Source organism: Rudaea sp. 3F27F6, assembly GCF_005503555.1.
In the GTDB taxonomy this organism is placed as follows: domain Bacteria; phylum Pseudomonadota; class Gammaproteobacteria; order Xanthomonadales; family Rhodanobacteraceae; genus Rudaea.
In genome coordinates, this window is sequence record NZ_SCNG01000001.1 from 400,743 (window position 1) to 458,413 (window position 57,671).

The following is a 57,671-nucleotide window of genomic DNA, read 5'->3' on the forward strand; positions in this document are numbered from 1 at the left end:
CCGCGGCCTTGAAGCGATGGCGCGCGCGTGCCGACGCGGCGCTGGAGCGCGCGTTGCCCGAGGCCGATCAGGCTCCACTCGAATTGCATAAGGCGATGCGTTACGCCGTGCTCGGCGGCGGCAAACGCCTGCGCCCGGTGCTGGTCTACGCGACGGGTACGGCGTTCGGCGCCGAACCCGACCTGCTCGACTCCTCCGCCTGCGCGGTCGAGATCATCCACGCCTATTCGCTCGTGCACGACGATTTGCCGGCGATGGACGACGACGATCTGCGCCGCGGCCGCCCGACCTGCCATATCGTCTTCGGCGAAGCGATGGCGATCCTCGCCGGCGACGCCCTGCAAGCGCTCGCGTTCGAGGTGCTCGCCGACGACGCGAATCTGCAGGCCGATGCGCGCAACCACGTCGAGATGCTGCGTACGCTGAGCCACGCCTGCGGTGCGCACGGCATGGCCGGCGGCCAGGCCTTCGACCTCGCCGCGGTCGGCCAGTGCCTCGCGCCGGCCGAACTCGAACGCATGCACGTGTACAAGACCGGCGCGCTGATCCGCGCATCGGTGCGTCTCGGCGCGCTCGCTGCGGGCTGCCGCGACGGAGCGACGCTCGCCGCGCTCGAACGCTACGGCCATGCGATCGGCCTCGCCTTCCAGATCCGCGACGACATCCTCGACATCGAAGGCGACAGCGCGACGATCGGCAAGACTGCCGGCAAGGACGCGGCCGCCGACAAGCCGACCTATCCGGCGATACTCGGCATGGCCGAAGCGCGCCGGCAGTTGCACGAGCTGACTCAGGCCGCGCTGCAGGCGCTGCAATCGTTCGATACGCGTTTCGACTCGCTGCGCGAACTCGCCGTGCACATCGCCGAGCGCAGCTCCTGATTCCTATAGCCCGCGCGGGAGCGCGGGCTCATCGACGAACTGGGCTCGCCGCGGAGAAAATCCGCAGCGAGCCGTCCGGATTTCAAACTCGAATATCGCCGTGCCGTGCCGTCACTTGATCAGGCGCAGCGAGATCGGATAGCGATATGCCTCGCCTTCGTTGGCCTTGATCGCCGCGATGATCGTGAACACGAGCCAGCCGATGCCGACGATGACGCCGATCGGAACTGCGAGCAGCAGGCCGAGACCGAACGTGATGATGGTGAGCACGAGCAGCGCCAGGCCGACGATCGCGAGCGTGATGTTGAAGTTGAGCGCTTCTTTGGCCTGATCGTTGACGAAGGGCAGCGTGTCCTTCTTGATCAGCCAGATCACCAGCGGGCCGATGAAACAGCCCCAGGCGAACATATGGCCGGTAACGATCGCGCCGAGCAGTGCGGACAGATGGGCGAACATCGCCCACTGACGCTCTTCGGCAGTCGGCGTGCCGGATGGCGCCGGCGGCGGCGTGAACACATCGTTCGGAGCAGGACCGTTGCCCGGCGGGACTTCGTTCGGCGGAACACTCATGCGACTCTCCGGCATGGTTGATGGCAGGGTCAGTGTCCCGCGAACGCCCGCGACGGACAAGCGCCGAAGGTCACGCTTGAATTCACTACGCAGCGCCGCATCTGCGCGCGCGGCGCGGCGTTCACTGTCCCGCGATCGTCATGCGCTCGATCAGGATCGATCCGGTCAACACGTGCGAGCGCGGATCGACGTCGGCACCGATCGCAACGATGCCGGCGAACATGTCGCGCAGATTCGAGGCGATCGTGATGCCTTCGACCGGATAGGCGATCGCACCGTTCTCCACCCAGAAGCCCGAAGCGCCGCGCGAGTAGTCGCCGGTAACGATCGAAATGCCCTGCCCCATCACTTCGGTCACGAGCAGGCCGGTGCCGAGTTTACGCAGCATGGCGGCGAAATCGTCGTCGCCGGTTTTTACGATCAGGTTGTGGATGCCGCCCGCATTGCCAGTCGAAACGAGACCGAGCTTGCGCGCCGAATAGCTGCCGAGCACATATCTTTCGAGCACGCCGCCGCGCACGAGTGCACTTTCCGCGGTCGCCACGCCCTCGCCGTCGAAACTGCCCGAGGCGTGGCCGCGCTGCAGGCGCGGCTTCTCGACGATGTCGACGAACTGCGGAAGAACGCTCTTGCCGACGTGATCGACGAGAAAACTCGACTTGCGATAGAGCGCGCCGCCCGATACTGCCGAGACGAGATGCCCGATCAGCCCGCGCGCGACCTCGGGCGAGTAAAGCACCGGGGACTCGCGCGTGGACAGCTCGCGTGCATCGAGGCGTGCCAACGTACGCTCGGCGGCCTTGCGGCCGAGCGCGGCCGGCTCGCCGAAATCGCCCGCTGCGCGCACCGATTCGTACCAGTAATCGCGCTGCATGCCGGCTTCGTCGCCCGCGATCAGCGCGCAAGACAGCATATGCCGCGTGCCGCGTTCGCGGCCGACGAAGCCGGCCGAGGTCGCGAGCACCGACAGCGATTCGCCGGCCTGCACGGAGGCACCTTCGGAATTGGTGATGCCGTCGTAGGCGCGGCCCGCGTCTTCGATCTCGATGCCGAGACGGATCGCCTCCGCCGCATCGATGCGCCACGGATGCCAGAGGTCGAGGTCGGGAAAATCGGTGGCGAGACGCGCCGGATCGGCGAGCCCGCAGTACGGGTCTTCTTCGGTGTACTTGGCGATCGCGCAGGCCTGCTCGATCGTCTTCGCGATCGAGTCGGCGGCGAGATCGGCCGTGCTCGCCGAACCTTTGCGCTTGCCGAAATACACGGTCACGCCGAACGCGCGGTCGCGCGAATGCTCGACAGTTTCGACCTCGCCGAGGCGCACGCCGACGTTGAGTCCCGAGTCGATGCTCGCGCCGACCTCGACCTCGCTCGCCCCGGCTGCGCGGCAGCGGCGGATTACGTCCTCGGCAAGTTCGGCAAGGCGGTCGAGCTGGGCTAGGCTGTCGTCGCCGCTTTTCGCGGCGCCGTTGTGTACGGCGATGGCATTCACGATAGGAGATTCCTGGAAAATGTGCGGCTGCGGATCCACCCGGACAGGCGCGGAGAAGAGTGGATTTTCGGCGAAATATACTTTTTCACCGAACCGCCTGTCCGTGTCCATCCACGGCGATCCGTGTCAAAATGGCTTGTATATATGCAGTCTAACGAATACGAACTCAACCCGCCGCAGGCCGAGGACGCCGACGATGCGCCGAGCCGCAGCCAATTGCGGCGCGAGGCGCTCGACGTGCTGCGCCTCGCCCTGGCCTTGATCGAGCTGACCGACACCCAGCTCGACCACGTGCCGCTCGGCGAGGATCTGCTCGACGAAGTGCGCCGCGCGCGCGCGGTGACGCAGCAGATTGCGCGCAAGCGGCAGGCCCAGTTCCTCGCCAAACAGATGCGCAAGCTCGACGATGAGGCGCTCGCCGCGATCCGCGCCGCGCTTGAGCGCGACAAGGACACGGTGCGCCGTGAAACCGCGGCCCTGCACCGCGTCGAACAGTGGCGCGACCGACTGATCGACGGCGACGACGAGACGCTCAACGAATTCATCGCCCAGCATGCGCAGGCCGACCGCCAGCATCTGCGCACGCTCGCCCGCCAGGCGCGCACCGAGCGCGAGCGCAACAAGCCGCCGCATGCGGCGCGCGAACTGTTCCGCACGCTGCGCGAGCTGCTCGACGCAACGTAAATTTGTATACCTGCGCGGCGCCCGCGGGCTGACCTAATCGGCCTCGCGCTCCGAAACCTTCGCCCCACCCCGCCGCAGAGCGGTCAGATTTCCTCGCCCGCACCACCCGGCGCAAGCACTTCGCGCACGCCGTTGCGGCCGAGAGCGGAGACGAGTCCCGCTGCTTCCATGCTCTCGACCAGCCGCGCCGCACGGTTGTAGCCGATGCGGAACTGGCGCTGCACTGAGGAAATCGACGCGCGCCGGCTGCGCACGACAAAGGCGACCGTCTCGTCGTAGAGTGGATCGGCTTCGGCGTCCTCCGCTTCGCCGAACAGATCGTCGGGAGCTGTATCGGACGGCGGTCCGGCGAGAATGTCGGCGCGATAGTCCGGCTCGCCGAACTGCTTGAGCCAGGCGACGACGCGATGCACTTCCTCGTCGCCGACGAAGGCGCCGTGCACGCGCTGCGGATAACCCGTGCCGGGCGGCAGAAACAGCATATCGCCCTGGCCGAGCAGCGATTCGGCGCCCATCTGGTCGAGGATCGTGCGCGAATCAATTTTCGACGACACCTGGAACGCGACGCGCGTCGGGATGTTCGCCTTGATCAAGCCCGTGATCACGTCCACCGACGGGCGCTGCGTCGCGAGGATCAAATGGATGCCCGCGGCGCGCGCTTTCTGCGCGAGGCGCGCAATCAATTCTTCGATCTTCTTGCCGGCGACCATCATCAGGTCGGCAAGCTCGTCGATGACGACGACGATCATCGGCAAGGTATCGAGCAGTTCGGGCTCGTCGAGATTCTTCGACACCGGATTGCGCAGCGCTGCGCCGGCCTCGCGCGCCGCGCGAATCTTGGCGTTATAGCCGGCAAGATTGCGCACGCGCAGCGCGGACAGGAGCCGATAGCGTTCCTCCATCTCGACCACGCACCAGTTGAGCGCGTTCGCGGCGAGCTTCATGTCGGTGACGACCGGCGCGAGCAGGTGCGGAATGCCTTCGTACACCGACAGTTCAAGCATCTTCGGATCGATCAGGATCAGGCGCACCTCGTCCGGCGTCGCCTTGTACAGCATCGACAGAATCATCGCGTTGACCGCGACCGATTTGCCCGAGCCGGTCGTACCGGCAACGAGCATATGCGGCGCACGCGCGAGATCGGTCACGACCGGCTCGCCGACAATGTCCTTGCCCATCGCGAGCGCGAGCGGCGAGTCGTGGCGCTTGTAGGCCGGCGTGCGCAGAATGTCGACGAGACCGATCATCTGGCGCTTCTCGTTCGGCAGCTCCAGGCCCATGCAGGTCTTGCCCGGAATGGTTTCGACCACGCGGATCGAAGTGCGGCCGAGACCGCGCGCGAGATCCTTCATCAGCGCGACGATCTGGTTGCCGCGAACGCCGACCGCGGGCTCGACTTCGAAGCGCGTGATCACCGGCCCCGCAGAGGCGCCGAGCACGCTGACCGGCACCTTGAACTCGCGCAAGCGCTGCTCGATCAGGCGCGAGGTGTCTTCGAGGATTTCCGGCGAGGCGACGTCGACGATTTCCGAAGAGGAAGACAGCAGATCTAGCGGCGGCAGGTCGACGCGGATCTTCGGTCGTGGTGAGCCGATTTCGGCGGCTGGAGCCGGATCGTTCGCTTTCAGCGATACGGGCACGGAGACCGGTGCAGTTGCGGCGACCGCCGCGGGCGGTGGAGCGGCTGTGGCATCGTCATTCGACGCACGCGGCAAAGCCGCCGAAACGAGCTTGGTGAACGACGTCGGCGCGTAGTGCGCATTGTCGTCCGCAGGTGCGGGCTCGCTCGTTGGCTCGTGCACGCCCAATGCAGAAGACGGCTCTGGCGCCATCGACGCCGCAGCCGATTCGGTGAGAGTTTCCACATCGTGGATTGCCGAAGGCGATGCCATCGACAAAGACGTTGGGGCGTTTGCTAGCGCAGTCTCGCTTGAAGACGTAAGCGACGTCACTTCCGGCGTCACGGATTCCACGCGATGTACAGGCTGTGCAGCGAATTGTGTACTGAGCGCGGCCGTCTGCGTTTCTACTGTCACGCTCGGCGGCAGCATTCCAGAGGGCGCATTCTCGACCTGCTGCGATTTGGCCGGCTGCGCAATAGCCTGCGTTGCCACGGGTGCAGCGGGTGCACCGGCCGACCTGCGCGCCGGGATCACTTGCGGCGTCGATTCGATGCGGACGGGTGCCGCAGGCTGTCTAGCAGGCGGCGGCGTGGTCGCAGCTACGCGCGGGCGAGACGCCTCACTCTCGCCGCGCAAGGTGCGCACAATCGCCGCTGCCGACGCCGACGACACGCGCGCGGAACGCGTCGCAATCGGCGCTGACGCAGGTGGTCGGTTAGCAGTTGTTGGATTGTGTGGATGCCGTGGAGCCGGCGCGGATTTTTCCGGCGTCGCTCGCGCCTGGGGCGATGCGGCCCGACCTTGTGCCGGCTTCGCCGACGGAGTACGCGGTGCTGGGGCTCGATCCGCACTGACACGCCGCGCCTGCTGCCGCGATCTCGGACTGCGTCGGCCACCGCCACGCGTGCGCCGGCGGGAGATCAACAAAATCCCGAGCGCCGCCACGGCCAAGACCACGAGAATCCACCCAAACATGTGCGGCAACGAACATCCCTTTCAAACAGACGCCAATGTTACCGCATGCCCTCTCTTCCGCTGAGAAAGTCGAGCGCGATGCGCAAATCGCAGTTAGCGAAAGTCCGAAGATCATAGAAGAGCAGTGACTGCCTCGCATTCAAACAGGCGGGATCAACACCGCAACGTCGGCAGGAGCACGGGACGCTCTTCGCAAGAATGCGACAAACCAGAAAGATCGTGACTGTTCGATGCGATTGGTGGGCCGTGCAGGAGTCGAACCTGCGACCAACGGATTAAAAGTCCGCTGCTCTACCGGCTGAGCTAACGGCCCTACTTCAATCGAACAACGCGTCGCGAACGAGCGCGTTCCCTTGCATCCTTCGGGGCCATGCCGCGAAGCGAAAGGCCTAAAGCGAGGGAGCCTCGCCCGACCGGGCCGCGCAGTTTAGTGGGCTCGGACGGAATCATCAAGAAAAACCCGCTGTCCGGCAAGCGTTTGCGCGAATCTCAGGAACTAGCGATAGCGCGTCGGATCGGCCACGCCGGCATCGGCGAAACCGAGCGCACGCAGGCGGCAGGCGTCGCAATGGCCGCAGGCGCGGCCTTCGTCGTCGGCCTGGTAACAGGAAACAGTCGTAGCGAAGTCGACGCCGAGCTCGATGCCGCGCCGCACGATGTCGGCCTTGCTTAGGCGGATCAGCGGTGCGCGCACGCTGAGCTTCGCGCCTTCGACGCCGGCCTTGGTGGCGAGGTTGGCGAGGCGCTCGAACGCGTCGATAAATTCGGGGCGGCAGTCGGGATAGCCGGAGTAGTCGACCGCGTTGACGCCGCAGAAGATGTCTTGCGCACCGAGCACTTCGGCCCAACCGAGTGCGATCGACAGCATGATGGTGTTGCGCGCCGGCACGTAGGTGACCGGGATGCCTTCGCCGCTCTCGCCTTGGTCGGTGTCCTGCGGCACGTCGATATCGTCGGTCAGCGCCGAGCCGCCGATGCTGCGCAGGTCGACGCGCACGGTCTTGTGCGCGACGGCGAGCTGCCCGGCAACGCGCTGTGCAGCAACGAGCTCGGAGGAGTGGCGCTGCCCGTACTCGACGCTGAGCGCATAGCAGGCGAATCCCTGTGCGCGCGCGATCGCGAGGGTGACGGCGGAGTCCATGCCGCCGGAGACGAGGACGACGGCGCGCTTGGGAGAGGTCGATGCGGTGGTCATGAAGCGGTTTCTTCGGCGATTCGGTTATTTGCCAGGCTCATTGCCCCAAAGCAGCTTGTGCAACTGCACCTGCATGCGGACCTGGCGGCCGTCGGCGATGATCCAGTCGGCGAGGTCGCGCGGCGCAAGTTTGCCGGCCACGGGCGAGAACAGCACTTCGCTGCGTGCGGACAGTTCGTGCCGGTCGAGCACGTCGAGCGCCCAGTCGTAGTCGGCCCGATCGGCGAGAACGAACTTGATCTGGTCGTGCTCGCCGAGCACGTCGAGGTTGCTCCACAAGTTGCGCGCGGACTCGCCCGAGCCTGGCGCCTTCACGTCGACGACGCGACTGACGCGCGGGTCGACCTGCGAGACGTCGAGTGCGCCCGAGGTTTCTAGCGAAACGTCCAGGCCCTCGTCGCAGAGGCGGCGCAGCAGGTCGAGACAGCGCTTCTGCGCGAGCGGCTCGCCGCCGGTGACGCAGACATGCCGCGTTTTATACTTTTTCACTTCCGCGACGATATCGCCGATCTCACGCCAATCGCCGCCGTGGAACGAATACTCGGTGTCGCACCAGACGCAACGCAGCGGGCAGCCGGTCAGGCGCACGAACACGGTCGGCCAGCCGACCGAACGCGCCTCGCCTTGCAGCGAGTGGAAGATTTCGGTGATGCGCAAGCGTTCGGATGGCGTTTCGGACATAGGATCGTAGGGGCGCAACTCTTCGCGCCCGCATTGCATACACAGAAAGACCGGGCGCGATAAATCGCGCCCTACTGGCTCAACGCCGCTCCATTTTCAGAGCGCGCAGGCGGCCCTGGGCGAGATTCGCTTCCTGCGTGCCCGGATATTTGGCGACGACCTGGTTGAGCGTCGTTTCGGCCTGATCCCACTGCTTGAGTTCGTACTGGCAGTAGCCGACCTTGAGCAGCGCCGCCGACGCCTTCTGGCTGTTCGGATACTGCGCGAGCAGTTTATTGAACGCGTCGAGCGAGATCGGATAGTTCTGCGTGACGTAATACGACTCGCCAAGCCAGTAGTAGGCGTTCGGCGTCAGGTCGCTGTTCGGATACTGGCCGATAAAGCCCTGGAACATGCGTGCGGACTCGGCGTAGCGGCCGTCTTTGAGCGCCGCGAAGGCCTGGTCGTAGGCTGCCTTCTCGTCGGCCGGATTGGCCGGTGCGGAAGGCGTCTGCGATGCGCCAGTCTGCAGCGGTGTCTGCGCTGCGCCGGCGGGAGGCTGCGAGCTATTCGCCGCCGCCGTGCCGCCGAGCGCAATGTCCTGCAGTTGGCCGTTGTTGGCCTGCGGATTTGCCGCAGGCGCGGCCGTACCGGGCGCCCTGCCTTCGAGACGGCCGATGCGCGAATCGACGTCGATGTATTGATCCTTGCTCTGCTGCTTCAGCTGGTCGAGCTGATGCCTGAGCTCTTCGTTCTGGCCCTGCAACTGCTGGACCTGCGACTGCAGCGCATTGATCTGGTTGACCAGCTCGACGCTGCCCTGGCCGCCCTGCCCTTGCTGCTGTTCGAGCCGGGTCACGCGCTCGGCGAGACTTTCACGCTGGGCGTAGGCCGGCTGTATCGGCAGGAGGACGGAAAACGCAACGGCGGCCGCGAGGGCCGCCGTGCAGGTGAAACGAGTCGAAATCATTGACATGGTTTCATCAAATCACAATGAGGGGAAGGCGCGTAGGTGGTTTGGACCCCCGCGCCCGCCCCAGGTTCCGCCATTACTGCTTCGAGGTGTAGACGATCTCGACGCGGCGGTTCTTCTGCCAGCAACCTTCGTTGTGCTCGCGGCAGACCGGCTTCTCTTCACCGTAGCTGACGACGTTGAGCTGGCTCGTCGACGCACCGGCGGCGGCAACGGCGCTCGACACCGCGTTGGCACGGCGCTCGCCGAGGCCTTGGTTGTAGTCGCGCGTACCGCGCTCGTCGGCGTTGCCTTCCAGCGTGACGCGCGCACCCGGGAACTGACGCAGGTAGGCGGCGTGGCAGGCGATCTGCGCCTGGAATTCCGAGTGGATCTCGGTCTTGTCCAGATCGAACAGGATCACGCGCTGACGCAGGCAGGAATCGCGGTCGAGATCTTCGGGGCCGCTGTACGGGCCGGACTTGGCCGGAGCGGTCGTCGTCGACGTCTGTTCCGGCGGCGGCGGCGGGGTCGGCTTGGGCTTGTTGCTCGAGCACGCGGCAAGCGCGGCTGTCGCAACGACGGTGGTCAGGAGAATACGGAACGGGAGCTTCATGTTGTTAGCCTCAGTGTTTTGCCAAAAAGGGGAAGTCACTCGGTTCGACATCCGGTCGAGATTTCTTATTGTCCACGCTGCCGATAGGGCGACCAGGCTGGCGAACGAACGTCCCCGTCGGCCAGAACCAGCCGTTGGCGGACGCGACCGTCCGCCGATACAGCATAGAGTACGTCGCGCGATCCATCGGTTGCGGCATACAAAAGCATGCTCGCGTTCGGAGCAAAACTCGGCGATTCGTCGAAATTCCCCGGCGAAATGACCGTGTTGCTACCCGAAGCACGATCCAAAACGGCAATATGATACATGTTTTTATTGCCCTGCGACATGGCGATTTTCTTGCCGTCGTAGCTCACTGTGGCCTTGGCATTGGCGTCGCCGTTGAAGGTGACGCGCGATTCGCCGCCGCCGCCGGCCGAGACCTGGTAGATCTGCGGCTTGCCGCCGCGATCAGAAGTGAAATAGAGAGTCTGCCCGTCCGGCGCCCAGACCGGCTCGGTGTCGATCGCGTAGTTGCGCGTGATCTGGGTCAGCGCGCGGCTGCCGAGATCCATCACATAGATGTCCGGATTGACCCCGTTCGACAAACTCAGCGCGAGCTTGCTGCCGTCGGGCGAGAACGCCGGCGCGCCATTGATGCCCTTGCGTGCGGAAACGACTTCGCGCGCACCGGTGCCGATGTCCTGGATATAGATCGCCGAGGAGCCGCGCTCGAACGATTCATAGGCGAGCTTGCGCCCGTCGGGCGACCAGGCCGGCGACAGCAGCGGCTGGCGCGATGAGACGACCTGCTGCGGACCATAGCCGTCGGAGTCGGCAATCATTAGCGCATAAGAAGCGTTGTTGCCGAGGCCCTTGGCCGTCACGTAGGCGATGCGGGTATCGAATGCGCCGCGCACGCCGGTGATCTTTTCGTAGACCACGTCGGCGACGCGATGCGCGATGCCGCGCATATCGCTGCGCTGGCCCGGAATCGTAAGGCTAGCTAGATTCTTCTGATCACCGACGGTGTACAACTCGAATTCGACCTTGACCTCACCCGCGCCGGCGTCGATGACACGGCCGACGACGATGTAGTCTTGCTTGAGCAGGCGCCAGGTCGGGAACTTGATGTCGGTGCCGCGCGCCGGCGACTCGACGATATCGGTCTTCGCCAGCGTGCGGAACTGGCCGCAGCGGTTGAGATCGTTACTGATTACATCCGAAACGCTGGTTTCAGGAGGTGCACCGCCGCCCTGCCACTGGAACGGCACCACGGCGACCGGGATCGCCGAAGCATTGCCGTTAGAGATTTCTAGGGTCAGTCCTTGCGCGAGCAGCGGCGTCGCACAGCATGCAAGCACGAGAGCGGCGAGCCAAGTCAGAAGTCGCTGGTGCATGTCTTAGGTTCCGTCGTATTTGAAAATAAAAGTGATGTTGCGCTGGAAGACGCTTTCATAACCCTTGTAAGGCAATGGCTGCGCCTTGGTGACGGCCTGCTTGATCGAATTCTGCGTCACCATGTCGGCATTGCACGGCGAGCCGATCGTCGTGTTGATCACCGTGCCGCCAGGAATCTGCGTGATCGTGATGGCACAGCGTACACCGGTCGGCGTCGTATCCGGGCGATTCCAATTATCAGTCACGACCTTGATGATCGCTGAACTGTACTCGGCGAGCAGGCTCGTATCGGTACCGTTCATGCCGGTTTTCGCCTCGCTCGCCTCAGGCACGTCGGCCGCCTGCGCCTTGACCGGCGGAGGCGCCGACTGCTGTTTCTGCAAGTCGTCGAGCTGCTGCATTTTCTGCTGCGCGAGCTTGAGTTTTTTGTCGTTCGCGGCGCGCTCCTTGCGGATGTCTTCGAGCTGTTTCTGGATCTGCTGCTGCTTCTCGCGCTGCTCCGCCTCCTTGCGCTCCTCTTCCTTCTGCAGCTCGATCTGCTTCTGCTTGACCTTTTCCTCTTCGGCCTTCTTTGCCTGCTGGGCCTTGAGCATCGCCATTTCGGCGATCTTTTCCTGATCGCGATTGTCGTTCTTCTGCACCGTCGGCGGCGGCGTCTTCTCGGGCTGCGGCGGCGGGGGCGGCGCGGGCTTCGGCTCGGGCGGCGGCGCTGCTTCTTCCTTCGGCGGCGCGGGCGGCGTCTTGCTCACGGGCCGCGGCTTGGGTGCGGCGACCTTGCCGACAAATTCGGCTTCGATGATCGGTCCCTCTAAGGTCGGCATCGCCTGCGGGGTCACCCAGATCAAACCGAGGAACAACGACGCGAACACGCCCAGATGCACGAGCAGTGCATACAAGTAAGCGCGCGCTTTGTCGCTGGAGGTTTCCATCGTCGTTTTGACGGGCATCGTGGGACGAGTTGTCGTCGCGGACCGTTACTGCTTCTTGTCTTGCACGGGCTGACTCATCAGCCCGACTTTCGTGACGCCGGCAGCCTGCAGGCCCGGCAGAATGTCGTAGACGGCGCCGTAGCTCGCGCGGGTGTCGCCACCGATCAGCACCGGAATCTGCGGATTCTGGCGTACGAAGGCACCGACTTTCTTGATCAGATCTTCCTGTCCGATCGCTTCACGTTGAGCGCTGCCGAGCGTGAGGAACAGCTTGCCGTCCTGATCGACGCTGATCAGCACAGGCTCCTTGTCGACCTGCACTGCTTTCGCGGTCGATTGCGGCAGTTGGATATCGACACCGAGATTGAGCAGCGGCGCCGTCACCATGAAGATGATCAGCAGCACGAGCATCACGTCGATGTACGGAACGACGTTGATCTCGGCTTTGAGTTTGCGTTTCTTACGCGTGCGCATGGTTATTCAATCGCTCGAAGAGCTTTTCTTTGCCACGGATTACACGGGTCAAATCTGATCAGGCAACTTGGACCAAATCTGTTCGATTTCGCTTTTATCCGTGCAATCCGCGTCATCCGTGGCCAAATGTTTCTCACACCCCGTCGTCGGAGTGAACCTGTCGCTGCAGGATCGAAGAGAACTCTTCGACGAAGGTGTCGAAACGCGTCGACAGACGCTCGATCTTGGTCTGGAAGCGGTTGTACGCCCACACCGCCGGGATCGCCGCGATCAGGCCCATCGCGGTCGCGATCAGCGCTTCGGCGATACCGGGCGCGACGGTGGCGATCGTCGCCTCCTTCATATTCGCAAGACCGACGAAGGCGACCATGATGCCCGCGACCGTGCCGAGCAGTCCGACATAAGGGCTGATCGAGCCGACGTTGGCGAGAAATTCGACATTCTGTTCGAGCCGGTCGAGCTCGCGCGACTCGGCCACGCGCATGCCGCGCTGGGCGCCTTCGAGGATAGTGCGCCCGTCGAGGCGACCGCGCTGGCGCAGGCGTGCGAATTCGCGAAAGCCCGCTTCGAAGATGCTTTCGATGCCGGTCGTCGCGCCGTTCGAAGTGACTTCGCGGAACAGGCCGGCGAGATCGGCGCCCGACCAGAAGCGCTCCTCGAATTCGTCCGCGCCTTCCATCGCCCGGTTGAGCATCGCGCGTTTGCGGAAGATGATCACCCAGGACATGAAAGAAAAGATCAACAGGATCATCATCACGATCTTGACGAACCAGCTCGCTTGGAGCACGAGGTCGAGGATGTTCAGGCCGCTGGCGGTGGGCATGTGGATTCTTATCGGTTCGAGGAAAACAGGGTTTCAGGGATGCGCTGAGGCTTGAAATCGGTGGCGGCGACGCAGGCCACACGCACGCGCGCCGTCACAAGCGCGGCGCCATTGCTGCGCAGAAGTATACGTTGCACAAAAGTCATCGAAGCTGAACGGCGCTCGACCGTTTCGATCGTCGCTTCGAGCTCGTCATCGAGCCGCGCGGGCGCCAGATACTCGGCCGTCACGTCGCGCACGACGAAGACGACGCCGAGCTCTTCGCGCACGCGCGACTGGTCGATGCCGAGGCTGCGCAACCACTCGGTGCGCACGCGTTCGAGGAAGCGCAGGTAGTTCGCGTAGTAGACGACGCCGCCGGCGTCGGTGTCTTCCCAGTAGATGCGGACGGGCCAGGAGAAGACGGGATGAGCGGTCAACGGTGAGCGGTCAGCGGGAACGGCAGCTCGTCGCGGCTCGCTGTGCATTTCGGCATCTGCATCGAAAACTCTCTCGAAGTGACCGGCCGCCTGCTCCTTCCGCCGACCGCTCACTGCTCACCGCTCCCCGTTCCGCCCTCACCGCTCCCCGGCTCAAAAAGATCCTCGGGCGCCGGCTCCCGCTTCGGTGCCTTCAATCCCAGGTGTCGATATGCCTTGTTCGTGACCATGCGCCCGCGCGCCGTGCGCATCAGATAGCCCTGCTGGATCAAATAAGGTTCGAGTACGTCTTCGATCGTGCCGCGCTCTTCGCTCAGCGCCGCGGCGAGCGATTCGACGCCGACGGGGCCGCCGTCGAAGTGGTCGATGATCGTGCCGAGCAGGCGCCGGTCGAGCGCGTCGAAGCCGGCGGCATCGACCTTAAGCATTTCCATCGCGGCGATCGCGACCTCGCGCGTGATGCGACCGCCCGCCTTCACTTCGGCGAAGTCGCGCACCCGGCGCAGCAGGCGGTTGGCGATGCGCGGCGTGCCGCGCGCGCGATTCGCGATTTCTGCGGCACCGTCGTCGGCGCATGGGATGTTCAAGATTTTCGACGAGCGGCGCACGATCGCAGCGAGTTCGTCGGGCGTGTAGAACTCGAGTCGCTGCACGATGCCGAAGCGGTCGCGCAGCGGATTGGTCAGCATGCCGGCGCGCGTCGTCGCGCCGATCAGGGTGAACGGCGGCAGGTCGAGCTTGATCGAGCGTGCGGCCGGGCCCTCGCCGATCATGATGTCGATCTGGTTGTCCTCCATCGCCGGGTAGAGGATTTCCTCGACCACGGGCGACAGGCGGTGGATTTCGTCGACGAAGAGCACGTCGCGCGGCTGCAGGTTGGTCAGCAGCGCGGCGAGATCGCCCGCGCGCTCGATCACCGGCCCCGACGTCGTACGCAGATTGACGCCGAGTTCGTTCGCGATCACATGCGACAGCGTGGTCTTGCCAAGCCCGGGCGGCCCGAAAATCAGGACATGGTCCAGTGCCTCGCCGCGCCGCTTCGCCGCTTCGATATAGATGCCTAGCTGCTCGCGCACCGCCTGCTGGCCGAGGTATTCGGACAGCTTCTGTGGGCGGATCGAGGCTTCGAGCAGGTCGTCCTCGCGCGTGGCCGACGAGGAGATAAGGCGGGAATCGTTCATGCCGGCATTATGGCAGCGGTCAGCGGTCAGCGGTCAGCGGTCAGCGGTCAGCGGTCAGCGGTCAGCGGGAAGAGCTATGTGCCAAAGCAACGATCCGTCTTCTTCCGCTCACCGCTCACCGTCCCGCCGCTCACGCTCTTCAGATTTCCACCTGCGTTCCAAGCTCGATCATGCGGTTGCCGGGAATGCGGAAGAACGCCGTCGCCGGGCTGCCGTTGCGGGTCAGGAAGGCGAACAATTTGTCGCGCCACATCGGCATGCCGCGCGCGCCGGCCGAAGCGATCACGTTCTCGCGGCTGAGGAAGAACGTCGTGTCCATCATGTCGAAGCCGAGGCCCTTGGCCTCGCAGTTCTGCATCGAAAACGGAATATCCGGGTCCTCGGCGAAGCCGTAACGCAGCACGACGCGATAGAACTCGTGGCCGAGCGCGGTGATCTCGGTGCGCTCGCCGTACTCCGCGACGGGCGTGTCGAGTGTCTCGATCGTCATCAGGATATTGCGCTCGTGCAGCACCTTGTTGTGCTTGAGATTGTGCAGCATCGCGTTCGGCACCGCGTGCACGTTCGCGGTGAGGAACACCGCCGTGCCGGGCACGCGCAGCGGCGGATGCGCGGTCACGCTTTCGATGAACGGTTCGAGCGCGAGACCGCCCTGGCGCAGCTCGCGCAGGACCAGTTCGCGGCCCTTGCGCCAGGTGCTCATGATGACGAACGAGCCGAGGCCGAGCACGAGCGGGAACCAGCCGCCGTGTTCGATCTTGATCGCGTTCGCGCTGAAGAAGGCGACGTCGATGATGAGGAAGGTCACGCCGGCGAGAATGACCGACAACCGACTCCAGCCCCAGATGCGGCGTGCGACGACCAGAGCAAGACAGGTCGTGATCGTCATCGTGCCGGTCACTGCGATGCCGTAGGCTGCGGCGAGATTCTCCGACGAACGGAAGCCGATCACGGCGCCGAGAATGAGGACCATCAGGGTGCCGTTGACCCATGGCAGGAAAATCTGCCCCTGCGTCTCCTTCGAGGTATGGACCACGGCCATGCGCGGCGCGAATCCGAGCTGGATCGCTTCGCGCGTCATCGAGAACGCGCCGGTGATCACCGACTGCGAGGCGATGATCGTCGCCACGGTCGCCAGCGCGATCATCGGATACAGCAAGCCACCGGGCACCATGAGATAAAACGGATTGCTCACCGCTTCGGGCTTGCCGATCAGCAGCGCGCCCTGGCCGAAGTAGTTGAGCACGAGCGCGGGCGAGACGTAGCTGAACCAGGCAATGCGGATCGGCTTCTTGCCGAAGTGGCCCATGTCGGCATACAGCGCCTCGGCGCCGGTCAGGCAGAGCACGACGCCGCCGAGCGCGAGAAAAGCGTGCGCGCCGTTGTCGCGAAAGAACGTCACCGCGTGCCACGGATTGACCGCGTACAGCACCTGTGGCTGCTGCAGAATCTGGTACACGCCGAGCGCGGCGATCGAAGCGAACCAGAGCAGCATGATCGGCCCGAACATCGCGCCCATCTTCGCGCTGCCGCGCTTCTGGATCGTGAACAGGCCGACCACGATGACCAATGTGATCGGCACGACCCAGCGGTCGAGCGCCGGTGCGGCGACCTTGACGCCTTCGACCGCGGACAGGATCGACACAGCCGGCGTGATCACGCCGTCGCCGTAGAACAGCGACGCGCCGAACAGGCCGAGCACGACGATGACGCGCTTGAGTGCGACGTTGTCGCGCGCGCCGCGCTGGGCCAGCGCCATGAGCGCCATGATGCCGCCCTCGCCCTTGTTGTCGGCGCGCATGATGAAGACCACATACTTGAGCGAGACGACCATGACCAGCGACCAGAACATCAGCGACATCACGCCGAGCACGTTCTCCGGATTCGCCGGTATACCCTGCTCGCCGAAAGTCACCTGCACCGAATACAGCGGCGAGGTACCGATGTCGCCGTAGACCACGCCGAGCGCACCGAGCGCGAGCGCGGCAAGCGCCTTGGTGCGCGCGGAGCCTGTAGCAGTTTGTGCGTTGGATTGCATGAGCGTCCCCTGAAACAGAACCGTGTATCCGCGCCGCTAGCGCAATGCCGCCTTGAGCGCCTTGCGGATGATCGCTTCGGCATCGTCGCCCGCGGCGAACGCATCCTTGACCAGCCGCGCCGCTTCGGCCGGCTTGTAGCCGAGCTGCTGCAACGCACTCGATGCTTCCGTCTGCGGGTCCTTCGCCAAGCCGACCGCGCCCGCAACCGGCGCAGTGAGGGCCATGCCGTCGACGCGGTCGCGCAGCTCGACGATGATGCGTTCGGCAGTCTTCTTGCCGATGCCGGGAATCCGCGTCAGCGCGGCGATGTCACCCGCCTGCACGAGGCGCGCGAACTCGTCGGTCGATACGCCCGACAGCACCGCGAGCGCCGTCTTCGCGCCGATGCCCGAAACTTTCTGGATCGTGCGAAACAACGTGCGCTCGGCTTCGCGCAGGAAGCCGTACAGCGACACCGTGTCTTCTTTCGCCGCGTAGTGCACGTGCAGCGCGACCTCGCGGCCGACTTCGGGCAGATCGAACACCGTCGACATCGGCGCCTCGACCTCGTAGCCGACACCGCCGACGTCGATCACCAGCCACGGCGGCTGCTTCGAGGCGAGGATTCCGCGCAGACGCCCGATCATCGCCAGCTCCTCCACGACGAGGCGCTGCCGCGCGTGCGCACCAGCGCGGCGAGCGGTGCGCTCGCGTGCAGGCGCTGCGCGCTTTCGCGCGCGTGCGCATGGGTCAGCGCGACGGCAAGCGCATCGGCCGCGTCGGCCTGGAGCTTGCGCTCGATATTCAAAAGTATACTGACCATGTGCTGCACCTGGCGTTTCTCCGCACCGCCGCCGCCAACCACCGATTGTTTGATTTCCTTGGCCGAGTATTCGGCGACCGGCAGACCGCGATTGACCACTGCGCAGATCGCGGCGCCGCGCGCGTGGCCAAGCTTCAGCGCAGAATCGGGATTGCGCGCCATGAACACGCGCTCGATCGCGACTTCGTCGGGCCGATGCTCGGCGACGATCGCGCAAAGCTCATCGAAGATCTGCTTGAGGCGCAGCGGGAAGCTGTCGTTGTCGAGCAGGTTCAGCGCAGTATGGAAGACGTGGGTCGTGCGGCCGCCGGTGTCAATGTCGACGATGCCGACGCCGGTGCGCTGCGAGCCGGGATCGATGCCGAGTATGCGCACCGAACCGGGATTCGGGATTGCGGATTCGGGATTCGAGACGGCGCGGCGCAAAGTCATGGCTTGTTCGTTGAAGTAGGCGCAACGGACATCGTGAAAAGAATCCCGCGCAGCGAGTGCGCGCTTTTCCCGAATCTCGAATCCCGAATCTCCAATCCCGGCTCCACCATTCTACGCCGCAGCGGCGTGATGAAAGCGTTTGTTACGCAAAAACGACACGGTCTGCGCCGCTGCCTCGTCGGAGAACAGCAGGCCCGTGTGTGTCGCCGGCACGACGATGTGATCGGTCAGTCCGGGCAACTGCGTCTCCTGCACGCTGACCGTGCCGTCGTGCGGCAGCGGCAGCCCACCCATCACGAGGCCGAGGCCGAACGGCAGCCGCCCCGCGATCGCGCCGACCGGACGTTTGCCGTTCCAGCGCTCGAAGCCTTCGAGCAGCACGTCGAGATTCTTGCCGATGAAGAACGATCCACCCGGAAGCTGGGCGATGCTGCGCGCGACGGCACTGCCGCGCAATGGCGAACCCAGGCAGACGACGCACCCCGGCTCGAGATCGGGCAGACGGCGCAGCGCACGCAAGGTCATCAGGCCGCCGAGGCTGTGACAGACGAAGTGAATCTTCTGCGGCGGCTTCGGCGCGGCCTCGATCGAATGCACGAGCTCGACGAGCTTCTCGACGCTGCGGTCGTGCTCGCTGAGCACGCTGGCATAGTCGAAGAAGTGCACCGTATAGCCTTCGCGTTCGAGCCGACGATGCAGCGCCGCCAGAGTGAAGGCGCGCATCCACAAGCCGTGTACGAGGATGACGTGTTCGCCCATTCGCTCTCAATTCACTTCATCAGACCCAAGCCCGTGTTCGGCTTGTGGCTGTTTGCGTAGTTGTTGCGTTTTGCCCTATGTGAGAGCACGTAGCCAGCTAGTCGTGCGAGCAAAGTAACGCTCAAAACGATCTCCAAAGGTCGAAAAGGGTTCGCATATCTCGCATCGGGAGTCAATGTTGTATAGACAAGCTCTGCATAGCAAAACGTCAAGACACACAACAGAAGTGCACGATCCTCTGTGCGCAAGCCTTTGCGCCAAATAGACAAAAGTACGAGCAGAGCCATGACAAAAGCGGCAACCGCCAAAGGGGTATTCAATCCATAACAAAAAGCAGCAATGAACCGGTAGAGCGGATTGTTTTCGAATGGTGATGCAAGCATAGGGTAGACGTAGATATCACCGGCCCCCTGCACTATGGACCACTGCCAAAGCAGCGCAGGTTTTTGCGCAAACCACATCGCATAGTACAGGGGGGCGTGGCGAATACGTGCGAACACCGCAGCATAGGCAGCACTTTTATCTTGCGCATACAACTCTCGCCCCTCCATCACACGCTTCGCCGCGATTCCAGCAGGAAGGTTGGGGGCGTGATGGTAATCAACAAAATCTGGCTCCAAGCCGATCATCACGTTCTCGAACAGCCGCTCGCCACCCGAATGTCCCTGAGGCGATTCGGTATGCGCATCTCGCACGGCCCATAGCGCGGGCAGCGACAGAGCGGCAACAAGAAAGATTGTGGTCTGCAGATACCGCTTCGCTGGCAGAATGGCAACCAGCAGTAGGAACGGAAGCAGAATAATCATCTGATTCACAAGCGCTGCAGCAGCAACGGTTGCTCCGGCTATCGCATAAATGAAAGGGCGGCCGGATTCCGATGCACGCACGAGTAGAAAAATGGCACCCACAACCAATCCACCGAACATGGTTTCGGTCAACACGTAACCACCCTGAGTGATCAAGTGTGGCCATACTGCTATCAGCAACCCTGCACCGAACGCATAGTTTCTACTCAGCCAACGCCGCGCGAGAGCAAACATCACCATCGCGATAGCAGCCCCGATCAACGCCTGCATCAACAGTACATACCAGTATGTCGTCCCGATATCGCTCCCCAATGCCAGAGGCAACGCGATAACTGCAGGAAACCCCGGAGCTCGAAAACTGTCCGGTAACGGTACGCCGCTCTGCGGATCCGCGATGGAAAAAACGCCGTATTGAACGACATTCATCGCGATCCGAAAGTACTGTCCTGCATCCGCGCGCAACGGGATGTCTACCTGCATGGTGAAGAGATAGAAGAGGCGCAGACTCAAAGCAACTACTCCGATCACGAGCATCGGCGCAACGCTACGCAGATGGGCAAAGCCTCGCATCAGGCTTTCTGGGGCTTCACCACACGCACGTGCAGTTCCTGCAGCTGCGCTTCAGCGACATTCGATGGCGCGCCGGTCAGCAGGTCCTGCGCGCTCGCCGTCTTCGGGAACGCGATCACGTCACGGATCGATTCGGTGCCGGCCATCAGCGCAGCGATGCGATCGATGCCGAAGGCGATGCCGCCGTGTGGCGGCGCGCCGTACTTGAGCGCTTCGAGCAGGAAGCCGAACTTGAGCTGTGCCTCTTCCGCACCGATGCCGAGCAGCTCGAACACGGTCGACTGCATTTCCGGGCGATGGATGCGGATCGAGCCACCACCGATCTCGTTGCCGTTGAGCACCATGTCGTAGCCGCGCGATACCGCGGTCGCCGCGTTGGCCTTGAGGTCGGCAACGTCGTCGACTTTCGGCGCGGTAAATGGATGATGCAGGGCGACGTAGCGCTTGGCTTCGGCGTCGTACTCGAACATCGGAAAATCGGTGACCCAGAGCGGCGCCCAGCCCGCAGCGACGAAACCGAGATCCTTGCCGACCTTGAGGCGCAACGCGCCCATGTAGTCGCTGACCGTCTTGTACGGACCGGCGCCGAAGAAGATCACGTCGCCGTTCTGCGCGCCGACCGCCTGGAAGATGCCTTCGATCGCCTTGTCGTCGAGGAACTTGGTGATCGGCGAGGTGAGACCGTCGCGGCCTTTGGCGATATCGTCGATGCGAATCCACGCCAGACCCTTCGCGCCGTAGCGCGTGACGTACTGGCCGAGGTCGTCGAGATATTTCCGCGGTTGCGCGGCACCGTCCGGCAGACGCAGCGCGGCGACGCGACCACCTGCATCGTTGGCGGGACCGGCGAACACCTTGAAATCGACGTGCTTGACCTGCTCGGCGATGTCGACGAGCTGCAGCGGAATGCGCAGGTCGGGCTTGTCCGAACCGTACAGACGCATCGCCTCGGCATAGGTCATGCGCGGGAACGGAGCGGCCAGCTCGACGCCGACGACTTCCTTGAACACCTCGCGGATCATCGCTTCGACCGTATCCTGCACGTCGGGCTCTTCGACGAAGGCGAACTCCATGTCGAGCTGAGTGAATTCAGGCTGGCGGTCGGCGCGCAGATCTTCGTCGCGGAAGCAGCGCGCAATCTGGTAGTAACGGTCCATGCCGGCCATCATCAGTAACTGCTTGAACAGCTGCGGCGACTGCGGCAGGGCGAAGAATTCGGTCGGATGCACGCGGCTCGGCACGAGATAGTCGCGCGCGCCTTCGGGCGTCGCCTTGGTCAGGATCGGCGTCTCGATGTCCTGAAAATTGCGCGCGTCGAGATAGCGGCGCAGTGCCGCGACCAGCTTGGTGCGCATGCGCAGCTTGCGCTGCATATCTGGGCGGCGGATGTCGAGATAGCGGTAGCGCAGGCGCGCGTCTTCGCCCGGCGTGTCGTCGAGCATGAACGGCAGCGGCGCCGCGGCGTTGAGCACTTCGACCGTGCCCGCGAGTACTTCGATCTTGCCGGTGCGCAGGCGATCGTTGATCTGCGCGCCCGGACGGGCGCGGACCGTGCCGACGATGCGCAGGCAGTATTCGTAGCGCACCTGTTCGGCCACACCGAACGCATTCGCATTCTCCGGTTCCACGACGACCTGGACCACGCCCTCGTGGTCGCGCAGATCGATGAAGATCACTCCGCCGTGATCGCGGCGCGTATCCGCCCAGCCGCAAAGGGTGACTTCGGAACCGACGAGGGTCTCGTCGACGAGACCGCTGTAATGCGTGCGCATGCCCAAAATTTCTCCAAAAAAATCCGGCCCTGGCGGCCGGTTGCGATTTATCGCATCGGCCTCCCCAGAGGCCGACACCGAATGCTACGAGGGTTTTTGCTGCACTGCAAATAAGAACCCCGGAAACACCGACACCCGCCGTAGCGGGTGTCGGTGTTTTTCCTGGACTTATGCCGCCGTCCGTGACGGCGAAGATCGGCAAACGGCCATCCCTGGCCGCACTTCTCAATGCAAAACGCTTAACTTACCAGCGCCGGTCGATCGAAAAGACGCCGCGGCAACCCTGAGTCACCCACACACCCGCGCGGTTCCAGCCCCAGCTCTGGCCTTCGTAGCACGGCGAGCGCGATTCCTGGCGCTCCAAATAGACGCGCCCGCGGCCGCCGACGTCGACCTGGCAGAAGTGATTCTGGCCGTCGTTGCTCTCGCAACGGATCGTGAAGCGCTGATCCCAACCCGGGCCCGGCTGCCAGGGCGGCGGCGTCGGACCGGGGCCCGGCGGCGGGTAATAGCCACCACCGCCACCGCCGGCTTCGGCGAAACGACCCGAGCAGCCGCGGTCGACCCAGATGAAACCGCGGCGATCGAAGCCCCAGTTGCGCCCGCGCATGCACTGCGTATCGGACAGCTGGCGCACCAGGCGCGCGTCGCGCCACGGCACATCGCAACGCTGATAGTTGTAGCCGCTGCTGCTGCAATCCGTCGTATTGCCGTAGTACTGCGCGTGCACTTCCCCGGTCGGCACCATACCGGCCGCCAGAACCATACCCGCTGCGAGAATTCGAACCAACATACTCATACTCCCTTTGATTGAGTCGCAGCCAGTGTAACGGAGCCGGCGCGCGCGGGAATATGCGAAAAGTCGTGCGGCGGACCGCCGTTTAATTCACAGTCGGGCGCGGATCAGGCTTTGTTCACCGGGGCACTATCGCTCTTCGGCTTTGCCGCCGGCGCGGCCTTGCCCGCATCGCCCGTGGACGCCGCCGGCTTCGCCGCGGAATCGGCCTTCGCCGTATCGGCACTCGGCTTCGCCGCTTCGCCCTTGTCGGTCAGATTGCGCTTCTTATCGCCGTCCTTCTTGAAGTCGGTTTCGTACCAACCGCTGCCGCTCAGGCGGAACGCGGGCGCAGTGAGCCGGCGCGAAACGCGCTCGGCACCGCAGTTCGGGCACACGGTCGGATCGGGGTCGCTGAGCTTCTGCAGGCGGTCGAAGCGGTTGCCGCAGGCGGCGCATTCAAATTCGTAGATCGGCATCGTCATTCCATTTTTCGGGTCGTCTGGCGCAGCGGGCGGACGGGCAAGCGCGCAGCTTGGGGTTGGCCGCCGGCAAATTCAAGCCAAATTTGGCACAGTGGTAGTTATTGCGGAGTTGTTGCAATATCGAAAACCAAGGGCGGCGGGGATATCCGCCCTGCTCCTGCGGGAGTGGAGCTTGCGCATGGCACACCGTCTAGGCGTCGTATGCTCGAATGCGGTAACGCGATCGACCCGAACATCGCTGCATTGCGCGCGGCCGCGGCACTCGCGCCGACGCAGCCGCAGGTGTGGCGGCGGCTCGGCGACCGCCTGCTCGCCGCGGGCGACGCGTCGGCCGCGGGCGACGCCTATCTCGAACACGTCCGCCACAGCGTCCACGATCCGGCGCTGATGCACGCCGCGGCCGCACTCGCCGCGAACCGCATCCCGGAAGCCGAAGCACGTCTGCGTGCGCAGCTGCGCGAGGCGCCGACCGACATCGTCGCGATCCGCATGCTCGCCGAACTCGCTGTGCGCATCGACCGCGTCGAGGACGCGGAGAATCTGCTCGCGCGCTGCCTCGAACTCGCTCCCGGATTCCGCGAGGCGCGGCACAACTACGCGATCGTCCTGCACCGCGCGAACAAGCCGGTCGAGGCGATCGCGGCACTCGAAGGCTTGCTGCGCGACGAGCCGCGCAATCCGCAATACCGCAACCTCAAGGCGGCCGTGCTCTGCCGCATCGGCGAATACGCACCGGCGATCGCGATCTACGCCGAGCTGCTGCGCGAGCACCCGCAACAGGTGCCCGCCTGGCTCAGTTACGGCCACGCACTGAAGACCGAGGGCGAGACCGAGCGCGCGATCACGGCCTATCGCGAGTGCATCGCGCTTGATCCGGGCTTCGGGGAAGCCTATTGGTCGCTCGCCAATCTCAAGACCTTCCGTTTCGGCGATGCCGAGATCGCTGCGATGCGCACCGCGCTCGCCGACCCGAAATCGGGCGACGACGAAGCCGATAAGGAGCGCCGCCTCCATCTCGACTTCGCCCTCGGCAAGGCGCTCGAAGACCGCGCCGACTACGCCGCGTCATTCGCGCACTATGCGAGCGGCAACGCGCTGCGCCTGCAACTCGCGCCGTATCACGCCGACGACACCAGCGCACGCCTCGCGCGCGCGAAGGCCACGTACACACCGGAATTCTTCGCGCGGCGTCAAGGCACGGGTTCGCCTTCGGTCGAACCGATCTTTATCGTCGGCCTGCCGCGCGCGGGCTCGACCCTGATCGAGCAGATTCTGTCGAGCCACTCGCAAGTCGAGGGCACGATGGAGCTGCCCGAACTGACCACGATCACGCGCGCATTGCGCCGCGCCTCGGCGAGCCGCGAACCGGGTGCCTACCACGACGCACTCGCACGCATGGACGCCGGCGAACTGCGCGCGCTCGGCGAGGAATATCTCGCGCGCTCGGCGAAGCACCGCAAGCTCGGCCGGCCGTATTTCATCGACAAGATGCCGAACAACTTCGCCCACGCCGGCCTGATCCATCTGATCCTGCCGAACGCGAAGATCATCGACGCGCGCCGCCATCCGCTCGCCTGCGGCTGGTCGTGTTTCCGCCAGCATTTCGCGCGCGGGCAGAATTTCGCCTACCGCCTCACGGACATCGGCCGCTACTACCGCGACTATGCGGACCTGATGCGCCACTTCGACACGGTGCTGCCGGGCCGCATGCACCGCGTCGTCTACGAGAACATGGTCGCCGACACCGAGTGCGAAGTGCGCGCGCTGCTCGACTACTGCGGCTTGCCGTTCGAAGACGGCACGCTGCGTTTCTTCGAAAACGATCGTCCCGTGCGCACGGCGAGTTCGGAACAGGTGCGCCAGCCGATCTACAAAGCCGGCGTCGATCATTGGCGGAACTACGAACCCTGGCTCAACCCATTGAAGGAGGCACTCGGCACCGACCTGACACCACCCGTTTGATCGATAAGAAATCGGCGCGGACGGCATGGGGATGCGTTCGCAAGAACAAGAAGTCGAATCGTTGCATTGCACTTGGGAGAACGTACGTGAAAAAAGTCCGCCCCGGAGCGCGATCGCGCCACCCCGGTCGCTCCGCCTGTATCCGCCTGCCGCTCGCCGCAGCCATCCATTTCGCCTGCCTCACCGCCGCTTATGCGACGGACGCGGACCAGAACGCGCCATCGGTACCGCCCGCCGATCAGACGGCGGCCAAGCCGACCGCCGCGCTCGGCGAAGTCACCGTGACCGCACAGAAGCGCGTCGAGAACGCGCAGGCCGTGCCGCTCAGCATCGAAGTGCTGTCCACCGACAAGCTCAGCGAGATGAACGTCAACGGCCTCACCGATTACGTGAAAATGCTGCCGTCGGTGTCGCTGCAGAGCGCCTCGCCGGGCTTCTCCCAGATTTATATGCGCGGCGTCGCCAGCGGCAGTACCGGCAACAGCGGCATCGCCAATCATTCCGGCCCGATGCCGAGCGTCGGCGTCTACCTCGATGAAGAGCCGATCACGACGATCCAGGGCGCACTCGACGTGCACATCTACGACATCGCGCGCGTCGAGGCACTGGCCGGTCCGCAGGGCACGCTGTACGGCGCTAGCTCGCAATCGGGCACGATCCGCATCATCACCAACAAGCCCGATCCGTCCGCGTTCTCCGCGAGCGTCAGCACCGAACTCAATTCGATTTCGCACGGCACCCTGGGCTATACCGTCGAAGGTTTCGTCAATGTGCCGCTGCGCGAAAACCTCGCGCTGCGCGTGGTCGGCTGGAACGAGCACGACGGCGGCTATATCGACAATGTGCTCGGCTCGCGCACCTACCCGACCTCGGGCATCACCGTGAACAACGCGAACCTCGTGCACGACGACTACAACGAATCGTGGCTCAAGGGCGCGCGCGCGGCGCTCAAGCTCGACCTCAACGACGACTGGTCGATCACGCCGACGATCATGGGCCAGAGCCAGCACAACGGCGGCATCTACGCGTTCGATCCGAAGCTCGGCGACCTCCAGGTCAGCCACAGCCTGCCGGAACATCAGGAGGACCGCTGGGTGCAAAGCGCCTTGACCGTGCAGGGCAAGATCGGCAACTTCGATCTGGTCTACGCGTATTCGCACCTCAACCGCAGCGACTGGCTGGATCAGGACTACGCCGATTATTCGTTCTGGTACGACACGTTGTCGGGCTATGGCAAGTACATCACCGACAAGAACGGCAACTACATCGATCCGCGCCAGCACATCCACGGCGAAGACCAGTACGCCAAGAGCAGCCATGAGCTGCGCATTTCCTCGCCCAAGGACGAACGCTTCCGCTTCGTCGCCGGCTTTTTCGCCGAGCGTCAATCGCATCGGATCTATCAGAACTACCAAATCAACGGCTTCGACCCTGCACTGTCGCCGACCGGCTGGCCGGGCACTTTGTGGCTGACCAAGCAGCACCGTGTCGACGAAGACTACGCCGTGTTCGGCGAAGCGAGCTACGACATCACCGACCGGCTCACCGCGACGGTTGGCGAGCGCTTCTTCCATACCGAGAACAGTCTGCGCGGCTTCTTCGGCTTCGGCCAGGGTTACGACCAACTCACCAGCAGCAGTCAGGGCGAGATCGCCTGCTTCAGCAACTACAAGTTCGACGGCGCGCCCTGTACCAACCTCGACAAGACCACCAAGCAGAACGATCACGTCGGCAAGGCGAACCTCACCTACAAGTTCGAGCCGGACAAGATGATCTACGCAACCTGGTCGGAAGGTTTCCGTCCGGGCGGCATCAACCGGCGCGGCACTCTGCCGCCGTATCAGGCCGACTTCCTGACCAACTACGAGTTCGGCTGGAAGACCGAATGGTTCGACCACCGCCTGCGCTGGAACGGCGCGGTCTACGAAGAAAAATGGAAGGACTTCCAGTTCGCCATCCTCGGCGCCAACGGCCTGACCGAAATCAAGAACGCGAACCAGGCGCGCATTCGCGGCATCGAATCGAACCTGACCTGGGCCGCCACTTACAACCTCACCCTGAGCGGCGGGTTCTCCTTCCTCAAGTCCGAATTGACCGCGAACTACTGCGGCGCCACCGACGCGAACGATCAGCCGATCACCAACTGCGCCGTCGGCTCCGTCGATTTTCCCAACGGGCCGCAGGCGCCGAAGGGAACGCGACTGCCGGTGTCGCCGAAACAGAAAGCCAACATCAGCGCACGCTACGTCTTCGATGCGTTCGGCGGCGAAGGCTATTTCCAGGTCGCGGGCTTCGTCGAAGGCCGGCGTCGCACCGATCTGCGTATCAAGGAGAACGGCCTGATCGGCGACATGCCGGGCTACGGTTCGGTCGATCTTTCCGCGGGCCTGAAGAAGGACGCCTGGGCGTACGACATCTACATGAAGAACGCGTTCGACAGCCGCGGCGAATTGAACCGCTACGCCGAATGCGCGATCGCCTCCTGCGTGCAGCCGGCCGGCAGCCAGTACGCGAATGCTTTCGGCCAGACCTACATCGTGCCGATCCAACCACGCACGATCGGTGTCCGCGTCACGCGCAATTTCGATTAGCGTTGCGCAAGCGCAAACGAGCGAACCGGGCGCAATGCCCGGTTCGCGTTACTGGGCTCGGCGCCAGTAGCTTCGCGTGGCGAACGCGATGATCAGGCCGAAGATCAGGTGCATGCCGATATCGCTCGCACGCGCCAACGACAGCGTCAGCTCGTAGGCATGCTTGGCGAGCGGCGAGTTCGACAACGGCACGACGAGGAAATTCATCGTGCAATAGATCGCGAATCCGTAGAGCAGCCCGCAGGCGACCGCCCGCTCGCGCAGCACGCGCAGATTGCGGCTGGCGAGAAAGAACCACCACGCCGCGACGACGAGAATGACGTAGTGCGCGACGAAGCCGACCGCGGCCGTCGCCAGGCCGCCGGTGTACGCTTCCTGCCCGTAGATGCCGCTCGCGATCGTATGCAGCACGCGATCCGGCATTGCCCCGCGCAGCAAATAATAGAGTCCGCAGGCATAGATCAGATCGAGCGTCGCCGCCGCCGCGCCGGCGCCGAGCACCGTGCGCCATGCGGACGGCCGCCGTCCGCCGTCGTCGTCCGCACCGAGGGAGATCGCGCGCAGGCTTGTCGTGTTCATCGTTTGCATTCCGTCAAAGGCAGGCGCAGGACCTGTTCGATGCTGTTGTCGTCCTCGTCCTGCACGTAGGCGACCACGGCGGCATTACTCAGCGCCGCGCCATCCGGAAGACGCAATTCGATCTGCGCTTCCGGCAACTTCAGCGGACCGGCGAAATCGCGCACGACTTGGTCGTGTTCGAGTTTGCGGCCCTGGTTCTCGCCGCCGCGGATCTGCTGGACCAGGCGGTTCTCGGTCAGCGCGACGTAGAAGCGCTTGTGCTCCGCATTCGCGGTAGCGTCGGCGCGCAGGCGCAGTTTCACCGCGTCCCCGACCTCGGCCGCGAGATGCAGCTTCACTGCCGCGTCCGACGACGCCGACTGCGCGGTGCCGGGCGCTGCGCCTTTCGGCCAACCGCTCCACAACTTGCCGTCGAGCCAGATCTGCGGCGTGTACACCTGCGCGTTCGCACGCCGCGTCTTCGCCTCCTGGCGCTGCGCGTACTTCGCTTTTGCGTAGGGATCGTGCCACGCGGGCGAATCCCAGTAGTCGACGTGGAATTCCAGGCCGACGAGTTGCGCGCTGTCGCGGATCGAACTCATCCACTGCTCGGCCGGCGGGCATGAGTTGCAGCCCTCGCTCGTGTACAGCTCGACCAGATGCGCGCGCGCCGTGCCGCTCTGTATTTCGCAGGCATCGGCCTGCGCCGCCGCCAGCAGCGTCGCCGTGAGCACGGCGGCGAATCCTCGTTTGCGTTGAAGCATGAATACTGGTCCGAAAGCTGCTTGGGCCGTGGCCCGATGTTCGGCGATCGCGCCGCATGGAAGGTTGCCGAAATTGCCGGTCTGCGCTGCCGCGCAAACAAATGTTGGCGATTCGTGCGAGCGCGCAATCGCGGCACAACCATTGACCACTCGTGGGCACATTTCCTTGCAATGAATTTGCAACGCTTGCGCGCATCGGCCAGCCCCGGCCGACACACCGCTTCCTCGAGGAGACAAACAATATGCCCCAACAACGACTCAGCGCAGCGATATACAGCGCCCTGCGTACATGGCCCCTGACCGGCGGCTCGCTCGCTTTGGCCCTGACCGCCATCCCCGCCGCAGCGCAGAACCCAGCGCCCGCGGACAATGCGAAATCGCAGAATCTCGAAACCATCGTCGTCACCGGCTCGAACATCCGCCGCGTCGATACGGAAACCGCCAACCCGGTGGTGACGATAGACAAGGCCTCGATCCAGAGTTCCGGCAAGCTCACGCTCGGCGACCTGCTCGATCGTCTGCCCGCTTCGGCCGGCGGCGGCTCGATGATGGCGTCGAATCCGCAGGCGAACAACGGCGGCGGCACCGGCGCCACGCGCATCACCCTGCGCGGACTCGGCTCGACGCGCAGCCTGTTGTTGATCAACGGCCACCGCGTGTCGACGCCGCTGCAGGATCTCAACATGATCCCGGCCAGCGCGGTCGAACGCATCGAAGTGCTCAGCGACGGCTCCTCCGCGGTGTACGGCTCGGACGCGATCGCCGGCGTGGTCAATGTGATCACGCGCAACAGCTACCAGGGCGCCGAGTTCGGCCTCGACTACGGCATCTCCGACCGTGACGACGCGGCGCGCCGCGGCGCGCACGGCATCTTCGGCCAGTCGACCGACAAGGGCAGCATCGTGGTCGGCTTCAACTACAACAAGAACGACCCGGTGCTCGCGGCGAATCGCGAGTTCTCGCACGACGCGCTGTACAAATACAGCAACGGCTTCGTCAATCACGCCGGTTCGAGCCGCACGCCGAACGGCAGCATCTCGCTGCCCGGCCTGCTCGACGACGGCACGTTCGCGCCCGGTTCGCTCGCCGCACACTACAACTGTCCGAACAGCGGCACGCGGGTGACGCGCATCGCCGGCCGCTCGGGCGCCTCGCTGGACGACTATCGCTGTTACAGCTCGGCCGACTCGTACAACTACCAGGCGATCGGCAACTACGATCTGACGCCCGCGGAACGTTCGGGCATATTCGCCCTCGGCAACTACAAGCTCAACGACAACGTCGAGGCTTTCATCGAACTGTTCCACAACAAGACGCGCGCGAACACGCACATCGCGCCGCTGCCGCTCGATGCGCTGACCGACACCTTCATTCCGTCGACCAACTACTACAACCCGTTCGGCATCGACTTCGGCACCCCCAAGGGCGGCGTGCCGACCAACCAGTTCCGCTCGCGCTACGTCGCGCTCGGCGATCGCATCAACGACTTCGCGACCACGCACGATCTCGTCACCGCAGGCTTCAAAGGCACGTTCGCCAGCGGCGCCTGGGCGTGGAACGTGGATTTCAGCTACGGCCACATGAGCCAGAACAGCAAGCAGTACGGCTATCTCAACTACTCCGCGCTGCGCGACGCGCTCGGGCCGTCGTTCAAGGATCCGAGCACAGGCAAGATCGTCTGCGGCACGCCCGACCATCCGATCGGCGGCTGCACGCCGGTTGATCTGTTCAATCTGCAGGATCCGTCGTCGATCGCCGCGCTCGATCTGTACCGCGCCAACCCGATGACCCAGGTGCTCTACCAGACGCGCACCGTCGAAGGCGGCATCAACGGCTCGCTGTTCGAGCTGCCGGCCGGTACGGTGTCGATGGCGGCCGGGTTGTCCTACCGCAAGGAATACCGTCACCAGGAAGTCGACTCGACCATACGCAGCACGGTCGACGATCAGTTCAACATCGGCTGTCCGGTCGGCTTCTCGATCTGCTCTGCGCCCGCGCAGGGCGGCTACAACATCAAGGAAGCCTACGGCGAGCTGCTCGTACCGATCCTCAAAGATGCGCCGTTCGCCCGCTCGCTCAACCTCAACATCGGCGACCGCTACTCGAAGTACAGCGAATTCGGCAGCACCAACAACTGGAAGATCGCGATCGAGTGGCGGCCGATCGACGACCTGTTGCTGCGCGGCACCGTGTCGAAAGTGTTTCGCGCGCCGTCGGTCACCGACCTCTATTCGAGCCTGTCGGGCGATTCGCCGACCGCGTCCGATCCGTGCGGCAGCGCCGCGGTCGCAAGCAACCCGCTGTGCCAGGGATACACTTTCGTCAACACCGCCACGAGCCAGCTCAACGGCGTCGTCGCGGGAGCGAAGTACGCACACGACAATCTCGGCTACCAGCCGCAGCTCAAGCCCGAAAACGGCAAGTCCTACGACTTCGGTTTCGTCTACGACGCGCCGTGGCTGCCGGGCCTGGCGATCAGCGCCGACTACTACAAGATCACGCTGAACAACCTGATCGTATCCGGTTCGGGCACCGCCTCGACCATCCTCAACCAGTGCTTCAACAGCCCGGCCGCCTCGCCGAGCCCGCTGTGTTCGCTGGTCAAGCGCTACAGCGCGGGCACCAACCGCGGGCAGATCTCGTCGATCTACGAAGCCACGTTCAATCTCGGCAACCTCGTCCATCGCGGTGCCGATTTCAGCGCGAGCTATCGTCTGCCGGAAACGAGCTGGGGCAACTTCCGCGCGAGCTTCCAGGCCACGTACATCGCCGAACACACGATCGACAACAACGGCGTCGTACAGGGCTATGCCGGCGTCTACGATCGCGGCCTCGGCAATTTCGCGCGCTGGCGCGCGCTGACGAGCCTGGACTGGAATCTCGGCGCGTTCAGCGCCGACTGGACCATGCGCTACGTCGGTCCGTTCCGCGTAGGCTACCCGGCCGGCGGCGGCCCCGGCAGTTATCCGGCCGGCCTCGGACCGTCGGCGAACGTCGACGGCAGCTACACCAATTCGCCGTACTTCTACGGCGCTTGGGTGTATCACAACGTCTCGTTCGCGTATCACATCGAGCCGATCGATACGACGCTGCAGGTCGGTATCGACAACGTCGGCAACAAGCAGCCGCCGATCCTGTATCAGCAGAACACGGTGAACGCGAATACCGACACCGCGTCCTACGACCTGATCGGCCGCTTCTACTACGCCAAGATCACGATGAAGTTCTGAGGAGTCTCCGCAACGCGGCCTCCCATACGGCCGCGCTCTCCCTTCCACCGCCGACGCTTCTGGTCGGCGGTTTTTTTCGTCCCGGTTTCGCGCGCAGCTCGTTGCCGCGCTCGCCTCAGTGGTGGCTCGCGCTGCGCAGCGGCGATTGCGCGGCCTGGCGGCGCAGCGCGCTCGCCGTCGTGCCAAAGCGCTGACGGAACAGGCGCGCGAACGCGCAGCGATTCTCGAAGCCACAGGCCAGCGCGATCTCGCCGATCGCGAGCGGGCTGCTGCGCAACAGGCGCTGCGCGCGCTGCAGGCGTTGGGCGACGAGAAAGGCATGCGGCGTTTCGCGATACGCGGCGTGGAAGGCACGGATGAAATGCCACGGCGAGTAACTCGCGATGCGCGCGAGCGCAGCGTTGTCGAGATCGAGGTGGCAGTTGCAGGCGAGGTGCTCGCGCACGCGCTGCAGACGCAGGAACACATGGCGGCGCTGTGCCCAGGTGCGTCCCGGGCAGCGCGCGATCATCTCATCGAAGCGGCTCTGCATCGCGCCGATCTCGTCGACCATGCCGGCGAGCGCGACATCGCGTTCGCCGTTGAGCACCGCGCGGGCGAGAACAAGCGCGCGGTGCAGCACAGCGTGATCGACCTCGTGCGCAGCCGGCAGCAGGCCCGAGTCGCGCATCGGCCCCGCGGCGAGCGCGTCGCGCCAGACCGTCGGCGCACCGGCCAGGGCGAGCCACAGCGCATGGCCGCGGCCGACCGCCTGGATGCCGGCGTCGGCGCAGACCACGCGCGCCTCACCGCGGTGGTGGACGCTCTCGCTGTCGCCGGCGGACAGTTGCAAGCGTCCGCGCAGCGGCAGCCAGACACCGGCCACCGGCCCGTCAATGCGCAGGGCGGCACCGCGGCCGCCACCGACCAGCATGACGAGTCCGTCCTCGGCGCGCACCGCGGGCAGCGCCACGCGGGTGCCATGGTTGAGTACTTGAACGTTCGCAGACATGAGACGCCCTCCGGCTGGGGAATGGACGTCTATTTACTTAGCCTGCCGCGCGGGTGTACGGAAATTGCGCTGAAATCGCGCTGAAATTTTGCGGTGTGTCTCGTGAAGTCCAGTGAAAACAGCGACTTGTCTTTAGCCGTCGCGACGCGCAAATAAAAACGGCCATCGGGGTCCCGGTCCCGATGGCCGCGTAACGCTTCCACTGCCCGTTGGAGGGGCAAGTAAATTCTGCGCCCACAGGCCGCGTCGCGGGTTGCTGAAACCCGCGCATCGCGTGTCGAAAATTGCCGGGTTTCGCCGGTGTCCGCGCGGCGGCTCAGTGCGCGGCGTCGCGCTCGAGATCGAATGCGCCGACGTCGGTGTCCTGGTTCGAGACCTGATCCAGATACAGGCGCCGGTGCGCCGCGTCGGCACTGAAACTCACCGCACCGACGGTGATCGGCAGCTCGGCGATCACACGATCGGCTTTGGTCAGCGGATCGAACTCGTGCACGATCGCCATGCGCACGTCGATCGGCACCAGATACCAGATTTTGCCGTCGACGACGTGCCAGCCGTCGAGCATCAGCGCGTTGATCTTGTCGCTGACCGCCTGCTCCGCGCCCGCGGGCAGGCTGCGCCGGAACAGGCCGGCCGTGCCGATGCGCGTGTAGTAGATCTGGCCGTGCGCCACGTCGGTCTCGGCGTGCTGCACGCCGATCGCGACCTCTTCGTCTTTCTGTCCGGGCCCGCCCGCGTTTTCGCGCTGAACAAGGCGCGCACCGTTACTGGTCGCACCGATCGCGAGCAGGAAACTGCCGGGCTTGGTCCCGTAGTCGCCGAACAGCACGTTCTCGTCCTTCGCCGAAATGTCGCGCGCACGGCGCGAGGCCAGATCGATTTCGACCAGACGCGAGGTCGACGGCTCCTGGCGCACGTTGATCAACACGGCCGCCGCATCGGCGCGCCAGACCGGATTGGACAGCACGGCGTCGCGATACTCGGTCAGCGCTTCGGCGCTGCCCGTGGCGCGGTCGTACAGCCAGAGTTGGCTGGAGCCGCTGCGGTCGGAAATGAAGGCGACGCGGCCGCCGTCGGCCGACACCGCGGGCGCCGAATCGCTGCCGGACGAGGCCGCGGCGAGTTTGCGCACCGCGCCGCCCGGCACGCTCAAGTCGACTTCGGCGAGCGCACTCGTCGTGCGCTGAATCTGATAGACCACGATCTTGCCGCCACGCGCTGCGTCGGGAAACACCGCGGGCTCGACACCGAGACGCTGCAGGACGCCGGTGCCTTCGATGCCGACCGCGAACAACTCGAACTTGCCGTGCAAATTGGACGAGAACACCAGCCCGAGCGAATCCGCGGTCCAGGTGAAACCGCGCAGATTGCCGGAGAGACGAGTCAGCCGGCGCACGCCGCCGCCGTCGGCGCGCATCAAGTAAAGATCGCTGTAGGGCGAGAGGCCGCGGCGGAATGCGATCCAGCGTCCGTCCGGCGAATAACGCGGTTCGAGATCCTGATCGCCGCGCGCACTCTCGTAGTTCAACGCCTGCTTGGCGCCGCTGGTGATGTTCAAACGCGTGATGCGCAGGTCGGACTGCGTGCCGCCGCCACGCAGACCGACAACGAGTTCCTGCCCGTCCGGGGCGAAGTCGAAATACGCGGTCCCGAAGTCTTCGCAATCGCCGACCTCGCGCTCGCTGCCGCCGAGGCCGGCGACGATGTACAGCGTGCACTTGTCGTGGGTGATGCGCTCGTAGGCGATGCGGCTGCCGTCGGGCGACCAGACCGGGCGGATGTCGTGCGAGTGTTCGGTATTCGGTGCGAGTGCGACGAGCTGCGAGGGTTCGACCGCACGGATGAACAGGCGATCCAATCCCGTCTCTTCGATCAGTTTGCCGTAGGCCACGCGCGTGCCGTCGGGCGAGACGTGCGGCAACAGCTCGGCGCCGGGATCGGAGGTGAGCGCACGCAGATTGGATATGCGCCACGGCGGCAACGATGACAATCCGGCGCGGACGAAATACAGGCCGGCAACGGCCGCGATCACCAGCAAAGCGGCAAGCGGCAGCGCCCAGGCTCGCCGCTTCGCAGGCGGCGCCATGGCCGGCACGGCCTGTGCGGGAATCGACGCGAGCCGTACGTCGGCGTCTTCGTCGGGCTGGGTATCGACCCAGGATTCGTTCTCCGCGCGCAGCGACATCGGCCCGAGCTGACCGATCGGAATCTCGTCCGCCTCGATCACCGACACCTCGGCGAGCAGGCGGTAGCCGACCTTCGGTATGGTTTCGATGTACGCCGAGGCCTTGTCGCCGTCGGCGAACGCGCGGCGTAGTTCCTTGATCGCCTGGGTGAGCACGTCGGGCGTGGTGACGCGGTCTTTCCACACCGTTTCGAGCAGATCTTCGCGGCTGACCGTGTTGCCGGCGTGGCGCACCAGTTCGAGCAGCACGGCGACCGCTTTGCCGGTCACGCGCGCGGTGCCGCCATCGCCGATCACGCGCAGCGCGCCGACGTCGACGGCATGCTCGCCGACGCGCAGGCGCAGATTCTGTAGCTTGAGCTGCTCGGCCGAAGGCGAGCGGCGCAGCATTTGCAAGTTTGCATTCATCGCTGGGAGTCGGAACGGAACCTTGCGAAAGCCAATCTTCCCGGGACGCGATGGGGGGCAGTTTGGTCGGAAACCTGAGCGATTTCAACCAAACGCAGAGCACTTGCAAAAAGCCCGGCGTGATGCCGGGCGGTTTTGTTGTGACGCGGTGCGCTTATTTCTTGGCGAAGACCAGGCGTCCGTGCTCCGCATCGACGGCGACGGTGTCACCCGGCTGGAACTTGCCTTCGAGGATTTCCCTGGCCAGCGGGTTCTCGAGCTGCTGCTGGATCGCACGCTTGAGCGGACGCGCGCCGAACACCGGATCGAAGCCAACGTTGCCGAGCAGGTCGAGCGCCTTATCGCTGATCGTCATATTGAGCTGGCGCTCGCCGAGACGCTTCGCCAGGTACGCCGTCTGGATGCGCGCGATCTGGCGGATCTGCGCCTTGTCGAGCGGACGGAACACGACGATCTCGTCGAGGCGGTTGATGAACTCCGGGCGAAAGTGCGCCTGCACGACGCCCATCACCGCCGCCTTCATCTTGACGTATTCCTCGTCGGTGTCGCCGGACAATTCCTGGATCAGCTGCGAGCCGAGATTGCTCGTCATCACGATCACCGTGTTGCGGAAATCGACCGTGCGGCCCTGGCCGTCGGTCAGGCGCCCGTCGTCGAGCACCTGCAGCAGGATGTTGAACACGTCGTGATGCGCCTTCTCGACCTCGTCGAGCAGGATCACGCTGTACGGCCGGCGCCGCACCGCTTCGGTCAGATAGCCGCCTTCCTCGTAGCCGACGTAGCCCGGAGGCGCACCGATCAGGCGCGCGACCGAATGCTTCTCCATGAACTCGCTCATGTCGACGCGCACAAGCGCATCGCCCGAGTCGAATAGGAATTCGGCGAGCGCCTTGCACAGCTCGGTCTTGCCGACGCCGGTCGGGCCGAGGAACAGGAACGAGCCGTTCGGCCGGTTCGGATCGGACAGGCCCGCGCGTGAACGCCGGATCGCATCGGCGACCGCATGCACCGCTTCGTCCTGGCCGACTACGCGCTGATGCAGCACGTCTTCCATGCGCAGCAGCTTCTCGCGCTCACCTTCGAGCATCTTCGACACCGGAATGCCGGTCCAGCGGCTGACGACCTCGGCGATCTCCTCGCCGGTCACCTTCTGCTGCAGCAGTTTGAAGCCCTTGTTCTCGGCTTCCTGCGCCGCGGCGAGCTGCTTTTCGAGCTGCGGAATCCTGCCGTACTGGATCTCGGCGACCTTGGCGAGATCCTGCTTGCGCTGCGCGGCTTCGAGTTCGGCACGCGCCGCTTCGATCTCTTCCTTGATCTTGGTCGTGCCCTGTACCGCGGCCTTCTCGGCCTTCCAGACTTCGTTCAAATCGGAGAACTCGCGTTCGAGCTTGGCGATGTCGGCTTCGAGATCGGCCAGGCGCTGCTTCGACTCCTTGTCCTTCTCCTTCTTCAGCGCCTCACGCTGAATCTTGAGCTGGATCAGGCGGCGTTCGAGACGATCGAGTTCTTCCGGCTTGGAGTCGATCTCCATGCGGATACGCGAGGCCGCCTCGTCCATCAGGTCGATCGCCTTGTCGGGCAGTTGGCGGTCCGGAATGTATCTATTCGAAAGCGTGGCCGCTGCCACGATGGCGGGATCGGTGATCTCGACGCCGTGATGCAGTGCGTACTTTTCCTTGAGGCCGCGCAGGATCGCGATCGTGTCCTCCACCGAAGGCTCGCCGACGAAGACCTTCTGAAAGCGGCGCTCCAGGGCAGCGTCCTTCTCGATGTACTTGCGGTACTCGTCGAGCGTGGTCGCGCCGATGCAGTGCAGCTCGCCGCGCGCAAGCGCCGGCTTGAGCATATTGCCCGCGTCCATCGCGCCTTCGGCCTTGCCCGCGCCGACCATGGTATGCAGCTCGTCGATGAAGAGGATGACGTTGCCTTCTTCTTTCGCCAGATCCTTGAGCACGGCTTTGAGGCGCTCCTCGAACTCGCCGCGGAACTTCGCGCCGGCGATCAGCGCGCCCATGTCGAGCGAGAGCACGCGCCGGTCGCGCAGGCCCTCGGGCACTTCACCGTTGATGATGCGCTGGGCAAGACCTTCGACGATCGCGGTCTTGCCGACGCCGGGCTCGCCGATCAGCACCGGATTGTTCTTCGTGCGCCGCTGCAGCACCTGGATCACGCGGCGGATTTCCTCGTCGCGGCCGATGACCGGATCGAGCTTGGATTTCTCCGCGCGCGCGGTCAGGTCGATCGTGTACTTCTCCAGCGCCTGGCGCTGCTCCTCGGCGTTCTCGTCGGCAACTTTTTCGCCGCCGCGCATCTTGTCGATTGCCGCTTCGAGCTTCGGCTTGGTCGCGCCGGCAGCCTTGAGCGCTTGGCCGATCTCGCCCTTGTCGTCGAGCGCGGCAAGCACGAACAGCTCGCTCGCGATGAAGGCGTCACCGCGCTGCTGGGCGAGTTTGTCGGTGAGATTGAGCAGGCGCGTCAGCTCGTTGGAGACGTTGATGTTGCCTTCCTGCCCTTTCACCTGCGGCAGGCGCTCGATCGCTTCGTTCACGCGCTGGCGCAGCAGCGCCACATTGACCCCGGCCTGGGCGAGCAAAGGCACGGTCGAGCCGCCCTGCTGGTCGAGCAGCGCCGCGGCCACGTGCGCGGGTTCGAGCATGTTGTTGTCGCGCCCGACCGCGAGGCTCTGCGCATCGGCGAGCGCCTGCTGGAAACGCGAAGTCAGTTTGTCCTGTCGCATGAAAGACACCTACGGAAACGGAGGATGGAGGGATACGGCCGCAAAGGCCGCCGTCCGGCTTGCGCGACCGACCCCGATCGCAAAGCCGACACCACGAGATGGCGAAGATATGCGGCAAACGGCGGCGGAATTCAACCGACATCTGCGCACTATTGCGCTGCAATACGGCCGACCTCAAGGCTGCGCTATGCTCGCTGCCGGCTGGCTCGCAAGGGGCACGGCCTGCTCGCGAACGGCCACACCTTCACTCAACGAGAGGGATGTCATATGTTCGACGCAATCATTCGGGAAATCTCGCAGCGCTTCGGCCTCGGCGACAAGGGACAGGCGCTGATCGCTTCGTTGCTCGCGCTCGTCTTCGATCCGAACTCCGGCGGCATCGCCGGCCTGCTCGAAAAATTCAAGCAGCAGGGTCTCGGCGATATCTTCTCTTCGTGGCTCGGCGGCGCCTCGGGCACGCCCGCAGCGATCAGCACGCAGCAGGTCGAGAACGTGTTCGGCTCCTCTGCCTTGAACGGCATCGCCAAGAAGCTCGGCATCGCGCCCGGCACGGTGCTCGCCGCCGCGTCGGCCGCACTGCCGAAGATCGTCGGCGCGGTCACGCCGAACGGCCAGCTACCGAGCGGTATTCCGGCTGGCGTCGGCGGTCTGCTCAGCAGCCTCGGCGGTGGTATCGGCGGCATCGGCGCTGCCGCAGCGGCCAGCGCCGCCGCAGCCACGACGCGCGTGACCAATGCCGCCGAAGGCGCGGCCGCGGGCGGGCTCGGCTGGCTCAAATGGCTGGTGCTCGCCGCGATCATCCTCGCCCTGGCCTACTGCGTGATGACGCGCACCGCGACCGCGCCTGCTCCGTCCTCGGCGACGACGAGCGCGCCGGTCAAACCGGCCGTACCGGCTGTCGTGCAGAACGCCGCCGCCGACGCCAAGGCCGCACTGCTCGCACTCGTGCCGGGCAAGTACACGGCCGCCGATCTGGTCAACGCGCTCAACCAGATGGCGATCCATTTCGACACGGGTGCGGCCAACGTCAGCGCCGACAGTCTCGACGTGCTGACCGCGGCGGCCGCTGCGATCAAGGCCGCGCCGGCCGGCACCAAGGTCGAGATCGGCGGACACACCGACAACACTGGCGATCCCGCGAGCAACCTGCAGCTCAGCGAAGCGCGCGCGAATGCCGTCCGCGCCAAGTTGATCGAGCTCGGCGTGGCGGCCGATTCGCTGACCGCGAAGGGCTACGGCGACACCAAGCCGGTCGCCGACAACGGCACCGAGGAAGGCAAGGCAAAGAACCGCCGCATGGAGTTCACCGTGCTGCCGTGATCGCCTGTACCGCGACGGCACTCGCGCAGCGAGTGCCGTCGTCAGGGCAGGAAACGCCCAGCGTCGCGCGGATCGGGCAGCCAGCAGACTTCGCGGCGGCCGAACCAGCGGTAGCGGTGCCGCGCGACGTAGCGGTAGGCGTGGTCGCGAATCGCCGTGGGAACGAGGTGCAGCGTGGCGGCCGCTATCCGCCAGCCGCCGCCGAAGCCGGCAAGCACGCGCACGACCGCGGCACTCTCGACATGAGCGCGACCGTCCTCGACCAATAGCACCGAAACCGGCGCGGCCGGGTCGAGACCGTGACGGATCATAAGCGCGCGTCCGCTCGCCGATTCGTTCGTGGCAAAACGGAATCGCCGCGCGCGGTCGTGGCGCAGCACGAACTGCACACTGCGGTTGCAGAGGACACAAACGCCGTCGAATACGAGAACCGGGTCGTCAGAGGACATCGAGCGATCCGCGGTAGTGCACGATCGTACCGACGCCCGGCAACGCGGCGCGCACGTCGAAGCGATAGCGATCGCCGTCCGCCGACTCCACCGCGCACACCCCGGCGAACCAGGACGCCGGCAGCGGCAGGCCGCAGACGCTTAAGCGTGCGACGCGCCAGTGAATCGCCGCATCGTCGGCCGCAAGCGCGAAAGTGAAACGTACCGGACCCAGGCGCTCGTACAAATAGCCGTCGTGGGCGCGCAGACGCGAACGCATCACGTGCGCGCCGAATCGGCGCGTCCATTGTTCCGCACCGTCGGCGGCAACGATTTCGACTTCGATCGGGCCACGATAAGCCGACGGCAGATCCGCGACACGCGCGCACAGACGCGCAAACAGGGCCGTAGCGCCACGCACTTCGACGTCGCCGCGGTACGTCGCCGTGCCCAAGCGCGCATGAATCGCACGCAGCGGCGCCGGCAAGCGCGCCAGGTCTTCGCCAAGCAGTTCGGCGTAGAGGGTCATGCCGCAACCGAAATGGGCGTACTGGTCGGCTTCACTGCGCGGGCCTTTTCGCATCGTGTTCGGCGCGCGCCAGCAGCACGCGGTCCATATGCGTCTCGGCCCACGACTTGATCTTCGCCACCACCGGCAGCAGCGAACGGCCGAGCGGCGTCAGCGCGTAGTCCACGCGCACCGGCACCGCGGCGGTCACCTTGCGCCGGACCAGGCCGTCGCGTTCGAGCACGCGCAGCGTCTGCGTCAGCATCTTCTGACTGACGCCGGCGATATGCCGGGCAAGGTCGGCGTAGCGCGCACCGCCGGAGCCGAGCGCAACGAGCACGAGAGCGACCCACTTGTCGCCGAGAGTCGCCAGCAACTGGCGGCTCGGACAGGCGGCGATGTAGGCGTTGTAGGCCTGCTTGGCGGCCGCGCGGCGCTGCGCCGCGGTCTGGGTCGGCATCGGACTCTCCTCGATATCGGTTACGCACTTTTAGGTGCCTTCTTACCAAAAGAGAGTACGGCAACTAGATTGTGGACTCCAACCTTTCTCTCGATGGAGTCTGTATGCGCAGCATCGTCGTATCCGAGCCCGGCGGCCCCGAGGCCTTGCAGCTCGTCCATGTTCCAGCGTCCGAACCCGCGCCCGGCGAGGTGCGCATCCGTATCGCCGCGGCCGGCGTCAATCCGGTCGACGTCGTTACGCGCCGCGGCGTGTTCCACGATCTCGGCTGGCTGCCGCGCGATCGCCCGGTCGGCATCGGCTGGGATCTCGCCGGACAGATCGACGCGGTCGGACCCGGCGTGGACGGATTCGCCGTCGGCACGCCCGTCGCGGCGCTGCGTGGCCGGCTCGACGCCGGCATCGGCGCTTATGCCGATCAGCTGACCCTGCCCGCGGCCGCGGTCGCCGCACTGCCGGCCTCGCTCGACACTCACGGCGCAGCGACTCTGCCGCTCAACGCGCTGACTGCGGATCAGGCGCTCGACATGCTCGGCCTGCCGGCGGGCGCCGAGTTGCTCGTCACCGGCGCGGCCGGCGGTGTCGGTGGATTTGCCGTACCCCTCGCCGTCCGCCGCGGCTGGCGCGTGACCGCGCTGGCACGCGCAAGCGACCGGGCCTTTCTCGATGCGGCCGGCGCGCATCGCGTCATACAGGATCTTTCCGGCAGCGCCGCGCGGTTCGACGGCGTATTCGACACGGCCACATTGGGCGCAGCCGCGCTCGCGGCCGTTCGCGACGGCGGCGTCTATATCGGCGTGACGCCTTACGACGTGCCGCCTGCGCAGCGCGGCGTCCGCAGCGAGGCGGTCAAGGTCCAGCCCGACGGCGAGCGCCTCGCGCGACTGCTGCGGCTCGCCGCGGACGGCGTCCTTGCCGTGCGCATCGCCGGCACCCTGCCGCTGGAGCAGGCAGCCGAAGCACACCGCCGTTTCGAACAGGGCAGCCATCGCGGACGCTGGCTGTTGACGATCTGAGGCAATGCGCGTCGGGGGCGCGGTGGATCGGCAATCCATGCGCCGCACCCGACGCTGCTTCGAGTCTGCGGCGGATTCGACATATCGATGAATCCGCCGCTTATCGATGCGCAGGTGCGGGGGGCTTTCGCGCGCGCCATAATCGCGCCATGCCGCTACCTCGCAAGATCGCTGTCGCGTTGATCGCCTTCGGGCTGGTTCTGCTTGCGATCAGTCACTACTACTACGGCCTCGCCGCGCAGTCGGGTTTGCTGCTCAGCGTGCTGCCGCTGCTGTTCGCCGGCCTGCTGCTCGGCCGCACCGGCTTGTGGCTGACCGCGGCTGCGTACTTCGCCATCCTCGTGCTCGGCAGTTGGATGGATGTGCGCCACGGCGTCGCCGGTGCGTCGACCGTGGGCGATGCCTTGTCGAGCCTGCTCCAGCCGGTCATGGGCTGCGCCATCGTTGCCCTGATCCTCGATCGATTGATTCTGAAATCCGATATCAACCGGCGGCGCAGCGACGATCTCGCCCTACTCTGCCGCCAGCTCGAAATCGAGATGCAGGAAAAGGAACGCTCGCAGGCGCAGCTGACCCATTCGCAGCGCATGGACTCGCTCGGCAAACTCGCCGGCAACGTCGCGCACGATTTCAACAACCTGCTCAACATCATTCTCGGCTATGCGACGCAACGCATGGCGCCCGCGCACGACGACGGCGCGCAGCAGCGCATGAGCAAAATCGTCGACGCCACGCGGCGCGGCAAGCAACTGACCGACCGCCTGCTGACCCTGGCGCGCGCCGACCCGCCGACGCGCGAGGTGTTCGATGCGAACAGCGCCTTGATCGATCTGCTGCCGATGATCCGTTCGATGCTCGGCGAGCGCATCCGCGTCGAATCGATGCTCTGCGAAGCGGCCGCCTGGATTCGCATGGACTATGCCGAATTCGAAGCCGGCGTCCTCAACATGGCGAAGAACGCCGGCGATGCGATGCCGCAGAACGGTACCTTCCGCGTGGAAAGCGCGATCATCGGCGACGAGGTCCGCCTGAGCTTCAGCGACGACGGCCACGGCATGAAGCCCGAGATCGCCGCGCGTGTGTTCGAGCCGTTCTTCACCACCAAGCCGCGCACGCAGGGCACCGGCATCGGCCTCGCCGTGGTCTACCGCACCGTGGTCGAGTCGAACGGGCACATCGAAGTGCGCACGGCGCCGGGCCGCGGCGCCTGCTTCATCCTGCGCCTGCCGCTGCGCGACGCGCCGGCCTACGCGGCGGACGCGCAAACGGCCTCAACGGTCTGATTCCGTTTCCGGCCGGCGCAGGCGCGCGAGCAACGCATCGTCGCGATCGGACACGCGACGCTCGCGCGTGATCCACAACAAGGTCAGCAAGCTCGCCAGACTGGCCGCGAGCCAGATCCAGTGATACTTGTACCAGGGCCGCGGACGGTTCAAATGCAAGGTCGCCGACGGCGACCAGGCGCCGCCGAGTTCGCGCGCCTGTACCTCGAAAACCAGCCGTCCCCACGGCACCACCGGCAACAGCACGCTGCGGTTGCTGCCCGCGTCGATCCAGTCGCTCTCGCCATGATCGACGCGATAGCGATAACGCACTTTGTCCGGATTGAGCAGATCGATCGCGCCGTAGCGGATTTCCAGATTCGACGCGTTGACGCCGAGATCGGCCGGCGCGTGCACGTCGAGACTCTGCTGCGACACCGCCGCATGATCGATGTAGACCGGCGGCGTGTAGCTCGCCGCCCAGCCGCGCAAGGCCATGGGATCGACGCGCGCGAAACCGACCATCATCGCGAACCACAGATGCCCCGCGCCGTCGTCTGCGCACGGCGGCGCGGTGCCGCCGTTGAACTCCGACGGATCAAGTCCGTCGCTCGCGGTCAGGGTGAGCACATCCGGCCCGTCTGCGCCGATATGCCGGTCGAGCAGCAGACTGATGCCGCGATTGCCCGCCATCCACAGACGGCCGTCGGCGTTCGGCAGGATGCACGACACGGTGTCGTCGAACAGTCCGTTTGCCTCGGTGTATTGGCGCACGACGCCGCGCTCGATGCGCACCAGGCCACTGCCGTAGGTGCCGATCCAGAGCACGCCGTCCGCGTCTTCGTAGAGGGCGCGGAAATAGCGTCCGCGGATGCCCTGCGCCGAGGTCCAGCGCTCCACGACCGCATCGCCGACAACGCGGAACGCGCCGCGGTCGCCGACCACCCACACGCCGCCCGCACGCGCGTCGACGATTTTCTTCACGTCCATGCCGGCGAGTTCGGCGATCGCCTCGACCTCGGCGAACGCGCCTTCGCCCGACAGGCGAAGGCGGCCGACGAAATGTCCGTTCGCCAGCCACAGGCGCCCGTCCTTCGCCTTCCACACGCCGACCTGACTCGACTGCGGCCAGCCGGCGACGCGCTCGGTGCGGCCGTCGACGATGCGCGCGAGCGAGCCGCCCGTGGTGCCGAGCCAGAGCGTGCCGGAAGCCTCGTCGCGCAGCAGACTGTGCACGCAGTCTTCGCCGATCGCCGCCGTCAGCGGCCATGCCGCGCGGCTGCCGTCGGCGTTTAGATGCCACAGGCGCGCGCAGCCGAGCACGAGCCATACGCCGCCCGCGCCGTCGGCGATGACGACACGCCCCGGCGAATCGGGCCCCGTGGTCGAGCGCAGCAGGCTGAGCCGCGAAGGCCGCAGGCGCCATAACCCCTTGCCGGTAGTGCCGAGCCAGAGCGCGCCGTCGTCGTCGACCCAGGCCGCGCCCGCGTGCAGCCGCGCCGCGCCTTCGATCGGGCTCTCGCCGCCGTCGCGCGCCAGATGGCGCACGCCCGAAGTTTCGTCGGAGATGTAGATGCCGCCGCTGCGATCGGACATCAGATGCGTTTCCGGCGGCAGGCGGTCGCGAACCGAGGTCCAGCGGTCGTTTGCTGCGTCGTAGCGATACAGGGCGCCGTCCTCGAAGACGGTCCAGACCACCGCGCCGTCAGCGGCCATCATGCGTATCTGCTTGTGCCCGTCGGGCAGCGGCATGATCTCGACGCCGGCCGCCGAAAGACGCGCGAATCCGGCCACGCCGCCAACGAACGCGCGCGCGCCGATCTGCGCATGGTAGGCGTAGCCGTTGTACGCCGTACCGTAGCCGGTCGCCTCCAAGGTGTCCGGGTCGAGATGGAATACTTTGTTTGCGGTCAGCACCCACAGATCGCCGCCTTGCATGGAGAACGTACTGTTGACCGTGCACGTACCGCCGCAGATCGGCAGATGGCGGAAGCGGCCGTTTTCGTAGACGTTGATGCCGGCGTCTTCGGTGCCGATCCACAGGCGGCGGCGCTCGTCTTCGAACAGGGACAGGACACGCCGGCTCGCCGGACCTTCGCCGTCGTTGGCCGAGCGGAACGTGCGGAATTCGCGACCGTCGAAACGCACCAGGCCGCCGAACGTGCCGAGCCAGAGAAACCCGTCGCGGGTGCGCAGGATCGTATTCACGCTCGCCTGCGGCAGGCCCTCTTCGTAGCCGTAGCGGCGCAGCGAGCCGGGCGTGCGCAGTTCGAGCGATTCGTTGACCGCGCGTACGCCATCGGCAGCCGCGGCGGACGACAGGGCAAACACGCAGGCGAGCAGCGCCGCGGCGCGCGCAAACCAACGCGCCGCAATCTTCGCCGCCGGAATCCCGCACGCCTGACTGCGCATCAGCCCTCCTTTTCCGATCCATGCGCTTCGACAGCACGCGCGCGTCGATCAACAAACTTCAGAGCAAGCGTCGCGGGCAAAGGCAACGTGCTGGTTCGGATCGGCGCGACGCCGGAGCGCAGGCAACGGAGTTTACCGGGTTGCGAACGCGGATTTCGCCCGGCGCCGGCGCATCAGCCGCCACGCTTCGCGGCTCGTTCAGCGCAACGCCGGGGCACCCGCAGCGACGCCATCGATCCAGATCAGGCTGGCGAAACGGCCTGTGCGCGCCTCGCGCCGATAGGAATAAAAGCGCGCGTCGGCGAGCGTATCGAAACCGCCGCCGTACACGCGCACGACGCCGAACGCGGCGAGACGCCGGCGCGCGAGCGCGTACAGATCGCAGTGCCAATGCCCGGGCCGCGTCGGCGTGAACGCCGCGGCGTTGTGCGCCGATTGCGCGACGAAGGTATCGCGCACCTCGGCGCCGACTTCGTACGAGTCCGCACCGATCGCGGGTCCGAGCCAGACCAGCAGCTTCTCGCGCGGTGCGTGCAAACTTTCGATGCCGCGCTCGATCACGCCCGCGGCGAGTCCGCGCCAGCCCGCGTGGATCGCGGCGATCTCGCTGCCGTCTTCGGCGCAGACCAGAAGCGGCAGGCAGTCGGCGGTCAGCACGGCAAGCACGGTGTCGGGTTCGTGCGCGACGGCAGCATCGGCCTCGGGCGGCTCTGCATTCGTCGCCGCTGCGCCGAACTGCGCCACGCCAGTGCCGTGCACCTGACGCAGCCAGCGCGGCGCGGCCGGCAGCGCGAGCAGCGACGACAACGCCGAGCGGTTCGCCGCGACCGCGGCGGCATCGTCGCCGCAATGCGCTCCGAGATTGAACGTATCGAACGGCGCCGCCGAGGCGCCGGCGATGCTTCGCGTGGTCACGGCCGCACGCACGCACGCAGGCGCAGGCCAGTCCGGAACGATCGGCAACGCCACGGAATCAGACATGCGCGAGCACGTTGACCAGCTTGCCGAACGGATCGCGCACGTAGAAACGGCGCACGCCCCAGGGCTCGGTCGCCGGGCCGTATTCGATCGCGAAGCCTCCCGCATGCAGACGCGCGAGCGCCGCATCAAGGTCGTCGACTTCGATCGACAGATCCGGCACCGGCGTGCCGGAGCCGCCTTCTGTGGCGACGCTGAGCTGGACCGACATCTTCGCATCGGAACCGTAGGTCGCGATCCAGCCGTGATCCATCAGCAGATCGAGGCCGAGCGCTTTGCCATAGAAACGTTCGGCCTGCGCCGGATCGGTCACCGCGAGATTGGCGACGATGCGCTTGACCTTCATCCGCAGCTCACCGTCATTTGCCGAGCTCGTACAGATAGTCGACGAAGGACATCACCGCGCCATCGAAGCCCTGCACCTTCGGATTGCTCGACTCGATGACGTAGTACTCGTCGGGCGCATGCGCGCCGCTGCCGTGACCGAGGCCGAAGTGACCCGAGGCGAGCTTCAAAGGCGCACCGGTGAACACGTATCCCGGATAAGAGCCGGCATTGCGCAGCCACATCACCGGGTCGATGCCGGCGCGCTTGAGCACCGCGATCTGCGCCTGGATCAACGGCGCATCGGCGGCGGTGCTGGTCGAATCGTAGCCGCCGGAAACGTTGACCTCGATGTCGCCGAAGCCGCGCTTGGCCAGATGCGCCTTGAGCGCGGTGACCGCATCTTTCAGGGTCATGTCGGGCACGAGGCGCATGTCGATCTTCGCCACGGCCTTGTGCGGCAGCACGGTCTTGCCGCCGGGGCCGGTGTATCCGGCGACCAGGCCTTCGATGTTCACGGTCGGCTGCGACACCAAGCGCTCGTTCGCCTGCAGCCACGGCAGATCGTCGATCCAGTGCTGGATACCGAAGCGCTGCTTGGTCTGCGCTTCGTCGCCGTGCTGCGCGGCCTTGGCGATCATCGCTTTCTCGTCCGCGGTCAGAGGCCGCGGCTTCGGGTAGTTGTCGATCGTGATCGTGTTGCCGTCGGCGGAGACGAGCGTGTCGAGCGCCTTGACCAGATGCCACGCCGGACTGTCAACCATGGCCTTGAGCGAAGAGTGCACGTCTTTCACCGGCCCGCGTCCCCACTTCTCGCCGCTGGAGACGAGTTCGAGTTCAACCACGCCCTTCGCGCCGAGGCTCACGGTAACGACGCCGTCGGGCTCCTGTTCCGCCGAAGGCATGAATACGCCCACGGTTTTCGCCAGCGCTTTCTGCACTTCGGGCTTGAGCGCGATCTGGCCGATGTGCGGCGAGCCGATCTCTTCTTCGCCTTCGGCAACGAGGACGAGATTGACCGGCAGCTTCTTGCCCGCGCCTTTGATCGCATGCAGGGCGGCGAGGAATGCGGCCTCGGGGCCTTTCTGATTGACCGCGCCGCGGCCGACGACGACTTTGCCGAAGCCCGGCTTGTCGACGAGCTTGGCTTCGAGCGGCGGCGAAGACCATTCGGCCGGATCGAACTGTTTGACGTCGTACATGAAGTAGAGGCCGACGGTCTTCTTCGCGCCCGCGTCGAGCGTGGCGAACACCCCGGGCTTGCCTTCGGTTTCGATCACCGTGGCCTTCTGGAAACCGGCGTCGCGCGCGAGCTTGGCCATGTACTCGGCGCCCTCTTTCGCGTTGCGGTTTTCCGCGGCGATCGAAGGCAGCGCGATCCAGTCCTGCAGGCGCTTGAGCGATTCGTCGTGGCGCTTGACGACTTCGGCGTCGATCGACTTGCGATCGGCCGCATCGAACGCCTGTGCGGCGCCCGCGGCGAGCAGCATCGCGCAGGCAGCGACCGCAGTGGTCAACGAACTTTTTTCGAACGCAGAAAATACACGGCGCATATTCCCTCCACCTTATTAGTGTTGACGAATGTCGCCGCGGATATTACGTCATCGTGCGACCTTCGTATCTTCGCGCAGCGCCTGTACCAGCGCGGCGAAGTCGGCGGGCGCGTCGACCGTGACGCTGACGAGTTTTTCCGTGACCGGATGCTCGAATTCGAGCTTCTCCGCATGCAGCGCCTGACGCCTGAAGCCGCGCAAGGCCTCGACCAGTTCCGTCGTTGCACCCTTCGGCAGCTTCAGGCCGCCGCCATACTGCGCATCGCCGACGAGCGGATGCTTGACGTGAGCCATGTGCACGCGGATCTGATGGGTGCGCCCGGTCTCCAGCCGGCATTCGATCAGCGTGTGTCCGCGGAAACGCTCGCGCACGCGGTAGTGCGTCAGCGCGGGCTTGCCCGCGGGCTCGTCGACGACGGCCTGCTTGAGCCGGTCGCGCGGATGCCGGCCGATCGGCGCATCGACGCTGCCGCCGGCGATCATCGCGCCGAGCGCGACGGCGAGGTACTGGCGGTGCACGTCGCGTTCCTGCAGCGCCTCGACCAGGCGCGTATGCGCGCGCAGCGAGCGCGCCACGACCATCACGCCCGACGTGTCCTTGTCGAGCCGGTGCACGATGCCCGCGCGCGGGATCTCGACGAGCTTCGCGTCGAAATACAGCAGCGCGTTCTGCAGGGTTCCGGCCGGCTGGCCCGCGCCCGGATGGACGACGAGGCCGGCCGGCTTGTTGATCACGAGCAGATCGGCGTCCTCGTAGCGGATGTCGAGCGCGATCTCCTCAGGCTGCAGCGGCACTTCCTGGCCCGGCCGCGCGTTCAGGGTCACGATCTCGCCGCCATGCACGAGCTGGCGCGGCGCCACCTGCGCGCCGTCGAGCAGCAGATCGCCGGCCTTGATCCACTGGGTCAGGCGCGAACGCGAGTAGTCGGGAAACATCTCGGCTGCCGCCTGGTCGAAACGCAGGCCCGCGGCGCTCGCGGGAATCGGCAGGGTGGTCGGGTTGGTTTGGTCGTTCATTCTGAATGCAATCTGGCCGGAAAGGCCCGCGAAAGTTACGGGCTCGCGAGGGTTTGGGCTATTATCGCCTCCTTTCCGGCCGTCCGTCGGCCGATTCATGCGGATCCATTCGATGCGACTTTCCCCGTTGGTCAAGCTCTTCGTGCTTCTGCTGCTCGCCGTCTTCGCCGTCGGCTGCCACCGCGACAAGAAGCAGGACGAAACCGAAACCCTGCCGGTCGAACAGTTGTACCAGGGCGCGAAAGACGCTTTGATGCAGGGTAACGAGACCAAGGCGATCCGCTACTACCAGCGCCTGATCGCGCGCTTCCCGTTCGGCCCGTACACCGAGCAGTCGCAGATGGAGCTTGCGTTCGCCCAGTACAAGGACGGCAAGAACGACGAGGCGCTGTCGACGATCAACCGCTTCATCAAGACCTACCCGACGCAGAAGAACGTGGCCTACGCCTACTATCTGCGCGGCATCATCAATTTCGACCGCGACCGCGGCTTCCTCGCCAACTGGGCGAACCAGGACCCGACCAAGCGCGAAATGGCCAGCACCCTGCAGTCGTTCGAGGATTTCAGCGAGCTCGTCACCAAGTATCCCGACAGCCGCTACACCCCCGATGCGCGCCTGCGCATGATCTACTTGCGCGACAACATGTCGCGCGCGCAGATCTACGTCGCCAAGTTCTATTACAAGCGCGGCGCCTACGTCGCCGCGATCAACCGCTGCAAGGACATCCTCGAACGCTTCGACCGCACGCCCGCCGCGGGCGACGCGCTCGCGGTCATGGTCCTGTCCTACAAGGCGCTCGGCCAGGACAAACTCGCCGGCGACAGCGAGCGCGTGCTCAAGCTCAACTACCCCGACCACCCGTACTTCGCCGGCAATTGGCCGAGTTACGGCCACTGGTGGGCGCGTCTGGTGCCGTTCCACGGCTGAGAAAGCCCGCAACGGCGGTCTGACGGCCAGAAAATTCTGCGATTTACCGACAGCCGGCGTTTTTCCGCCGGCATCGGACCGGAGCGCCGCAACGGCACTCCGAGCGGGCCAGGCCCGCGGCGACCGGCACTTGCGACCGTTTGCCGTTTCGGCGCATCTATAGCGTCGTGACCGGATCCTCTTTCGAGTTCGACATCCCCCAGTCGCTCATTCAGCGTGCGCGCAGCGGCGAGGCGGCGGCGTTCGAGCAAATTTATCGGCGCTTCGAGCGGCCGGTGTTCAATCTCGCCCAGCGCATGCTCGGCGACGCCGAAGCCGCGCGCGAAATCCTCCAGGACGCGATGCTCAAGGTCTTCCAGCGCATCGGCCAGTACCGCAGCGATGCGCCGTTCTGGGCCTGGCTGCGGCAGATCGCCACGAACGAGGCGCTGATGCGCCTGCGCCGCGACAAACACCTCGACGACCGCGCCGAAGTTCCCGACGTGATCGACGAAGCCGCGCCGCCGTGGGTGCGCGCCGACTCGGCTGCGCTCGAGCGTGCGCTCGACCGCCTCTCCGCGCTGACCCGCAGCGTGCTCTGGCTCTATCACGTCGAGGGCTACGCACACAGCGAAATCGCCGAGCAGCTCGGCAAGACGATCAGTTTTTCCAAGTCTCAGGTCGCGCGCGGCACCGCGCGCCTGCGCGAACTGCTCGACGGCGGTCCGACCGAGCCGATCCAGGCCACGGCGGAAGCACAAAGATCCACCGCAACACCGGGCACAGCCACGCCGCCACAGACGCTCGCGCGTTTGCTCCACGGAGAGCCTTCCATGCCCCCAACCACCTTTGTCGAAAATCCTTTGTAGGACGCAAGATCATGTCCGACCTGACGCAAACAGACCCCACCCGCGCCGTCGCGCCGGTTCCGCTCGGCGAGGCGCTGCGCGCGCTGCCGCAGTTGGCGCCGCCCGCGGACGCATGGGCGGAAATGGCCGCGCGGCTCGCGCGCGAACCGATGACCGCATCGCGCGCAGCGAACGCCCGCACTCGTCACCGCGCCTACTGGCCGATCGGCATCGCCGCAGCGCTCGTGCTCGCGGTCTCGGCGACAGCGTTCTTCCGCCTGCACCCGGCGCCGAATTCCATCGACACGACGAAGACGCAGATCGCCGCGACCGAAACGCCCGCCGACGCATCTTCTGTACACAATGTCGCAAATTCCACAAATTCACATGATGCCATCCCAACCAACCGCACCCAACTCGCCACGCTGCAGGCCCGCTCGCGCGCGCTCGAGCAGTGGCTGCGCGACACGCGCCGCGCGTCGACTCCGCAGTCGGCGCAGGATCTCGCCGCCAGCACGGAGATCGAAGACATGATCGGCTTCGTCGACGTGCAGCTCGGCGCCGCTGACCCTGCCGATGCGAATGCGACCTTGCCGCTTTGGCAACGCCGCGTCTCCCTGCTCGAGGATCTGTCCACTCTGCGCTACAGCGCAAACCTGATGAACTTCCGCGACGGCCTCGCCACCACCGGCAACGGGGCGGCTGCCGGCTGGAAGAACTAGAGAATCGCCATGAAATCGATTTTGTACACAATTCCACTTTTCTGCATCGCATTCGGCGGCGGCAACGCGCAGGCGGCCGATCCGCCTCCTGCGGCTGCGGCGGCGGCCACGCCGCGTCCCGATCCGCATCCGAACCCGCAACCCAATCCCCAGCCGAACCCGCAACCGAATCTCGCGCAAACGCGGCAGGAACTCGATCAGGTGCGCGATCAGATACGCGATCTGTCGAAACGAATGGGCGAACTCTCGCTGCGCCTCGGCGACTCGGGGCCACGCAGCTATGCCTATCGCTACATCGGCGATCCCGAGAAAGGCATGATCGGCATCGTTCTCGCCGACGACGAGAACTACACGCGCATCAACGCCATCACCCCGGGCGGCCCGGCCGACAAGGCCGGTCTGCGCAACGACGACATCGTCACAGGCGTGCACGGCAACGGAGTCGATGCGCGCACGAACGAGGCGGCGAAAGCCGCTCTGCGCAATCTCAAGGTTGACCAGGAAATCACGTTGAACGTCCGTCGCGACGGCAAAACCTTCGACGTGAAGCTCAAGGCCGAGCGGCGCGAACCGTTCAATTTGATCTATTCGACCGACAACGTCGACAGCGGTCAGATTCGGCTGAACGTCGAACGCGCCGTGAAAGACGGGTTCCTTACCCAGGGACAGGCCATGCAGATCGAGCAGGCCGACGAGGCCGGCAGAATTGCCGCCCAGCAGGCGAACGAGACCGCGGATCAAGCGCGGCAGCAAGCGCGCGAAGCCGAGATTCAAGCACGGCAGCAGGCACGCGAAGCCGAGATTCAAGCGAAGCAGCAAGCGCGTGAAGCGGCGAATCAGGCACGGCAGGTGACGCGCGAGGCGGAGAACCAGGCACGCCAGATAGCGCGCGAAGCGGCGAATCAGGCGCGGCAGGAAGCGCATGCCGCCGAGAATGAAGCGAGGAAGGAGGCACGCAAAGCGGAGATTGCGTCGGGGCAGATGCGCTATTCGACGCCGTGGTGGGGACTCAACTTGACCAACCTCAATCCCGATCTCGGCGCCTACTTCGGCACCAACCATGGCGCGCTCGTGCTCTCCGCCGATGCGGAGACCGCGAAGACGCTCAAGTCGGGCGACGTGGTTCTCGCGATCAACGGCAAGAAGGTCGAGCGGCCCGAGGATGCGATGCGGCTGTTGCGCGAAGCCGGCACGGACAAAGAGGTCAAGGTCGACGTGCTACGTCAGCGCAAAAACCAGACGCTGAGCATGAAGTCGCCGCAGTTCAAGGGGCTGTTCGCAATGCCGACGCCACCGACGCCTCCTACTCCGCCCACGCCGCTGACGCCACCTACTCCGCTGACGCCGCCCACGCCCCTGACTCCGCTGACACCTCCCACGCCGCCGACTCCTCCCACGCCGCCGACGCCTCCAACTCCTCCGAGCGCCGGCGCATAAAAGCCTGGCGGAGTTCCATTCCGCCAGGTTTGAAACCGGTTTGGATTTGACGCGGCTTTACCGGTCGGCGACGCGCACGTAGCGGGCCAACACCGCGTCGATCGTCGCCGCATCGATCTTCTCGCCTTTCCCGGCGCGCTCGGCAAGATTGAAAAATTCGTCGATGCGCGCTTCGCCGTCCGGCTCGGGGCTGGTGACGAAACGCGGCGATTTGGCTTCAAGGCGCTGCCACGCGGCGCGGACCTGACTCCAGTAGTCCTGCGTGCCCTTCCAATAGTCGCGGCCCGCGGAAAAATCGTAGTCGCCGATATGCGTATAGCTGTTCGTGCCGGTTTCACGCGCGAGCGCATGCACCGCGCCGTTCGCGTCGACGGCGAGCTTGGTGTTGTCCTGCTCGTGCACCCAGCCGCCCGGCGTCAGCGTATGCCGGTTCATCACTTCGAGCGCCTGATAGTCCTTGCGCTTGGTGTATTCGCGCCGCGGCAGCGGCCGCCAGGTGCGATCCGACTGCCACGCATCGACGCCGTTCGCGTGCGTCCAGCGGCCGATGCCGGCGTAGCGCGGCGCATCGTCCACTTCGTACACGGTCTGCGACCACGCGCCCGCGCGCGCATCGACGGCGAGCGTCTCCGTCTCGAACTTGCCGTTGCCGCGGAAGCGCAACACTGCGGCCGGCTGGTACTGCCAATCCTGGCGCCAATGCTTGACGACGGTATGCTTCTCACCGAGCACGAGGATGTGCTGCAGCGAAATGTGCTCGCCGCTGTCGGCGATCACGAGCACGAGTTCGGTGCCGCCGCTGCGCTGCGCGGCATGCGGTGCATACGCGGGCGCAAGCGCGGCGGTTTCATCGAAGGCAAAGCGCACGCGGTATTCGCCGGCCATCGCGAGAATGCTGCGCCGATCGCATTCGAACGCGGCCAGTCCGGGCTGCGCACACGGCGGCGCGTAGTTGGCCGGAGCCGGCGCGGCAAGCGGTGCCGGGGCGGCAGCCGGCTTCGTCTCTGCAACCGGCTTTTTCTGCGGCGTGGCACAGGCGCTCAACAGCAGCACGGCAATCACACTGCCGGACACGGCCGCGCGGCGGAATCGCGTACTCGGTGAATCTTTATACATTGCATCACTCCTCAAAACTATCGTTCGCAAAGCAGCGAGCGTCCTTGCTCGCCATCCCGCATAAACAAAGCTCTCAACAACCGAAACGCCGGCCGTTCGTTTTCCCAAGCTGTGCAAACAGCGAAACCGCGTGCGCGGCAGGTTCGCTCAAAAGGCGTTCAACGACGCGCGCTCGTCGTCGGCGATCGCCAGAGCAAGCTGGCGCCCGAGTTCCGACAACGCCGTCGGCGCGCGCATGCCGAGTACGTGCAGGCACGGCAGGCGCAGCAGCGGGAAGCGCACCGCACGTGCCTGCCAGGAACTGCGCAGACGCCGCAGCGCGCAGCGCATGAACGCCGCGTGCGCGCGCCAGCGCGACGGTGCCTGCGGTGCGGCGCGCGCAATGCCGCAGTCGCTCAACATCGCATCCCAGGCGAGATAGTCCGCATCGGGCAGCAGGTACAGGCGCGCGATGCAGACCGACTGCGAATCGAGAAACTCGAGCCATTCGCGCGGTCCGTGCGCGGTGATCGCGCTGTGCGCTTCGACTTGCACGCTGCCCGAAAACGCCGCGAGCGCCGGATGATCGAGCAGGAGCACGCCGCGCTGCAGAAGGCGCGCGCGCGGGAACACGCCGTCGCCGCTACCCACACGGAACAACCACAGCACTGTACCGAGACGCGACAACGAGTCGGCGAAACGACCCCAGTCGACCTGCATCGCCGCGGGCGCAGACGGCAACGCAGGCTGTCGATAATCGAATCCCGATCCGCCGCCCGGCTCGGAATAACCGTACCTGCCGTCGTCGTGGAAGCCGTCGCTCATCGTCGTACTCCTCTCGCAGTGGGCCGCGTGGGCGGCATTCGTACATTCCGAGCTATAGGCTGACCTTGACGCCGACGCTGACCGCGCGTCCCGCCGCGGAATAGCGATCGATCGTCGCCGGCGCATAAGCCGCGCCGCGCACGTCGCCCCAGCGCCAGTAGCGCTTGTCGGCGAGATTGGTCAGGCCCAGATAAAGCTGCGCTTGCTCGACGACCTGCCAGTGCGCGTAGGCGTCGAGCGTCGCCCAGCCCGGAGCGTGGAACAGCGCCGTGGTGCCTGAGTTGCCCTGCCCCGAGGACGATGTCGCGGCGGCCAAGCGGTCCTTCGCGGCAGTGAAGGTGCCGAACAGTTCGACGCCCCAATTGTCGCGGTCGTAGGCGAGGCCGAGCACGGCGCGCGCCGGATCGATGCTGGCCAATGGCTGATGCGCCGATTGATCATCGCCGCGCGCGTAGGCGAGGCTCGCTTTGAGCGTGAATCCTTCGAGCGCCGGCGTGAACGCGCCGAGCTTCAGGCCCGCGCGCGCCTCCGCACCGCGAATGCGCACGCGAGTGAGATTGCGCGACTGGAACAGCATCAGCCCACTGGTCGGATCGATGCCGACGAATTCCAGCTCGTCGATGAAGTCGCGGTAGCGATTGTCGTAGGCGGCGACGCTGAAGTAGCCGATCTCCGCGGAGCCGCGCAGGCCGACTTCGACACCGTTGCTGGTCTCCGGCTTGAGGTTCGGGTTCGGCAGCGCCGTGTAGCCGAACTGCAGATTGGTGAAGCCGACGTTGACGTCGTTGTACGGCGGCGCGCGGAAGCCGTGCGCGTACTGCAGGTAGGTACTGAGATTCTCGTTGAAGCGCCAGATCGCGCCGAACTTCGGCGACCAGCTCGTGCGCGTAAGGCTCACCGGCACCACGCCGGGATTGGCCTTGATAAACATCGCGTCGTCTTTGTCCGGATCGAGATCGTAGTAATCCACGCGCAGGCCGGGAATCAGGCTCAAGCGGCCGTCGGCGAGAGTGATCTCGTCCTGGGCGAACAGCGCGGCGGTCGTCGTGTTCGTGGTCGGAAAGTCGCGCGTCGGGAAAGTGTCGGGCGAGACGACGTTGGTTTTCACGCCCGTGGTCAGATTGATCTGATAGCCGTTGCGTTCCTCTTCGGTGCGCGTGCGCGACGCGTCGACACCCCAGGTCAGTTCGTGCTGCCAATCGCCGGTGGCGAATTTCTTGCGTATCGTCGCGTTGACGCCGGCGATGTTCTGCTCGAAGTCAAAACGGCGGAAACGCAGCAGCGGATTGACCAGATTGCCGGCGCTGACGGTCGCGCGGTTTTCCCAGCTGTCCTGCTGGGTGCGGCTGTTCTGCACGTAGGCGCGCCACTCGACGCTGTCGGCGAAATTCCAGCTTAGCGGGACGTCCTGTCCGACCGAAACGCGCAAACGCCGGCGCATATCGTCGCCGCGCAAATTGGTGGTCTGCGCACGCGTCAGCGCGTTGTAGCCGCGCCCGCTCAACACTTCGGTGCGGTCGACGCCCTGATCGCCGTCGAGGGTGATGCGGTCGATGCGCCCGCCCGGATTGTCGCGCACGTATTTCGCCAGCAGCGCGGTGCTCGAAGAATCCTGCGGATTGGGACGCGTGCGCGTGGCATCGGCGCTGTCCACCGTGCCCATATTGTCGAACTGCGAACCTTCGCGATGCGTGGCGACGAGGGCGATGCCGTTGGTGCCGTCGCCCGCCGCATAGGTGCCGGTCGCCGTCGTACCGCGGTTGACCGAGGCATACGCTGTGCGCAGCGATGCGTACTGACCTTTGCCGTCGGCGAGATAGTCGGACGGATCCTTGGTCAC

Annotated in this window: 49 protein-coding genes and 1 tRNA gene (2 of these 50 cut by a window edge); 12 read left to right on the forward strand and 38 right to left on the reverse strand. The window is 65.3% G+C overall.

All coding sequences use genetic code 11. The annotated features are described in order from the left end of the window. Nucleotides 1-881: the 3' portion of a (2E,6E)-farnesyl diphosphate synthase gene (ispA, locus tag FFS30_RS01715; RefSeq protein WP_137911386.1), read on the forward strand. The gene continues 28 nt to the left of window position 1, outside the view; the window shows 881 of its 909 coding nt (coding positions 29-909); the start codon falls outside the window, past its left edge; the stop codon is at nt 879-881. Between the two features lie 111 nt (nt 882-992). Here ispA and FFS30_RS01720 read toward each other — a convergent pair whose 3' ends face one another. Together FFS30_RS01720 and pmbA are read right to left on the reverse strand one after the other, a co-directional pair. Then, nucleotides 993-1,451, reverse strand: a complete 459-nt coding sequence (locus tag FFS30_RS01720) for a DUF4870 domain-containing protein (protein WP_137911387.1) — start codon at nt 1,449-1,451, stop codon at nt 993-995. 121 nt (nt 1,452-1,572) lie between these two features. Next, on the reverse strand, nt 1,573-2,943 hold the full coding sequence (gene pmbA / locus FFS30_RS01725) for a metalloprotease PmbA (RefSeq protein WP_171014361.1): 1,371 nt from the start codon (nt 2,941-2,943) through the stop codon (nt 1,573-1,575). Nucleotides 2,944-3,087: 144 nt separating this feature from the next. Here pmbA and yjgA point away from each other — a divergent pair, with 144 nt between their 5' ends. Further along, nucleotides 3,088-3,627 (forward strand): ribosome biogenesis factor YjgA, encoded by a 540-nt coding sequence (gene yjgA / locus FFS30_RS01730; protein WP_137911388.1) that lies wholly within the window; start codon nt 3,088-3,090, stop codon nt 3,625-3,627. A gap of 83 nt (nt 3,628-3,710) precedes the next feature. On the opposite strand, the gene FFS30_RS01735 is transcribed toward yjgA, so the two are convergent. The 20 genes from FFS30_RS01735 to FFS30_RS01830 form a co-directional block, all read right to left on the reverse strand. Next, on the reverse strand, nt 3,711-5,492 hold the full coding sequence (locus tag FFS30_RS01735) for a DNA translocase FtsK (RefSeq protein WP_283235187.1): 1,782 nt from the start codon (nt 5,490-5,492) through the stop codon (nt 3,711-3,713). 969 nt (nt 5,493-6,461) lie between these two features. Continuing rightward, nucleotides 6,462-6,537: transfer RNA gene (locus FFS30_RS01740), tRNA-Lys, on the reverse strand. Between the two features lie 183 nt (nt 6,538-6,720). Next, on the reverse strand, nt 6,721-7,419 hold the full coding sequence (queC, locus tag FFS30_RS01745) for a 7-cyano-7-deazaguanine synthase QueC (protein WP_137911390.1): 699 nt from the start codon (nt 7,417-7,419) through the stop codon (nt 6,721-6,723). Nucleotides 7,420-7,443: 24 nt separating this feature from the next. Beyond that, nucleotides 7,444-8,100 (reverse strand): 7-carboxy-7-deazaguanine synthase QueE, encoded by a 657-nt coding sequence (queE, locus tag FFS30_RS01750; protein WP_137911391.1) that lies wholly within the window; start codon nt 8,098-8,100, stop codon nt 7,444-7,446. A 79-nt stretch (nt 8,101-8,179) separates the two neighbouring features. Continuing rightward, nucleotides 8,180-9,049, reverse strand: a complete 870-nt coding sequence (gene ybgF, locus FFS30_RS01755) for a tol-pal system protein YbgF (protein ID WP_343182319.1) — start codon at nt 9,047-9,049, stop codon at nt 8,180-8,182. Between the two features lie 79 nt (nt 9,050-9,128). After that, complete coding sequence (gene pal / locus FFS30_RS01760) at nt 9,129-9,647, reverse strand: peptidoglycan-associated lipoprotein Pal (protein WP_137911393.1); 519 nt, start codon at nt 9,645-9,647, stop codon at nt 9,129-9,131. Nucleotides 9,648-9,712: 65 nt separating this feature from the next. Beyond that, entirely contained in the window at nt 9,713-11,026 is a 1,314-nt protein-coding gene (gene tolB, locus FFS30_RS01765) for a Tol-Pal system beta propeller repeat protein TolB (protein WP_137911394.1), read from the reverse strand. A gap of 3 nt (nt 11,027-11,029) precedes the next feature. Further along, nucleotides 11,030-11,974 (reverse strand): cell envelope integrity protein TolA, encoded by a 945-nt coding sequence (locus FFS30_RS01770; protein ID WP_171014362.1) that lies wholly within the window; start codon nt 11,972-11,974, stop codon nt 11,030-11,032. Nucleotides 11,975-12,001: 27 nt separating this feature from the next. Next, nucleotides 12,002-12,430, reverse strand: a complete 429-nt coding sequence (tolR, locus tag FFS30_RS01775) for a protein TolR (protein WP_137911396.1) — start codon at nt 12,428-12,430, stop codon at nt 12,002-12,004. Nucleotides 12,431-12,563: 133 nt separating this feature from the next. Continuing rightward, entirely contained in the window at nt 12,564-13,253 is a 690-nt protein-coding gene (tolQ, locus tag FFS30_RS01780) for a protein TolQ (protein ID WP_137911397.1), read from the reverse strand. A gap of 8 nt (nt 13,254-13,261) precedes the next feature. Continuing rightward, nucleotides 13,262-13,672, reverse strand: coding sequence for a tol-pal system-associated acyl-CoA thioesterase (gene ybgC, locus FFS30_RS01785; RefSeq protein WP_249352116.1), 411 nt, complete (start codon nt 13,670-13,672; stop codon nt 13,262-13,264). A gap of 110 nt (nt 13,673-13,782) precedes the next feature. Then, a complete protein-coding gene (gene ruvB, locus FFS30_RS01790) occupies nt 13,783-14,853 on the reverse strand; it encodes a Holliday junction branch migration DNA helicase RuvB (protein ID WP_137911398.1) in 1,071 nt (356 codons plus the stop codon). 139 nt (nt 14,854-14,992) lie between these two features. Then, nucleotides 14,993-16,891: a potassium transporter Kup gene (locus tag FFS30_RS01795; RefSeq protein ID WP_137911399.1), complete on the reverse strand. Its 1,899-nt coding sequence runs from the start codon at nt 16,889-16,891 to the stop codon at nt 14,993-14,995. 36 nt (nt 16,892-16,927) lie between these two features. Then, on the reverse strand, nt 16,928-17,518 hold the full coding sequence (gene ruvA, locus FFS30_RS01800; RefSeq protein WP_137911400.1) for a Holliday junction branch migration protein RuvA: 591 nt from the start codon (nt 17,516-17,518) through the stop codon (nt 16,928-16,930). Further along, nucleotides 17,515-18,126, reverse strand: coding sequence for a crossover junction endodeoxyribonuclease RuvC (gene ruvC / locus FFS30_RS01805; protein WP_137911401.1), 612 nt, complete (start codon nt 18,124-18,126; stop codon nt 17,515-17,517). The genes ruvA and ruvC overlap by 4 nt, the downstream gene beginning before the upstream one ends. A gap of 111 nt (nt 18,127-18,237) precedes the next feature. Further along, nucleotides 18,238-18,885, reverse strand: coding sequence for an alpha/beta hydrolase (locus tag FFS30_RS01810; RefSeq protein WP_137911402.1), 648 nt, complete (start codon nt 18,883-18,885; stop codon nt 18,238-18,240). Between the two features lie 11 nt (nt 18,886-18,896). Further along, the gene (locus tag FFS30_RS01815) at nt 18,897-20,225 is read right to left on the reverse strand and encodes a glycosyltransferase family 39 protein (protein ID WP_171014363.1); all 1,329 of its coding nucleotides are present in this window, start codon (nt 20,223-20,225) and stop codon (nt 18,897-18,899) included. A gap of 35 nt (nt 20,226-20,260) precedes the next feature. Further along, a complete protein-coding gene (gene aspS / locus FFS30_RS01820; RefSeq protein WP_137911404.1) occupies nt 20,261-22,033 on the reverse strand; it encodes an aspartate--tRNA ligase in 1,773 nt (590 codons plus the stop codon). Nucleotides 22,034-22,277: 244 nt separating this feature from the next. Next, nucleotides 22,278-22,826 (reverse strand): DUF3011 domain-containing protein, encoded by a 549-nt coding sequence (locus FFS30_RS01825; RefSeq protein ID WP_137911405.1) that lies wholly within the window; start codon nt 22,824-22,826, stop codon nt 22,278-22,280. Nucleotides 22,827-22,936: 110 nt separating this feature from the next. Next, nucleotides 22,937-23,287: a zinc ribbon domain-containing protein gene (locus tag FFS30_RS01830; RefSeq protein ID WP_137911406.1), complete on the reverse strand. Its 351-nt coding sequence runs from the start codon at nt 23,285-23,287 to the stop codon at nt 22,937-22,939. Nucleotides 23,288-23,494: 207 nt separating this feature from the next. Here FFS30_RS01830 and FFS30_RS01835 point away from each other — a divergent pair, with 207 nt between their 5' ends. Together FFS30_RS01835 and FFS30_RS01840 are read left to right on the forward strand one after the other, a co-directional pair. Then, a complete protein-coding gene (locus FFS30_RS01835) occupies nt 23,495-25,255 on the forward strand; it encodes a tetratricopeptide repeat-containing sulfotransferase family protein (protein WP_137911407.1) in 1,761 nt (586 codons plus the stop codon). An 86-nt stretch (nt 25,256-25,341) separates the two neighbouring features. Continuing rightward, nucleotides 25,342-27,846: a TonB-dependent receptor gene (locus FFS30_RS01840; protein WP_137911408.1), complete on the forward strand. Its 2,505-nt coding sequence runs from the start codon at nt 25,342-25,344 to the stop codon at nt 27,844-27,846. 48 nt (nt 27,847-27,894) lie between these two features. Here FFS30_RS01840 and FFS30_RS01845 read toward each other — a convergent pair whose 3' ends face one another. Then, nucleotides 27,895-28,425, reverse strand: coding sequence for a hypothetical protein (locus FFS30_RS01845; RefSeq protein ID WP_137911409.1), 531 nt, complete (start codon nt 28,423-28,425; stop codon nt 27,895-27,897). Further along, nucleotides 28,422-29,168 (reverse strand): DUF1223 domain-containing protein, encoded by a 747-nt coding sequence (locus FFS30_RS01850; RefSeq protein WP_171014364.1) that lies wholly within the window; start codon nt 29,166-29,168, stop codon nt 28,422-28,424. Before FFS30_RS01850 ends, FFS30_RS01845 begins: the two co-directional genes overlap by 4 nt. Before the next feature lie 242 nt (nt 29,169-29,410). On the opposite strand from FFS30_RS01850, the gene FFS30_RS01855 reads away from it, so the two are divergent. Further along, nucleotides 29,411-32,398 carry a TonB-dependent receptor gene (locus tag FFS30_RS01855; protein ID WP_137911411.1) on the forward strand — a complete coding sequence of 996 codons (2,988 nt, stop codon included), beginning with the start codon at nt 29,411-29,413 and terminating at the stop codon, nt 32,396-32,398. A 115-nt stretch (nt 32,399-32,513) separates the two neighbouring features. Here FFS30_RS01855 and FFS30_RS01860 read toward each other — a convergent pair whose 3' ends face one another. The 3 genes from FFS30_RS01860 to clpB form a co-directional block, all read right to left on the reverse strand. Continuing rightward, complete coding sequence (locus FFS30_RS01860; protein WP_137911412.1) at nt 32,514-33,389, reverse strand: helix-turn-helix transcriptional regulator; 876 nt, start codon at nt 33,387-33,389, stop codon at nt 32,514-32,516. 316 nt (nt 33,390-33,705) lie between these two features. Beyond that, nucleotides 33,706-35,982: a winged helix-turn-helix domain-containing protein gene (locus FFS30_RS01865; RefSeq protein ID WP_137911413.1), complete on the reverse strand. Its 2,277-nt coding sequence runs from the start codon at nt 35,980-35,982 to the stop codon at nt 33,706-33,708. A 154-nt stretch (nt 35,983-36,136) separates the two neighbouring features. Beyond that, entirely contained in the window at nt 36,137-38,719 is a 2,583-nt protein-coding gene (gene clpB, locus FFS30_RS01870; RefSeq protein WP_137911414.1) for an ATP-dependent chaperone ClpB, read from the reverse strand. Nucleotides 38,720-38,986: 267 nt separating this feature from the next. Between clpB and FFS30_RS01875 the strand changes: the two genes are divergently transcribed. Beyond that, on the forward strand, nt 38,987-40,039 hold the full coding sequence (locus FFS30_RS01875) for an OmpA family protein (protein ID WP_171014365.1): 1,053 nt from the start codon (nt 38,987-38,989) through the stop codon (nt 40,037-40,039). 41 nt (nt 40,040-40,080) lie between these two features. On the opposite strand, the gene FFS30_RS01880 is transcribed toward FFS30_RS01875, so the two are convergent. Genes FFS30_RS01880 through FFS30_RS01890 form a run of 3 tightly spaced genes read right to left on the reverse strand, consistent with a single transcriptional unit; the run spans nt 40,081 to nt 41,435 of the window. Then, on the reverse strand, nt 40,081-40,488 hold the full coding sequence (locus FFS30_RS01880; RefSeq protein ID WP_137911416.1) for a thiol-disulfide oxidoreductase DCC family protein: 408 nt from the start codon (nt 40,486-40,488) through the stop codon (nt 40,081-40,083). Beyond that, nucleotides 40,478-41,050 carry a DUF4166 domain-containing protein gene (locus FFS30_RS01885; protein WP_137911417.1) on the reverse strand — a complete coding sequence of 191 codons (573 nt, stop codon included), beginning with the start codon at nt 41,048-41,050 and terminating at the stop codon, nt 40,478-40,480. Before FFS30_RS01885 ends, FFS30_RS01880 begins: the two co-directional genes overlap by 11 nt. After that, nucleotides 41,028-41,435, reverse strand: coding sequence for a helix-turn-helix domain-containing protein (locus FFS30_RS01890; protein ID WP_137911418.1), 408 nt, complete (start codon nt 41,433-41,435; stop codon nt 41,028-41,030). Before FFS30_RS01890 ends, FFS30_RS01885 begins: the two co-directional genes overlap by 23 nt. 104 nt (nt 41,436-41,539) lie before the next feature. Here FFS30_RS01890 and FFS30_RS01895 point away from each other — a divergent pair, with 104 nt between their 5' ends. Beyond that, the gene (locus FFS30_RS01895) at nt 41,540-42,451 is read left to right on the forward strand and encodes an NADP-dependent oxidoreductase (protein ID WP_137911419.1); all 912 of its coding nucleotides are present in this window, start codon (nt 41,540-41,542) and stop codon (nt 42,449-42,451) included. A 149-nt stretch (nt 42,452-42,600) separates the two neighbouring features. Next, nucleotides 42,601-43,734: an ATP-binding protein gene (locus tag FFS30_RS01900; RefSeq protein WP_137911420.1), complete on the forward strand. Its 1,134-nt coding sequence runs from the start codon at nt 42,601-42,603 to the stop codon at nt 43,732-43,734. Here FFS30_RS01900 and FFS30_RS01905 read toward each other — a convergent pair. The 5 genes from FFS30_RS01905 to rluD form a co-directional block, all read right to left on the reverse strand. Next, nucleotides 43,723-46,125, reverse strand: coding sequence for a two-component regulator propeller domain-containing protein (locus FFS30_RS01905; protein WP_137911421.1), 2,403 nt, complete (start codon nt 46,123-46,125; stop codon nt 43,723-43,725). The two genes, FFS30_RS01900 and FFS30_RS01905, sit on opposite strands and share 12 nt — an antisense overlap. A gap of 198 nt (nt 46,126-46,323) precedes the next feature. After that, nucleotides 46,324-47,106: a peptidoglycan editing factor PgeF gene (gene pgeF, locus FFS30_RS01910; RefSeq protein WP_137911422.1), complete on the reverse strand. Its 783-nt coding sequence runs from the start codon at nt 47,104-47,106 to the stop codon at nt 46,324-46,326. After that, nucleotides 47,099-47,449 carry a VOC family protein gene (locus tag FFS30_RS01915; RefSeq protein ID WP_137911423.1) on the reverse strand — a complete coding sequence of 117 codons (351 nt, stop codon included), beginning with the start codon at nt 47,447-47,449 and terminating at the stop codon, nt 47,099-47,101. The genes pgeF and FFS30_RS01915 overlap by 8 nt, the downstream gene beginning before the upstream one ends. 13 nt (nt 47,450-47,462) lie before the next feature. Then, complete coding sequence (locus tag FFS30_RS01920) at nt 47,463-48,980, reverse strand: M20/M25/M40 family metallo-hydrolase (RefSeq protein WP_137911424.1); 1,518 nt, start codon at nt 48,978-48,980, stop codon at nt 47,463-47,465. 48 nt (nt 48,981-49,028) lie between these two features. Next, nucleotides 49,029-49,997 (reverse strand): 23S rRNA pseudouridine(1911/1915/1917) synthase RluD, encoded by a 969-nt coding sequence (gene rluD, locus FFS30_RS01925; protein WP_137911425.1) that lies wholly within the window; start codon nt 49,995-49,997, stop codon nt 49,029-49,031. 112 nt (nt 49,998-50,109) lie between these two features. Between rluD and FFS30_RS01930 the strand changes: the two genes are divergently transcribed. The 4 genes from FFS30_RS01930 (at nt 50,110) to FFS30_RS24055 (ending at nt 53,911) form a co-directional block, all read left to right on the forward strand. After that, nucleotides 50,110-50,925 carry an outer membrane protein assembly factor BamD gene (locus tag FFS30_RS01930; protein ID WP_171014366.1) on the forward strand — a complete coding sequence of 272 codons (816 nt, stop codon included), beginning with the start codon at nt 50,110-50,112 and terminating at the stop codon, nt 50,923-50,925. A gap of 167 nt (nt 50,926-51,092) precedes the next feature. Beyond that, nucleotides 51,093-51,773, forward strand: coding sequence for a sigma-70 family RNA polymerase sigma factor (locus tag FFS30_RS01935; protein ID WP_137911427.1), 681 nt, complete (start codon nt 51,093-51,095; stop codon nt 51,771-51,773). 11 nt (nt 51,774-51,784) lie between these two features. Next, entirely contained in the window at nt 51,785-52,474 is a 690-nt protein-coding gene (locus FFS30_RS01940) for a hypothetical protein (RefSeq protein ID WP_137911428.1), read from the forward strand. A gap of 9 nt (nt 52,475-52,483) precedes the next feature. Then, a complete protein-coding gene (locus tag FFS30_RS24055) occupies nt 52,484-53,911 on the forward strand; it encodes a PDZ domain-containing protein (protein ID WP_137911429.1) in 1,428 nt (475 codons plus the stop codon). A gap of 57 nt (nt 53,912-53,968) precedes the next feature. Here the strand turns inward: FFS30_RS24055 and FFS30_RS01950 are convergent, their stop codons facing one another. From FFS30_RS01950 to FFS30_RS01960, 3 genes are all read right to left on the reverse strand, one after another. Further along, complete coding sequence (locus tag FFS30_RS01950) at nt 53,969-55,027, reverse strand: DUF6607 family protein (protein WP_249352118.1); 1,059 nt, start codon at nt 55,025-55,027, stop codon at nt 53,969-53,971. A 147-nt stretch (nt 55,028-55,174) separates the two neighbouring features. Beyond that, on the reverse strand, nt 55,175-55,831 hold the full coding sequence (locus FFS30_RS01955) for a hypothetical protein (protein ID WP_137911430.1): 657 nt from the start codon (nt 55,829-55,831) through the stop codon (nt 55,175-55,177). A 52-nt stretch (nt 55,832-55,883) separates the two neighbouring features. After that, nucleotides 55,884-57,671, reverse strand: the 3' portion of a protein-coding gene (locus tag FFS30_RS01960; RefSeq protein ID WP_137911431.1) for a TonB-dependent hemoglobin/transferrin/lactoferrin family receptor. 534 nt of this gene lie beyond the right edge of the window; only the last 1,788 of its 2,322 coding nucleotides appear in the window; its start codon lies off the right edge, out of view — the gene reads right to left on this strand; the stop codon is at nt 55,884-55,886.

What these genes read in the sequence shown, in the direction of transcription:
- FFS30_RS01930 (WP_171014366.1), top strand. Translation starts at nt 50,110, where the DNA reads ATGCGACTTTCCCCGTTGGTCAAGCTCTTCGTGCTTCTGCTGCTCGCC.
- tolQ (WP_137911397.1), bottom strand. Translation starts at nt 13,253, where the DNA reads ATGCCCACCGCCAGCGGCCTGAACATCCTCGACCTCGTGCTCCAAGCG.
- FFS30_RS01885 (WP_137911417.1), bottom strand. Translation starts at nt 41,050, where the DNA reads ATGCGAAAAGGCCCGCGCAGTGAAGCCGACCAGTACGCCCATTTCGGT.
- FFS30_RS01940 (WP_137911428.1), top strand. Translation starts at nt 51,785, where the DNA reads ATGTCCGACCTGACGCAAACAGACCCCACCCGCGCCGTCGCGCCGGTT.
- FFS30_RS01875 (WP_171014365.1), top strand. Translation starts at nt 38,987, where the DNA reads ATGTTCGACGCAATCATTCGGGAAATCTCGCAGCGCTTCGGCCTCGGC.
- yjgA (WP_137911388.1), top strand. Translation starts at nt 3,088, where the DNA reads ATGCAGTCTAACGAATACGAACTCAACCCGCCGCAGGCCGAGGACGCC.
- pgeF (WP_137911422.1), bottom strand. Translation starts at nt 47,106, where the DNA reads ATGTCTGATTCCGTGGCGTTGCCGATCGTTCCGGACTGGCCTGCGCCT.
- FFS30_RS24055 (WP_137911429.1), top strand. Translation starts at nt 52,484, where the DNA reads ATGAAATCGATTTTGTACACAATTCCACTTTTCTGCATCGCATTCGGC.
- rluD (WP_137911425.1), bottom strand. Translation starts at nt 49,997, where the DNA reads ATGAACGACCAAACCAACCCGACCACCCTGCCGATTCCCGCGAGCGCC.
- ybgF (WP_343182319.1), bottom strand. Translation starts at nt 9,049, where the DNA reads ATGATTTCGACTCGTTTCACCTGCACGGCGGCCCTCGCGGCCGCCGTT.
- FFS30_RS01915 (WP_137911423.1), bottom strand. Translation starts at nt 47,449, where the DNA reads ATGAAGGTCAAGCGCATCGTCGCCAATCTCGCGGTGACCGATCCGGCG.
- FFS30_RS01850 (WP_171014364.1), bottom strand. Translation starts at nt 29,168, where the DNA reads ATGCTTCAACGCAAACGAGGATTCGCCGCCGTGCTCACGGCGACGCTG.
- FFS30_RS01845 (WP_137911409.1), bottom strand. Translation starts at nt 28,425, where the DNA reads ATGAACACGACAAGCCTGCGCGCGATCTCCCTCGGTGCGGACGACGAC.
- ruvB (WP_137911398.1), bottom strand. Translation starts at nt 14,853, where the DNA reads ATGAACGATTCCCGCCTTATCTCCTCGTCGGCCACGCGCGAGGACGAC.
- FFS30_RS01920 (WP_137911424.1), bottom strand. Translation starts at nt 48,980, where the DNA reads ATGCGCCGTGTATTTTCTGCGTTCGAAAAAAGTTCGTTGACCACTGCG.
- FFS30_RS01810 (WP_137911402.1), bottom strand. Translation starts at nt 18,885, where the DNA reads ATGGGCGAACACGTCATCCTCGTACACGGCTTGTGGATGCGCGCCTTC.
- FFS30_RS01830 (WP_137911406.1), bottom strand. Translation starts at nt 23,287, where the DNA reads ATGCCGATCTACGAATTTGAATGCGCCGCCTGCGGCAACCGCTTCGAC.
- FFS30_RS01880 (WP_137911416.1), bottom strand. Translation starts at nt 40,488, where the DNA reads ATGTCCTCTGACGACCCGGTTCTCGTATTCGACGGCGTTTGTGTCCTC.
- FFS30_RS01825 (WP_137911405.1), bottom strand. Translation starts at nt 22,826, where the DNA reads ATGTTGGTTCGAATTCTCGCAGCGGGTATGGTTCTGGCGGCCGGTATG.
- FFS30_RS01955 (WP_137911430.1), bottom strand. Translation starts at nt 55,831, where the DNA reads ATGAGCGACGGCTTCCACGACGACGGCAGGTACGGTTATTCCGAGCCG.
- FFS30_RS01905 (WP_137911421.1), bottom strand. Translation starts at nt 46,125, where the DNA reads ATGCGCAGTCAGGCGTGCGGGATTCCGGCGGCGAAGATTGCGGCGCGT.
- ruvA (WP_137911400.1), bottom strand. Translation starts at nt 17,518, where the DNA reads ATGATCGGGCGTCTGCGCGGAATCCTCGCCTCGAAGCAGCCGCCGTGG.
- FFS30_RS01895 (WP_137911419.1), top strand. Translation starts at nt 41,540, where the DNA reads ATGCGCAGCATCGTCGTATCCGAGCCCGGCGGCCCCGAGGCCTTGCAG.
- queC (WP_137911390.1), bottom strand. Translation starts at nt 7,419, where the DNA reads ATGACCACCGCATCGACCTCTCCCAAGCGCGCCGTCGTCCTCGTCTCC.
- FFS30_RS01835 (WP_137911407.1), top strand. Translation starts at nt 23,495, where the DNA reads ATGCTCGAATGCGGTAACGCGATCGACCCGAACATCGCTGCATTGCGC.
- FFS30_RS01815 (WP_171014363.1), bottom strand. Translation starts at nt 20,225, where the DNA reads ATGCTCGTGATCGGAGTAGTTGCTTTGAGTCTGCGCCTCTTCTATCTC.
- tolB (WP_137911394.1), bottom strand. Translation starts at nt 11,026, where the DNA reads ATGCACCAGCGACTTCTGACTTGGCTCGCCGCTCTCGTGCTTGCATGC.
- FFS30_RS01950 (WP_249352118.1), bottom strand. Translation starts at nt 55,027, where the DNA reads ATGTATAAAGATTCACCGAGTACGCGATTCCGCCGCGCGGCCGTGTCC.
- ruvC (WP_137911401.1), bottom strand. Translation starts at nt 18,126, where the DNA reads ATGACTTTGCGCCGCGCCGTCTCGAATCCCGAATCCGCAATCCCGAAT.
- FFS30_RS01855 (WP_137911411.1), top strand. Translation starts at nt 29,411, where the DNA reads ATGCCCCAACAACGACTCAGCGCAGCGATATACAGCGCCCTGCGTACA.
- FFS30_RS01900 (WP_137911420.1), top strand. Translation starts at nt 42,601, where the DNA reads ATGCCGCTACCTCGCAAGATCGCTGTCGCGTTGATCGCCTTCGGGCTG.
- FFS30_RS01795 (WP_137911399.1), bottom strand. Translation starts at nt 16,891, where the DNA reads ATGCAATCCAACGCACAAACTGCTACAGGCTCCGCGCGCACCAAGGCG.
- tolR (WP_137911396.1), bottom strand. Translation starts at nt 12,430, where the DNA reads ATGCGCACGCGTAAGAAACGCAAACTCAAAGCCGAGATCAACGTCGTT.
- FFS30_RS01770 (WP_171014362.1), bottom strand. Translation starts at nt 11,974, where the DNA reads ATGCCCGTCAAAACGACGATGGAAACCTCCAGCGACAAAGCGCGCGCT.
- aspS (WP_137911404.1), bottom strand. Translation starts at nt 22,033, where the DNA reads ATGCGCACGCATTACAGCGGTCTCGTCGACGAGACCCTCGTCGGTTCC.
- FFS30_RS01890 (WP_137911418.1), bottom strand. Translation starts at nt 41,435, where the DNA reads ATGCCGACCCAGACCGCGGCGCAGCGCCGCGCGGCCGCCAAGCAGGCC.
- FFS30_RS01860 (WP_137911412.1), bottom strand. Translation starts at nt 33,389, where the DNA reads ATGTCTGCGAACGTTCAAGTACTCAACCATGGCACCCGCGTGGCGCTG.
- clpB (WP_137911414.1), bottom strand. Translation starts at nt 38,719, where the DNA reads ATGCGACAGGACAAACTGACTTCGCGTTTCCAGCAGGCGCTCGCCGAT.
- FFS30_RS01720 (WP_137911387.1), bottom strand. Translation starts at nt 1,451, where the DNA reads ATGAGTGTTCCGCCGAACGAAGTCCCGCCGGGCAACGGTCCTGCTCCG.
- pal (WP_137911393.1), bottom strand. Translation starts at nt 9,647, where the DNA reads ATGAAGCTCCCGTTCCGTATTCTCCTGACCACCGTCGTTGCGACAGCC.
- FFS30_RS01865 (WP_137911413.1), bottom strand. Translation starts at nt 35,982, where the DNA reads ATGAATGCAAACTTGCAAATGCTGCGCCGCTCGCCTTCGGCCGAGCAG.
- queE (WP_137911391.1), bottom strand. Translation starts at nt 8,100, where the DNA reads ATGTCCGAAACGCCATCCGAACGCTTGCGCATCACCGAAATCTTCCAC.